General features: G+C 68.9%; 47 protein-coding genes, 2 tRNA genes and 1 pseudogene. 22 read left to right on the top strand and 28 right to left on the bottom strand.

Going from position 1 to position 57671, the window contains the following annotated elements:
* Positions 1-248: pseudogene (gene tnpA / locus Acy02nite_RS46605) on the top strand (IS200/IS605 family transposase); the annotation flags it as partial.
* A gap of 93 nt (positions 249-341) precedes the next feature.
* On the opposite strand, the gene Acy02nite_RS22450 reads toward tnpA, so the two are convergent.
* The gene (locus Acy02nite_RS22450) at positions 342-893 is read right to left on the bottom strand and encodes a YbaK/EbsC family protein (RefSeq protein WP_203744166.1); all 552 of its coding nucleotides are present in this window, start codon (positions 891-893) and stop codon (positions 342-344) included.
* 110 nt (positions 894-1003) lie between these two features.
* Here Acy02nite_RS22450 and Acy02nite_RS22455 point away from each other — a divergent pair, with 110 nt between their 5' ends.
* Entirely contained in the window at positions 1004-1453 is a 450-nt protein-coding gene (locus Acy02nite_RS22455; RefSeq protein ID WP_239175099.1) for a hypothetical protein, read from the top strand.
* 27 nt (positions 1454-1480) lie between these two features.
* Here Acy02nite_RS22455 and Acy02nite_RS22460 read toward each other — a convergent pair whose 3' ends face one another.
* From Acy02nite_RS22460 to gyrB, 8 genes are all read right to left on the bottom strand, one after another.
* Positions 1481-1915, bottom strand: a complete 435-nt coding sequence (locus Acy02nite_RS22460; protein ID WP_203743592.1) for an NUDIX domain-containing protein — start codon at positions 1913-1915, stop codon at positions 1481-1483.
* Positions 1916-2006: 91 nt separating this feature from the next.
* Positions 2007-2600, bottom strand: coding sequence for a DUF6461 domain-containing protein (locus Acy02nite_RS22465; RefSeq protein ID WP_203743594.1), 594 nt, complete (start codon positions 2598-2600; stop codon positions 2007-2009).
* A 133-nt stretch (positions 2601-2733) separates the two neighbouring features.
* A tRNA-Ala gene (locus Acy02nite_RS22470) sits at positions 2734-2806 on the bottom strand.
* 10 nt (positions 2807-2816) lie between these two features.
* Complete coding sequence (locus Acy02nite_RS46610) at positions 2817-2945, bottom strand: DLW-39 family protein (protein WP_014687105.1); 129 nt, start codon at positions 2943-2945, stop codon at positions 2817-2819.
* 101 nt (positions 2946-3046) lie between these two features.
* Positions 3047-3120 (bottom strand) — tRNA-Ile (locus Acy02nite_RS22475).
* A 77-nt stretch (positions 3121-3197) separates the two neighbouring features.
* Positions 3198-4100, bottom strand: coding sequence for a DUF3566 domain-containing protein (locus Acy02nite_RS22480; RefSeq protein ID WP_203743596.1), 903 nt, complete (start codon positions 4098-4100; stop codon positions 3198-3200).
* A gap of 3 nt (positions 4101-4103) precedes the next feature.
* On the bottom strand, positions 4104-6617 hold the full coding sequence (gene gyrA / locus Acy02nite_RS22485) for a DNA gyrase subunit A (RefSeq protein WP_203743598.1): 2514 nt from the start codon (positions 6615-6617) through the stop codon (positions 4104-4106).
* 124 nt (positions 6618-6741) lie between these two features.
* Positions 6742-8694, bottom strand: a complete 1953-nt coding sequence (gene gyrB, locus Acy02nite_RS22490) for a DNA topoisomerase (ATP-hydrolyzing) subunit B (RefSeq protein ID WP_203743600.1) — start codon at positions 8692-8694, stop codon at positions 6742-6744.
* Positions 8695-9218: 524 nt separating this feature from the next.
* Between gyrB and Acy02nite_RS22495 the strand changes: the two genes are divergently transcribed.
* Positions 9219-9785 (top strand): hypothetical protein, encoded by a 567-nt coding sequence (locus Acy02nite_RS22495; RefSeq protein ID WP_203743602.1) that lies wholly within the window; start codon positions 9219-9221, stop codon positions 9783-9785.
* A 182-nt stretch (positions 9786-9967) separates the two neighbouring features.
* Here Acy02nite_RS22495 and Acy02nite_RS22500 read toward each other — a convergent pair whose 3' ends face one another.
* From Acy02nite_RS22500 to dnaA, 6 genes are all read right to left on the bottom strand, one after another.
* Positions 9968-10213, bottom strand: a complete 246-nt coding sequence (locus Acy02nite_RS22500) for a hypothetical protein (RefSeq protein ID WP_203743604.1) — start codon at positions 10211-10213, stop codon at positions 9968-9970.
* 110 nt (positions 10214-10323) lie between these two features.
* A complete protein-coding gene (locus tag Acy02nite_RS22505; RefSeq protein ID WP_425548059.1) occupies positions 10324-10971 on the bottom strand; it encodes a DciA family protein in 648 nt (215 codons plus the stop codon).
* Positions 10972-11214: 243 nt separating this feature from the next.
* Positions 11215-12345: a DNA replication/repair protein RecF gene (gene recF, locus Acy02nite_RS22510; protein ID WP_203743608.1), complete on the bottom strand. Its 1131-nt coding sequence runs from the start codon at positions 12343-12345 to the stop codon at positions 11215-11217.
* 3 nt (positions 12346-12348) lie between these two features.
* Positions 12349-13221 (bottom strand): phosphogluconate dehydrogenase (NAD(+)-dependent, decarboxylating), encoded by an 873-nt coding sequence (gnd, locus tag Acy02nite_RS22515; protein ID WP_203743610.1) that lies wholly within the window; start codon positions 13219-13221, stop codon positions 12349-12351.
* A gap of 39 nt (positions 13222-13260) precedes the next feature.
* A complete protein-coding gene (dnaN, locus tag Acy02nite_RS22520; protein WP_203743612.1) occupies positions 13261-14394 on the bottom strand; it encodes a DNA polymerase III subunit beta in 1134 nt (377 codons plus the stop codon).
* Positions 14395-16062: 1668 nt separating this feature from the next.
* Positions 16063-17895, bottom strand: a complete 1833-nt coding sequence (gene dnaA / locus Acy02nite_RS22525; protein ID WP_239175134.1) for a chromosomal replication initiator protein DnaA — start codon at positions 17893-17895, stop codon at positions 16063-16065.
* Positions 17896-18503: 608 nt separating this feature from the next.
* Between dnaA and rpmH the strand changes: the two genes are divergently transcribed.
* The 10 genes from rpmH (at position 18504) to Acy02nite_RS46615 (ending at position 28599) form a co-directional block, all read left to right on the top strand.
* Positions 18504-18641 carry a 50S ribosomal protein L34 gene (gene rpmH, locus Acy02nite_RS22530; RefSeq protein ID WP_067702010.1) on the top strand — a complete coding sequence of 46 codons (138 nt, stop codon included), beginning with the start codon at positions 18504-18506 and terminating at the stop codon, positions 18639-18641.
* Positions 18642-18678: 37 nt separating this feature from the next.
* Positions 18679-19035: a ribonuclease P protein component gene (rnpA, locus tag Acy02nite_RS22535; protein ID WP_203743617.1), complete on the top strand. Its 357-nt coding sequence runs from the start codon at positions 18679-18681 to the stop codon at positions 19033-19035.
* Positions 19032-19289, top strand: coding sequence for a membrane protein insertion efficiency factor YidD (yidD, locus tag Acy02nite_RS22540; RefSeq protein WP_203743619.1), 258 nt, complete (start codon positions 19032-19034; stop codon positions 19287-19289). The genes rnpA and yidD overlap by 4 nt, the downstream gene beginning before the upstream one ends.
* Before the next feature lies 1 nt (position 19290).
* Positions 19291-20322, top strand: coding sequence for a membrane protein insertase YidC (gene yidC, locus Acy02nite_RS22545; RefSeq protein WP_203743621.1), 1032 nt, complete (start codon positions 19291-19293; stop codon positions 20320-20322).
* Between the two features lie 135 nt (positions 20323-20457).
* Positions 20458-21042, top strand: coding sequence for a Jag family protein (locus Acy02nite_RS22550; protein ID WP_203743623.1), 585 nt, complete (start codon positions 20458-20460; stop codon positions 21040-21042).
* 361 nt (positions 21043-21403) lie between these two features.
* On the top strand, positions 21404-22420 hold the full coding sequence (gene rsmG / locus Acy02nite_RS22555; protein WP_425548060.1) for a 16S rRNA (guanine(527)-N(7))-methyltransferase RsmG: 1017 nt from the start codon (positions 21404-21406) through the stop codon (positions 22418-22420).
* A 699-nt stretch (positions 22421-23119) separates the two neighbouring features.
* On the top strand, positions 23120-24391 hold the full coding sequence (locus tag Acy02nite_RS22560; protein ID WP_425548067.1) for a ParA family protein: 1272 nt from the start codon (positions 23120-23122) through the stop codon (positions 24389-24391).
* Positions 24388-25458 (top strand): ParB/RepB/Spo0J family partition protein, encoded by a 1071-nt coding sequence (locus tag Acy02nite_RS22565; protein WP_203743625.1) that lies wholly within the window; start codon positions 24388-24390, stop codon positions 25456-25458. Before Acy02nite_RS22560 ends, Acy02nite_RS22565 begins: the two co-directional genes overlap by 4 nt.
* Before the next feature lie 331 nt (positions 25459-25789).
* A complete protein-coding gene (locus tag Acy02nite_RS22570; protein WP_203743627.1) occupies positions 25790-26383 on the top strand; it encodes a VC0807 family protein in 594 nt (197 codons plus the stop codon).
* A 1247-nt stretch (positions 26384-27630) separates the two neighbouring features.
* Positions 27631-28599, top strand: a complete 969-nt coding sequence (locus Acy02nite_RS46615; RefSeq protein ID WP_239175135.1) for a hypothetical protein — start codon at positions 27631-27633, stop codon at positions 28597-28599.
* 164 nt (positions 28600-28763) lie between these two features.
* On the opposite strand, the gene Acy02nite_RS22580 is transcribed toward Acy02nite_RS46615, so the two are convergent.
* Together Acy02nite_RS22580 and Acy02nite_RS22585 are read right to left on the bottom strand one after the other, a co-directional pair.
* Complete coding sequence (locus Acy02nite_RS22580) at positions 28764-29729, bottom strand: D-alanine--D-alanine ligase family protein (RefSeq protein ID WP_203743629.1); 966 nt, start codon at positions 29727-29729, stop codon at positions 28764-28766.
* Positions 29726-31024, bottom strand: a complete 1299-nt coding sequence (locus Acy02nite_RS22585; RefSeq protein WP_203743631.1) for an aminotransferase-like domain-containing protein — start codon at positions 31022-31024, stop codon at positions 29726-29728. The genes Acy02nite_RS22580 and Acy02nite_RS22585 overlap by 4 nt, the downstream gene beginning before the upstream one ends.
* Positions 31025-31208: 184 nt before the next feature.
* Here Acy02nite_RS22585 and Acy02nite_RS22590 point away from each other — a divergent pair, with 184 nt between their 5' ends.
* Positions 31209-31859 (top strand): GNAT family N-acetyltransferase, encoded by a 651-nt coding sequence (locus tag Acy02nite_RS22590; protein WP_203743633.1) that lies wholly within the window; start codon positions 31209-31211, stop codon positions 31857-31859.
* Between the two features lie 28 nt (positions 31860-31887).
* On the opposite strand, the gene Acy02nite_RS22595 is transcribed toward Acy02nite_RS22590, so the two are convergent.
* The 8 genes from Acy02nite_RS22595 to Acy02nite_RS22630 form a co-directional block, all read right to left on the bottom strand.
* A complete protein-coding gene (locus tag Acy02nite_RS22595; protein ID WP_203743635.1) occupies positions 31888-33096 on the bottom strand; it encodes an N-acetylmuramoyl-L-alanine amidase in 1209 nt (402 codons plus the stop codon).
* A gap of 103 nt (positions 33097-33199) precedes the next feature.
* Positions 33200-33526, bottom strand: coding sequence for a thioredoxin (gene trxA / locus Acy02nite_RS22600; RefSeq protein WP_203743637.1), 327 nt, complete (start codon positions 33524-33526; stop codon positions 33200-33202).
* A 19-nt stretch (positions 33527-33545) separates the two neighbouring features.
* The gene (trxB, locus tag Acy02nite_RS22605; protein WP_203744171.1) at positions 33546-34505 is read right to left on the bottom strand and encodes a thioredoxin-disulfide reductase; all 960 of its coding nucleotides are present in this window, start codon (positions 34503-34505) and stop codon (positions 33546-33548) included.
* Between the two features lie 105 nt (positions 34506-34610).
* Positions 34611-35597: an RsmA family anti-sigma factor gene (locus tag Acy02nite_RS22610; RefSeq protein WP_203743639.1), complete on the bottom strand. Its 987-nt coding sequence runs from the start codon at positions 35595-35597 to the stop codon at positions 34611-34613.
* Complete coding sequence (gene sigM / locus Acy02nite_RS22615) at positions 35594-36307, bottom strand: RNA polymerase sigma factor SigM (protein ID WP_239175100.1); 714 nt, start codon at positions 36305-36307, stop codon at positions 35594-35596. Before sigM ends, Acy02nite_RS22610 begins: the two co-directional genes overlap by 4 nt.
* 153 nt (positions 36308-36460) lie before the next feature.
* Positions 36461-38014 (bottom strand): protein kinase family protein, encoded by a 1554-nt coding sequence (locus Acy02nite_RS22620; RefSeq protein ID WP_203743643.1) that lies wholly within the window; start codon positions 38012-38014, stop codon positions 36461-36463.
* A 270-nt stretch (positions 38015-38284) separates the two neighbouring features.
* Complete coding sequence (gene murJ, locus Acy02nite_RS22625; RefSeq protein WP_203743645.1) at positions 38285-40045, bottom strand: murein biosynthesis integral membrane protein MurJ; 1761 nt, start codon at positions 40043-40045, stop codon at positions 38285-38287.
* Between the two features lie 49 nt (positions 40046-40094).
* Entirely contained in the window at positions 40095-40982 is an 888-nt protein-coding gene (locus Acy02nite_RS22630; protein WP_203743647.1) for a hypothetical protein, read from the bottom strand.
* Positions 40983-41072: 90 nt separating this feature from the next.
* Between Acy02nite_RS22630 and Acy02nite_RS22635 the strand changes: the two genes are divergently transcribed.
* From Acy02nite_RS22635 to Acy02nite_RS22655, 5 genes are all read left to right on the top strand, one after another.
* Positions 41073-42503 (top strand): CCA tRNA nucleotidyltransferase, encoded by a 1431-nt coding sequence (locus tag Acy02nite_RS22635; RefSeq protein WP_203743649.1) that lies wholly within the window; start codon positions 41073-41075, stop codon positions 42501-42503.
* A 281-nt stretch (positions 42504-42784) separates the two neighbouring features.
* Positions 42785-44287 (top strand): glycosyltransferase family 2 protein, encoded by a 1503-nt coding sequence (locus Acy02nite_RS22640; protein WP_203743651.1) that lies wholly within the window; start codon positions 42785-42787, stop codon positions 44285-44287.
* Complete coding sequence (locus Acy02nite_RS22645; RefSeq protein ID WP_203743653.1) at positions 44284-45408, top strand: glycoside hydrolase family 113; 1125 nt, start codon at positions 44284-44286, stop codon at positions 45406-45408. Before Acy02nite_RS22640 ends, Acy02nite_RS22645 begins: the two co-directional genes overlap by 4 nt.
* A complete protein-coding gene (locus tag Acy02nite_RS22650) occupies positions 45378-47045 on the top strand; it encodes a hypothetical protein (protein WP_203743655.1) in 1668 nt (555 codons plus the stop codon). Before Acy02nite_RS22645 ends, Acy02nite_RS22650 begins: the two co-directional genes overlap by 31 nt.
* A 55-nt stretch (positions 47046-47100) precedes the next feature.
* The gene (locus Acy02nite_RS22655) at positions 47101-47556 is read left to right on the top strand and encodes a methylated-DNA--[protein]-cysteine S-methyltransferase (RefSeq protein WP_203743657.1); all 456 of its coding nucleotides are present in this window, start codon (positions 47101-47103) and stop codon (positions 47554-47556) included.
* 97 nt (positions 47557-47653) lie between these two features.
* On the opposite strand, the gene Acy02nite_RS22660 is transcribed toward Acy02nite_RS22655, so the two are convergent.
* Together Acy02nite_RS22660 and Acy02nite_RS22665 are read right to left on the bottom strand one after the other, a co-directional pair.
* On the bottom strand, positions 47654-48733 hold the full coding sequence (locus Acy02nite_RS22660; RefSeq protein WP_203743659.1) for an inositol-3-phosphate synthase: 1080 nt from the start codon (positions 48731-48733) through the stop codon (positions 47654-47656).
* Between the two features lie 23 nt (positions 48734-48756).
* On the bottom strand, positions 48757-49419 hold the full coding sequence (locus tag Acy02nite_RS22665; protein ID WP_203743661.1) for a PadR family transcriptional regulator: 663 nt from the start codon (positions 49417-49419) through the stop codon (positions 48757-48759).
* A gap of 160 nt (positions 49420-49579) precedes the next feature.
* Between Acy02nite_RS22665 and Acy02nite_RS22670 the strand changes: the two genes are divergently transcribed.
* The 3 genes from Acy02nite_RS22670 to Acy02nite_RS22680 all read left to right on the top strand — a co-directional run bounded on the left by Acy02nite_RS22670 (position 49580) and on the right by Acy02nite_RS22680 (position 54496).
* Positions 49580-50014 carry a DUF5318 domain-containing protein gene (locus Acy02nite_RS22670; protein ID WP_203743663.1) on the top strand — a complete coding sequence of 145 codons (435 nt, stop codon included), beginning with the start codon at positions 49580-49582 and terminating at the stop codon, positions 50012-50014.
* A gap of 328 nt (positions 50015-50342) precedes the next feature.
* The gene (locus tag Acy02nite_RS22675) at positions 50343-52850 is read left to right on the top strand and encodes a transglycosylase domain-containing protein (protein ID WP_239175101.1); all 2508 of its coding nucleotides are present in this window, start codon (positions 50343-50345) and stop codon (positions 52848-52850) included.
* Positions 52851-52978: 128 nt separating this feature from the next.
* Complete coding sequence (locus Acy02nite_RS22680) at positions 52979-54496, top strand: glycosyltransferase family 87 protein (protein ID WP_203743667.1); 1518 nt, start codon at positions 52979-52981, stop codon at positions 54494-54496.
* 56 nt (positions 54497-54552) lie between these two features.
* Here Acy02nite_RS22680 and Acy02nite_RS22685 read toward each other — a convergent pair whose 3' ends face one another.
* Positions 54553-57201 (bottom strand): MFS transporter, encoded by a 2649-nt coding sequence (locus Acy02nite_RS22685; protein ID WP_203743669.1) that lies wholly within the window; start codon positions 57199-57201, stop codon positions 54553-54555.
* Between the last annotated feature and the right edge of the window lie 470 nt (positions 57202-57671).

A 57671-nucleotide genomic window follows, 5' to 3' on the forward strand; every position in this document is an offset into this window, starting at 1 on the left:
CGTTCAACGGAGCCGACAGCCATGTCACCTGCTCGTCGACCTCCCACCCAAGGTCGCCGCGGCCCGCCTGGTCAACAGCCTGAAAGGCGTCTCCTCGCGCCGCCTGCGACAGGAGTTCCCCGACCTGGTACGCCACTACTATCGGGATAACAAGCTCTGGTCGGGTTCGTACTTCGCCGGGTCTGTCGGCGGCACACCCGCTGAGCGCCATCAAGCAGTACATCGAGCAGCAGAACCGTCCCGGTTAAGGCACTGCTCGGGCCTGACGGCCCTCCCAGCGCGGGCCTTCACCCCCGGCCTGAAGGCCGGAGCACTGGCCCGCATTCCGGTAGCGCGCAGGCTCAGCCGAGTTCTCTGGCCAGCCCCTCGATCACGTGCGCGCCCGGGAGTGCGCCGAGCGCCGGCCCGGCCACCGCGATCTTGCTGTGCCGCACCCCGGATCCCACGATGACGTGCGGCGCGGCGATCACCCGGGAATCGACCAGGATCGGCCAGTCGGCGGGCAGCCCGATCGGCGTGATCCCCCCGAACTCCATCCCGGTCAGCGACACCGCCTCCTCCATCGGCGCGAAGCTGCACTTGCGCACGTCGAGATGCCGCCGGACGACTCCGTTCACGTCGGCCCGCGTGGTGGCCAGGACGACGCACGCCGCGTACTTCGTGACCTCTCCGCGCCGGCCCGCCACGATCACGCAGTTGGCCGACTCGGCGAGGGTCACCCCGTACGCCTCGCAGAATGCCGCGGTGTCGGCAAGGCCCGGATCGATCGGCGCCACCAGCACCTGATCGACGTCGATCGGCGCCTCGTCCGGCCACATCGACAGCGCCTTGACCACCGGCACCGCGAGCAGATCGGGTCGAGACTGGGCAGGTTCGGTCTGCAGGCTTCCCATCACGCCCGTCATCATCACCCAAGTCCGACCGCGCAGCCAGACGACCAGCGGACCGGGGCCGGGCACCTCCGTAAGGCCACGACCGCTCAGGTTTCGGCGGATCATGCCGAATGTCTGAGGTTGTGAAGGAGGAGCTCATCTCAGAACGCCGCACGCCCCGCGTCGGCACTGTCAGCGGCCTGGCCCTGATGACCGGCGCCACCGCCATGGCCGCGATCGGCGGCGGCCACCACTCGGTCTTCGCGACGATTCTGCTGGCCCTCCTGGCGCTCGGCATGGCCCACGCGTTCACCGTGGAGATCCAGCGTCAGGCCCACCGCCGGGCCGGCCGCTGGGGCCGCAACGACCTGATCAACACCGTGCTCCTGGCCAGCTGGGCAGTCGCCTCGCTCACGATCGCGATGCTGCCCTACCCGCCCGCCTCGGTTCGGATCCTGGGGCTGCTGCTGACCTTCAGCTACACCGCGGCCGCCGCCTACTTCGTGGCGGAGCGACACCGCGCGATCGCCACGGCCCAGGCCGAGAGCACCTCCTCGGTCTCCGAGTCGGCCTCGGTCTGACCGCAGCCTGCCCCGCCGCGCGCTTTCCTACCGATCGCCCGCGGCGGCCCGCTCCACCGGCGGCCCCATCGTCGGCAGCACCACCATCAGCGGCGGCACCGCCACCCCGCTGGTCTCGATCGGCAGCTCCGGCACCGGCAGCCAGTCCAGCCCGAGCGGCTCCGGCCCCTTCCCGTCATCCCGCCCGGCCCGCGGCTCGCCGTCCGCCACCGTCACCGCGAAGACCGACGTCATCCCCGACGGGTACGGCATCTCCAGCACATACCTCAAGTCGCTGACGATCAGCCCGGTCTCCTCGAAGACCTCGCGGCGCACCGCATCTTCGGCGGTCTCACCGGGCTCCAGCCCACCACCTGGCAGAGTCCACCACTCGCCGCCCCCGGATCGCCGGCTGCGCTCGTGCACCATCAGCACGCGGCCGTCCCGCACGATCACGGCGGCAGCCCGCCTTCGTTCGCTCACGAGTCGCAGGCTAACCGCCGGAATGGCCGTACGCAGGATTTCCTCGTTCCTCTGTGGATAACTGGCAGACCCAGACCGGGCTAATGCGTAGCTAAACCTTCGGAACGGTGACCAGCAGGAAGTCCTTCTTGGCGAGGATCGCCCCGCTCAGCTTCAGCCTGGTCTTCTTCTCGATGAACGTGATCGCCGTCTCGGTGTGGTCGGCCACCTCGGTCTTCAGCCGGCCCCGCTCGTAGAGCCGCCGGGTCCCGCGCCCCGCGGCATTCCCCCGGTACGCCACGACGGTGCGCCCCTTGGAGAGCGGCTCCGCGATCGCCTCGGTCATCCCCAGGCTGCCGGGACCGTCCTCGAGGAGCATCGTCCACCGGCCGAACCCGCTCACCCCGAGGAAATACCGAGCGGCGTTCTCCTCACCGTCACCGGGGCCGACCACCTGCGGCCAGGTGACCTGCTCGGAGATCGTCCCGCCGATCGCCTTCACCGCTGCTTCCGGGGACAGCCCGCTCACCATCGTCAGGCAGAAGCCCCGTGCCAGCGGGCCGTCCGGACCGACCCACAGGTGTCCTTGATCACTGCTGGTGTCGGTCAGGTTCGTCCGGCTCTGGCTCGCCAGCCCCGCCCGCGACTTACCGCATCCAGCCAGCGGCGCCAGGACCACCGCCGCCAGAAGAACCCGCCGTCTCACCGCGTCAGTAGACCAAACATTTAGACGTCCGGTAAAGCAAAGAATGAGATGTGCTGTCGATCTGTCCGTATTGGAAACGAACGCCGGGAAAACGCTGAAGCCCTCACCAAATGGTGAGGGCTTGAGAAGTCTGTGGAGCCCAGGGGACTTGAACCCCTAACCCCCGCCTTGCAAAGGCGGTGCTCTGCCAGTTGAGCTAGGGCCCCGGACAGCGCCTCAGCGCAGATCAGGAGCGGTGGTCGCCTCGTGCCACAGGGCTCGCTCGTCGCTGGAGGCCTTGACCTTCTTGACCACCAGGGTGGCAGCACCGACAACGGCGGCCACGATCAGAAGCTTCTTGAGCATCAACTACCCCCACTCTGGGACGGGAGACGCAACTGGGCGAGCAAAACAATGGGCGACCCAAGTCCGCGCCATCCGTGCGGACAGGATCGCCCGATCGCTCGTGGGGCTAGATGGAATCGAACCATCGACCTCAGAGTTATCAGCTCTGCGCTCTAACCGACTGAGCTATAGCCCCTCACCTGCGGACAGAACATTACCGCATCGGGTTGCGAGCCACCAAAACGGGGGTGGCTCACAACCCGATCAGGCATGTCAGTCGCGTTCCGCGAGCGTCAGCTCGATGCCGCCGACCAGGTCGGCGCAGACGTTGTAGATGAACGCCCCGAGCGTCGCCAGCGCCGTGAACAGCACGACGTTGACCGCGCCGATCAGCATCGACGTGCCGATGACGCCCCACGCGGTGATCCGGAAGCCGCCGGAGGCCTCCGAGCCGCCGCTCGCGCTGACCAGTTCCTTGAGGCTGTCGTTGACCGAGGTCCACACGCCCATGGTGTCCAGCGCCAGGTAGAGCACCGACGTCGCGACTACCACCACGATGAACAGCACGATGGAGACCGCGAACGCGAACTTCATCACGGACCAGGGGTCGATCCGCTTGAGGTTCAGCCGCGCCCGGCGCGGGCCGCGCGCGGCAGCCGAGGACACCGTGGAGCGAGCCGAACGAACCGCTTCGGAGACCCGGGCGGCCCCGACCGCCGACGTCCCACTCGAGCCGGCCGGCGTGGCCGTCCCGCTGACCGGCGCGGTGCGCTGCTTCGAGGCACCGGGCGGGGTCACCGTGGGGCCGCTGCCCGCCGGGCGCGCAGCGGAGCCCGTGACGGTCCCGGGGGTCGTCCCGGGGCGCGACTGGGCAGCACCGGGCGCGGCGCCCTTGCCCTTGGTCACAACCGGCACCGCCGCCGAGGCCTTGGCCACAGCGGGCCCGCCGGGCTGCTGGCGCTTGGCATCGGCTTCCGGCCCGGCAGCGGACGGCTCACCCGGCGGCGGGGCCATGCCCGGCGCCCTGGTGAACTTCGGCGGGGACGGGGCATCGGCGGGGACAGCGGCGCGCCCAGCGGACTCGCGTCCAGGCGTTGCGGCGCTGTCATTCTTCGCCGCATCGCCCGGAGCTGCTGAGCTCCCGGGGCCCCCCGACTTCGCCTGTGTCTCCGGCATCAACTAGTCCTGTTCGTCAGGCTCGTCGGCATTGCGAGCAAGCGCCACGATGGTTACACCTTCAGGGAGGTCCATCAGCTTGACCCCCATTGTGTTCCGATCCCGTGTGCGCCGTACAGGCTTCACGGGAGTCCGGATGACACCACCATTGCTGGTGATGGCAAACAGTTCATCCTCCGGGCTGATCACCAGAGCGCCGACAAGTCCACCACGTCGTTCGGTGATCTTCGCGGTGAGCACCCCCTTGCCGCCACGCCCCTGCACCGGATACTCCTCGATCGGCGTTCGCTTCGCATACCCACCGTTGGTGGCGACCAACACATCCATGTCGTCGCGCACCACTTCCATGGCGAGAAGCTCGTCGTTGTCGCCGAAGCGCATGCCGATCACACCCGAGGTCGCGCGCCCCATCGGCCGCAGCGCCTCGTCGGTCGCGTTGAACCGGATGGCCTGGGCGTGCTTGGACACGAGCAGGAGGTCGTCCTCCGGTGCCACCAGAGCCGCGCCCACCAATTCGTCATCCTCCCGCAGGTTGATGGCGATAATGCCACCGCTGCGGTTGGAGTCAAATTCGTCGAGGCGGGTCTTCTTCACGAGACCATTCTTAGTGGCGAGCACAAGGTAGGGCGCGACCTGGTAATTCGGGATCTGGATGACCTGGGCGATCTGCTCGTCCGGCTGGAACGCCAGCAGGTTCGCGACGTGCTGACCCTTGGCCGTCCGGTTCGCTTCGGGAAGTTCGTAGGCTTTCGCCCGATATACCCGGCCTTTGTTCGTGAAGAACAGCATCCAGTCGTGGGTCGAGATCACATAGAAGTGCGAGACGATGTCGTCCTGTCGCAGGGTAGCGCCGCTCACACCCTTGCCGCCGCGCCGCTGGGATCGATACATGTCGACCTTGGTGCGCTTCGCATAACCAGTTCGTGTGATGGTCACCACAACGTCCTCGCGCGCGATGAGGTCCTCCATGGAGACCTCGCCGTCGAACGGGATGATCTGGGTGCGCCGGTCGTCCCCGAACTTCTGCACGATCTCGCCGAGTTCGTCGGAGATGATCGCCCGCTGCCGCTCCGGCTTCGCCAAGATGTCCTTGAAGTCGGCGATCTCGAGCTCGATCTTCACCAGCTCGTCGATGATCCGCTGCCGCTCCAGGGCGGCCAGGCGGCGCAGCTGCATGTCGAGGATCGCGGTGGCCTGGATCTCGTCGACGTCGAGCAGGGTCATCAGGCCCTGGCGGGAGTCCTCCACCGTGGGCGAGCGCCGGATCAGGGCGATGACCTCGTCGAGCATGTCCAGCGCCTTGCCCAGACCGCGCAGGATGTGCGCGCGCTCCTCGGCCTTGCGCAGGCGGTACGCCGTACGCCGGCGGATGACCTCGATCTGGTGGTCGACGTAGTAGCGGATGAACTGCGCCAGATTCAGCGTCCGCGGCACGCCGTCGACCAGCGCCAGCATGTTGGCGCCGAAGGTCTCCTGCAGCTGGGTGTGCTTGTAGAGGTTGTTCAGCACCACCTTGGCGACCGCGTCGCGCTTGAGGACCAGGATCAGCCGCATGCCGGTACGCCCGGACGACTCGTCCCGGATGTCGGCGATGCCGGTGAGCTTGCCCTCCTTGACCAGCTCGGCGACCCGCTCGGCGAGGTTGTCCGGGTTCACCTGGTACGGCAGCTCGGTCACCACGAGACACGGCCGGCCGCGCTGGTCCTCCTCGACCTCGACGACCGCGCGCATCCGGATCGAGCCACGCCCGGTCCGGTACGCGTCCTGGATCGCCTGCTGGCCCACGATCAGGCCGTAGGTCGGGAAGTCGGGACCCTTGACGATCTCGAGGAGCGCCTCGAGCATCGTCGCCTCGTCGGCCTCGATGTTGTCCAGGCACCACTGGACCGCGGCCGCGATCTCCCGCAGGTTGTGCGGCGGGATCTTGGTGGCCATGCCGACCGCGATGCCCTCGGACCCGTTGACGAGCAGGTTCGGGAAGCGGGCCGGCAGGATCGTCGGCTCCTTCGTACGCCCGTCGTAGTTGTCCTGCATGTCGACGGTGTCCTCGTCGATGTCCCGCAGCATCTCCATCGCCAGCGGGGACAGTTTCGACTCGGTGTAACGCATGGCGGCCGGCGGGTCGTTGCCCGGCGAGCCGAAGTTGCCGTTGCCGTCGATCAGCGGGTACCGCAGCGACCACGGCTGGCCCATCCGGACCAGGGCGTCGTAGATGGACGAGTCGCCGTGCGGGTGGTAGTTGCCCATCACGTCGCCGACGACGCGCGCGCACTTGACGTAGCCACGGTCGGGGCGGAAGCCGGCGTCGTACATCGCATAGAGGATCTTGCGGTGCACCGGCTTCAGGCCGTCGCGGACGTCCGGCAGCGCGCGGCCCACGATGACGCTCATCGCGTAGTCGAGATACGAGCGCTGCATCTCGACCTCGAGACCCACCGGCTCGACGCGCTGGGTCACACCGCCGCCGGTCTCCTCCGGGGAAGCGTCGCCGTCAGGGGGTTCGGGAATGTCAGTCACTGTTAACCCTTACTCAAGGTGAAGCCAGACAAATTCGGCCAAAGACCCGCGAACTGCTGTGGATAACACTGTGGAAAGGTGCCCTTCGCTGTGGACACGTGACCAGCAGTGCAACCCCGGGAGTTCAGATGTCGAGGAACCTGACGTCCTTCGCGTTGCGCTGGATGAAGGACCGCCGGGCCTCGACGTCCTCACCCATCAGCACGCTGAACAACTCGTCGGCCACCGCGGCGTCGTCCAGGGTGACCTGGCGCAGCGTCCGCGTCTCGGGGTCCATCGTGGTGTCCCACAGCTCGTGGAAGTTCATCTCGCCGAGACCCTTGAACCGCTGGATGTCGTCGGGCTTGGCGTTCGGCTTCTTCTGCTGGCGCAGCGCGATCAGCCCGTCCCGCTCACGGTCGGAGTACGCGTACTGCGCATCGTCGCCGCGCTTGTTCCACTTGATCTTGTAAAGCGGCGGGGCGGCCAGGTAGACGTGGCCCTGCTCGACCAGCGGCCGCATGAAGCGGAACAGCAGGGTGAGCAGCAGGGTCTGGATGTGCTGGCCGTCGACGTCGGCGTCGGCCATCAGGATGATCTTGTGATACCGCAGCCGGCTGATGTCGAACTCGTCGTGGATGCCGGTGCCCATCGCCGTGATCAGCGCCTGGACCTCGTTGTTCTTCAGCACCCGGTCGATCCGGGCCTTCTCCACGTTCAGGATCTTGCCGCGGATCGGAAGAATCGCCTGGTACTTGCTGGAGCGGCCCTGCTTCGCCGAGCCGCCGGCCGAGTCACCCTCGACGATGAACAGCTCCGTCTCACGCGGGTCGGTGGACTGGCAGTCGGCCAGCTTGCCCGGCATCGAGCCGGACTCCAGCAGCGACTTGCGGCGGGCCAGCTTGCGCGCCTGCTGCGCGGCAATCCGGGCGCGGGCGGCCTGGTCGGCCTTGGTGATGATCAGCTTGGCGTCCGCCGGGTTGCGGTCGAACCAGTCGGCGAGCTGCTCGTTGGCGACCCGCTGGACGAAGCTCTTCATATCGGTGTTGCCGAGCTTCGTCTTGGTCTGACCCTCGAACTGCGGCTCGCGCAGGGTCACCGAGATGATCGCGGCAAGCCCCTCACGGATGTCCTCACCGGACAGCTTCTGGTCGCCCTTGAGGAACTTCTTCTCGATCCCGTACTTGTTGACGATCGTCGTCAGCGCGGAACGGAAGCCCTCCTCGTGGGTGCCGCCCTCGTGGGTGTTGATGCGGTTCGCGAAGGTGTAGACCGACTCGCCGTAGGACTCGTTCCACTGCATGGCGATCTCGACGCCCATGCCGGCCTCGTCGTCCTCGGTGCTGAACTGGATCACCGTCTTGTGGATCGCGTTCTTCGTCGCGTTGAGGTGCCGGACGAAATCCGCGATGCCGTCCGAGTACATGAAGGTGACCTTGCGGGGCTCACCGTTCTCGTCCTCGAACCCGGGGCGGCTGTCGGTGAAGTTGATGGTGAGAGCCCGGTTCAGGAAGGCCATCTCCTGCAACCGGCGGTAGATCGTCTGGTAGTCGAACTCCACCGTCTCGAAGATGTTCGGATCCGGCCAGAACTGGACGGTCGAACCGGTCTTGTCGGTGGACTCGCCCTTGATCAGCTCGGTCGGGATCGACAGGTTGTACTGCTGCCGCCAGACGAAGCCCTTCTTGTGGATCTCCACCGCCATCCGGGTGGAGAGCGCGTTCACCACGGAGACGCCGACGCCGTGCAGACCACCGGAGACCTTGTAGGCCTGGTTGTCGAACTTGCCACCGGCGTGCAGCACGGTCAGCGCCACCTCGACACCCGGCTTCTTCAACTTGGGGTGCAGGTCCACCGGGAAGCCACGGCCGTTGTCGGTGACCGAGACACCACCATCGGCCAGCAGGACCACGTCGATGGTGTCGCAGTACCCCGCGAGCGCCTCGTCGACGGCGTTGTCCACAACCTCCCAGATCAGGTGGTGCAGGCCGCGCTCGCCGGTCGAGCCGATGTACATGCCGGGACGCTTGCGAACCGCTTCAAGGCCTTCGAGCACAGTGATGGAATCGGCACCGTACTCCTGATTGTTCTCTGCCACCCTCGGCCGCTTTCTCGCACCGGGCCCGGAAGGCCCCGCACGGGGTTGGCAGGCACCCAGCAACGATCGGCGCGCACGACGCACCGGCTGATGACACCGCGAGAAGAGCGGACCACCGGTGGAACCATGCACGCCGGTCGCCGCGGGCTGCCCGCGGATCGTGATCGGCTGGAAAAACCGCGTAGCGTGACGAAGGTGGCTGCGTGTAGCAGTCCGAACACCGTCAAGCACAGTTTTCCCGGTCGCTGTCGATTCTACTCCGCCGAAGCGAGTTGGCGAGGGCGCGCACCCCTTCCGGGCGTCTGAGAGTCCCGTAGCGCGATTCAGCCTGCCTCCCACGTCTCCCCCTACACGGAACGCCCAGCCGCGCAATCGCAAACGCTGCCAGCCGGGCGCGCCTTCCGGGCCCGATCGGCCGTCGCTGCCACACTGCCTGTCAGCGGCAGGCGCTGGTGTCGTAACCTCGCCCGCGCGGGCCGTGCATGGCGCAGGGCCGCAAGGTCATGTCGAGGAAGGGTTGCCCGATGGCGCACGACAAGGGCCTGGACAACGTCGCGGTGCACTGGCCGCGGACGAACCAGTACTACGACCCGGTGGCTCCCGCCGAGTTCGTGGACTTCGGCGCGATCGCCGACGCCCCGGAGATCGCCGCGCCCACCGGTGCGCTCGCACTGCACATCGCCAAGACCGGCACCGTGCGCGCGACCGCGTACACCGAGCTCGTCGACCTGCTGCTGGGGCTCGAGGGCGTGCTCTACGCGACCGACGCGGCCGCCGAGGACGAGGATCCGGTGATCGACCCGGACGGCTGCGCCTGGATCGCCGGCGGCCTGGAACGCTTCGTCGAGGGCCACGAGAAGTTCGGCGACCTGGTCACCTTCGACACGGTGGCGGAGGTGATGCGGACCGCGATCGCCGGCGGCCGCCTCGCCGAGCAGCAGTTGCGCTGGCTCGACCACCGGCTCGCCGCGCTGCGCGACGACGCCGGCAACGCGCCGCACTGGAGCTTCGCGCGCACCGAGCTCGCGGTCCTGGCCGGTTTCTACCGTCGCTGCGCCGAGCGCGGCTTCGCGATCTTCGCGGACTACTGACCGATCGCTTCCGGTCACGACCCTCAAGATCGAAGATCAAGTTCCTGAGGTCCCAGGTGGGCGGGTGGTCCCTCGCCGCCGCTCCCGCGGGGACCCTTGCGGGCCGAGCAGGGCGCTGACGCGCCCTGAACGCTCAGCCCGCAAGGGCGATGTCCGTGGGTGGTCGCGCCGCACCCTTTCCGTCAGGAGGCGTCGGACTCGGCAGAAGCACGAGCGTCCTGCCGAGCCAGCCACCACATCTCGCCGACGATCACCAGCAGCAGCACCGCGATGCCGGTGCCCAGGAACAGCGACCAGCGCATGCCGTCCGGCACCGAGCCGCCGTAATAGGCGGCGGCCCACGCCGGACTCGCCGCGACCGCGAGCAGGCCCGGCACGATCAGGGACAGCACGACCAGGGACAGAGCCAGCAATCGCCGAAGCACCATGCAGCCTAAGACGCTGGGAAACGCGCCAGGGTTGCAAGTACGACGAACTTTCACCGAATGTCGCTCATCGGTGACAGCCCGGAACCGCACAGCGAAACCGGGATCCCGGCTCAGCCGTAGGTGTCGCGCGGCCCCCGGCCCTGCACCCGGCGCGGCCCCCGATTCCACGACGGCGCCGCCGGCCCGTGGATGTTCAGCCTGGTCACCACGTTGTGGCCGACCTCGCCGGCGATCTGCTTCAGCAATCGCCCGGTCAGCATCCGCAGCTGGGTGGCCCACGCGGTGGACTCGGCCTCGACGGTGAGCACCCCGCCGTCGAGCTTGATCGGCCGGCTGTGCGCCGCGATGTCCGGCCCGACCACCTTCTCCCAAGCACCGAAGACGGTGGCCTCGGCCTTCGGGCGCTCCCAGCCACGGGCCTTCATCAGGCGCTCCAGCATCGCACCGAACAACTGCGGGTCCCGCGGGTCCGGCCCCGGCCCGGAATAGCCGCGCAGCCGTTTCTCGCCACCTTTGCCGCCGGTGCGCCGCCGCGGCTGCTGAGCCGCCGACCGACGCTTCGCCAGGGCGGCGTCCAGCACCGCGCGGGCCAGCTCCGGGCCGGCCTTCCCGGCCTCACCGGCAGCGGCATCAGCAGCGTCCGGCAGCGCCCCGGCAGCGCCCGGCACGGCCCCTCCACCGGAGGGCGCGGGCCCCGCCCCGGCCACGGGTCGCCCGGCCGGTCGATCGTCACCCGTTCCGCTCACCTTGCGCGGCATGCCGCCACCCCCTGTGGACAACTTACGCTCGCACCAGCGCCGCTCGGCACGCCGGACCACACTGGACCCTGCGGCGAGCGGATCAGGCGAACCCAGGACGCGCTGAGAGCGGTAGAACGGCGATTCGTTCCGGCTGCACCCTGCCGGGCCGCGCGCAGCACCGGACGATCACCGTCCAAAACCGGTCTCTTCCCGCAAAACACCACAGCAGTTGTCCACAGGCTGTGGGTGATGCCGCCGGCATCAGGGCACACGGGTCACCGACCCGGTCGTCACGTCGAACCGGGCACCGTGCAGGGAGGCCGGCACGTCCTCCGGCACCGCGCACGTCACCAGCAGCTGCGCGGCGTCGGACACCAGCGCCGCCAGCCGGTCGCGCCGCCCCGCGTCCAGCTCCGCGAACACGTCGTCGAGCACCAGCACCGGCTCGATGCCGTCCGACCGCAACAGGTCGTACGCCGCGAGGCGCAGCGCCAGCGCGAACGACCACGACTCACCATGGCTCGCATACCCCTTGGCCGGCAGCTCGCCGAGGGACAGTGCCAGGTCGTCGCGATGCGGGCCGACCAGCGTCGTGCCGCGCTCGATCTCGGCGGGCCGGCGCTCCTGCATCCGGGCCAGCAGCGCCGCCTCCAGAGCCGGGCGGTCCGGTGTCACGTTCTCGCCGAGCCGCGACGCGTACGTGATGGACGCCGCCGACTTCCCCGCCGCAACCGCGTCGTAGGCCTTGGTCAGATGCGGCCCGAGAGCCGCCGCGAGCTCGAGACGACCGGCGAGCAGCTCGGCCCCGTGATAGGCCAGATGCTGGTCCCAGACGGCCAGCGTCGACAGGTCCTGCCCGCGGGTGCCGCCCACCTTGCGGGTCAGGTACGCCGTCCGCAGCAACGCGTTGCGCTGCTTGACCACCCGGTCGTAATCGGCCCGCACCCCGGCATACCGCGGCAGCCGGGCGACCAGCAGATCGTCGAGATAACGCCGGCGCTCGGACGGGTCGCCGCGGACCAGCTCCAGATCCTCCGGCGCGAAGAGCACCATCCGCAGGGCGCCGAGCACCTCGCGCGGGCGCCGCACCGGGGACCGGTTGAGCCGCGCCCGGTTCGCCTTGCCCGGCACGATCTCCAGCTCGACCAGCAGCTCGCGACCATCGTGGACGATCGCGCAGCGGATCACCGCCGAGGCGGCACCGAACCGCACCAGCGGCGCGTCGGTGGCGACCCGGTGACTGTCCAGAGTGGCCACATAGCCCAGCGCCTCGATGAGGTTCGTCTTGCCCATGCCGTTCTGACCGACCAGCACGGAAACGCCGGGTTCGAGATCGACGGCAACCCGCCCGTAGGAACGGAAGTCGACGAGCTCGACCCGGCGTACGTGCATGGGTCAGCGCTTGACGGCGTGGCCGCCGAACTGCTGGCGCAGCGCGGCGACGGCCTTCATCGCCGGGGAGTCGGCCTGCCGTGACTCGAAACGCGTGAAGATCGAGGCAGCCAGGACATGGGCCGGAACGGCAAGGCGGATCGCCTCGTCGACGGTCCACCGGCCCTCGCCGGTGTCCTCGACGTAGCCCTTGAGGTTGGCGAGCGTCGGGTCCTCGTCGAGCGCACGGTCGAGCAGGTCGAGCAGCCAAGACTTGACGACACTGCCCTCACGCCAGCTCTTGATGACCGCCGGCACGTTGTCGACGAGCTCGGAGGCCAGAAGGATCTCGTAGCCCTCGCCGTACGCCTGCATCATGCCGTACTCGATGCCGTTGTGGATCATCTTGGCGTAGTGACCGGCGCCGTGCTTGCCGGCGTGCGCGAAGCCGAACTGACCGGCCGGCTTGAGCGCGTCGAAGATCGGCTGGCAGTGCGCCACGATCTCCTCGTCGCCACCGACCATCAGCGCGTACCCGTTGGTGAAGCCCCAGATGCCACCGGAGACGCCGACATCCAGGTAGTGGATGCCCTTCGGCTTCAACCGCTCGGCCCGCGGGCCGTCGTCGGTGAACTTGGAGTTCCCGCCGTCGATGATGATGTCGCCCTCGGAGAGCAGCCCCGCGAGCTCGTTGATGGTGTCTTCGGTGATCTGCCCGGCCGGCACCATGGTCCAGATGACCCGTGGAGCCGCCAGCTTCTCCACCAGCTCGGCCAGGTTGGCAACGTCCGACTTGTCCGCGTTGTGGTCGAATCCGACCACGTCATGCCCGGCAGCACGCAGGCGTTCCCGCATGTTGCCACCCATTCGGCCGAGACCGATCAGGCCGAGTTGCATGGTCTTCCCCCTAGAAGTGCGAATGTTCCTCGCTCAGTATCAGCGCGTTACCCGGATCGGCATGATCAGATAGCGGTATCCCGGGATGATTTCGCCACTTTCGCCAGCGGGCGAGATCACAGCGGGCTTGAACGCGTCGACGAACGAGAACACCGCCGTCGGCGCGCCGAGGTTCTGCAGGCCGTCGATCAGGTACTGCGGGTTGAAGCCGATCGTCAGCGCCTCACCGGTGAACGCCGCCTCCATCGCCTCGCTGGCGCGCGCCTCCTCGGTGGTGCCGGCCTCGACGACCAGACCGTCCTCGCTGAAGCTGAGCAGCACCGGGGTGGTGCGCTCGGCGACCAGCGCGACCCGGCGGACGACCTCCACCAGGGCGGAGACGCTGATCCGGGCCTCGGCGTTGTGCGAGGCGGGGAAGAGCGAGCGCACCGGCGGGTAGTTCGCCCCGTCGAGCAGGCGGCTGGTCGTGCGCTTCTGTCCACCGGCGAAACCGATCATGCCCTCGCCGGCGTTGCCCTGTGCCAGTGCCAGGGTGGCCGAGCCACCGCCCGGGCCGAGCGCCTTGGCCGTGTCGTTCAGCGTCTTCGCCGGGACCAGCGCGTTGAGGCTGATCTCCGGGTCGTCCGGGTTCCACTCGATCTCCCGCATGGCCAGCCGGTAGCGGTCGGTGGCCAGCATCGCCATGGTCGTGCCGTTCAGCTCGATGCGCACACCGGTCATCATCGGCAGCGTCTCGTCCCGGCCGGCCGCGATGGCCACCTGGGAAACCGCTGAGGCGAACGTAGCGGCGTCGACGGTCCCCGCGCTGGACGGCATGTCCGGCAGGGTCGGATAGTCCTCCACCGGCATCGTGGGCAGGGTGAAACGCGCACTGCCGCAGACCAGCTCGAGGTGAGCGCCGACAGCGGCGATGTCGACAGGCTTGCCGGGCAGCGCCTTGGTGATCTCGGCGAGCAGGCGGCCGGAGACCAGCGCGGCGCCGTCCGCATCCGCCTGGACCTCGACGGAGACCTGGCTGGAGACCTCGTAGTCGAACCCGGAGACCTGCAGGCGGCCGTCGGTCACTCGCAGCAGGACACCGGCGAGCACCGGCACTGACGGCCGGCTCGGCAGGCTCTTGGCCGTCCAGGCGACGGCCTCGGCGAGCGAGTCTCGCTCCACCCGGAACTTCATGCTGTCCTCCGCGATGCTTCCTCTACGGGGCGTGGAGCCCACTGAAACTCTATGGCGCTGACCGTGTTGACGTGTGCCCGACCCCGGGTGCGGCAGGCAGGACCCGCCGAGCCTGACGGCACGGACCTACCTTGCCTTGCTTCGCCGGAGAAGCGAAATGCCGCCACTCCACGGTGCTGACGCCGTCCGGCTGAATGTGGGCCCTCAGGCGTTGTGGCGGGAGCGGCGGCTACGACCTCTGCTGGAGTGCGGTGCTGGAGCTCGGTGCGAGTGTGCGGTGCCAGCCGGGCGGGTTCCACCGCGGCGGGGCAGCGACGCTCACGGGTGCTAACTCTCCATCGACCCGGAAGGGCGCGTCTACACCTTCTCGGTGCTCTCTTCGGGGATCCGATCGGCGACAGGGTGATGCGCGGGATCGTTCGCGCCTCGGAGGCTGACACCCGGCTCTTGATGAAGTCGCTCCGGCGCACTGCCCGAGCGCGACGGTGACAGGGCAGACCGAGGCACCTGGCTCCTTGGTGCTGGCTCTTCCCGACCTGTGCCCTCCACGGCCCGGAGGCAGGCCGACCAGCCTTTCCACACGCTGATGATTTCTTTTTATCTATTAGAGAGATAACTAGTCGTCTTCATCGGTCCTGTGCATTCTGTGGAGAACCCGCGTTTCCGCTGGTGAGAGGGTTATCCACCGGTGATTCACATGTGGGTAACCGGGGTACAACCATGCCTACTTGTCCACACCCGGGGTTCGCCAACAGGGTTATCCACCGTTGTACACAGGCTATCCACCGGTTATCCACCGGGTTTGTCCCCCGACCTGTGGACGACGCCGAGACGCCGGCGTCACGTTGTCCCCAGAACCTTCAACAGGCTATCCACACTCGTCCACAGGCAGCTGACTAGCAGCTAACTCTCCGTGTCTGTCCACATCGATTTCCCCAGGAGTTGTCCACATCTGTGGTTAACGACCTAAAAGTTATCCACCGTCTGGGGACGAAGCCTGTGGATGCCTGTGGACGAGTGTGGACAACGTTGGCACGAAACTGACCCGTTCCGACGTTGACAAGTTCGCTCCGACCGCACAAGAAAGTTCACATGGAAGAATGTCAATCTCTCCAGGTCAGAGCCAAATCTGGGGATAAATCTGTGGGTAACGCGGTGAAAGCCGTGGATAAACGTGTGGACAGCCGTGTTGTCCCAGCTCAGAGCTGTTGTCAGGTGCCTGTGGGAAACGCTGCTTTCTCGGCGGGGCGTCGTCGCTGTGCAAAACCCGGATTTCCCGTACGCCACCGGTTGTCCACACCCGGCGCCGGCGTCGCACATCCGCGTCCCGGGGACCGTCCCGACCGCTGGTGATCAGTGGAGCGGAGAGCGTGCCGATCTGTCAGTTCAGCCCGGCGAGGCACCAGCGGCCGGAGTGGGGCGCCGCGATCCTCGACTCGACGACGTGCCCTCGACGAGTGCCGAGGCGCGCGGACGGCCACCCGGACGGCGACGAGCGCCGAGACGCGTGTGGACGACGACGCGGACGACGCGTGATCTGGTCGGCAGTGTCGTCGGAGGCGGTGCGATAGCGATGGACGGCCCGCGGACGACGAAGCGCTGCCGGCTGTAGGAGCTCGGCAGCGCTCGGGGACGGTGCTGCGGGACGGTGCTGACGCCGTACCGAAATCAGGTGTTCTGTTTGATCCTGTTGGTGAGCTCGGCGATCTGGTTGTAGAGGGACCGGCGCTCGGCCATGTGCTGCCGGATCTTGCGGTCCGCGTGCATGACGGTGGTGTGGTCGCGGCCGCCGAATGCCTGACCGATCCGGGGAAGCGACAGGTCGGTGAGCTCGCGGCAGAGGTACATGGCGACCTGTCGCGCGTTGACCAGCACCCGGCTGCGGGAGTGCCCGCGCAGGTCCTCCAGGGAGACGCCGAAGTAGTCAGCGGTGGAGACCATGATCTGGTCCGCGGTGATCTCCGGGCCGGCGCCGTCGGGCATGAAGTCGCGCAGGACCTCCTCGGCGAGCGAGAGCTGCACCGGGGAGCGGGTCAGGCTGGCGAACGCGGTCACCCGGATGAGGGCGCCCTCGAGTTCGCGGATCGAGTTGGAGACCCGGGAGGCGATGAACTCCAGCACGTCGTCGGGCGCGTACATCCGCTCCTGGGCGGCCTTCTTCTGCAGGATCGCGATGCGCGTCTCGAGGTCGGGCGGCTGGATGTCGGCGAGCAGGCCCCACTCGAAGCGGGTGCGCATCCGGTCCTCCAGCGTGGCGAGCTGGCGCGGCGAGCGGTCGGAGCTGATGACGATCTGCTTGTTCGCGTTGTGGAGGGTGTTGAAGGTGTGGAAGAACTCCTCCTGCGTCCGCTCGCGGTTCTCCAGGAACTGGATGTCGTCGATCAGCAGGATGTCGACGTCGCGGTAACGGCGCTGGAACGCCTGCGTCTTGTCGTCGCGCAGGCTGTTGATGAAGTCGTTCGTGAACTCCTCGGTCGAGACGTAGCGCACCGAGCGCGCGTGCCCGAGGGTGGTCGCGTAATGACCGATGGCGTGCAGGAGGTGCGTCTTGCCCAGCCCGGAGCTGCCGTAGATGAACAGCGGGTTGTACGCCTTCGCCGGTGACTCGGCCACCGCGACCGACGCGGCATGCGCGAACCGGTTGGACGAGCCGATGACGAACGTCTCGAACATGTACTTCGGGTTGAGCCGGTTCCCGTCCTGGCCGCCGGGACGCGGGGACGCGCCGGGGCCGCGCAGGTCGGCCTGTGGACGGCCGGGGCCGTTGTCGCCGCGCATCGGCATCGTGTCGTCGCGGCGGTCGTCGAGCTGGCGCTGGTTCTCCCGCAGATGTGCCGGGTCGGCGGGCATCCGCAGCGCGGCCGCCTCGTTCGGCGCCGGGGGCATCTCGCGCTCGGGGCCCTTCTCCGGCGCGCGTGCCGGGGCGGGCCGGTTGACCTGCGGCGCGGCCGGCATCGGGTCGGCGAAGAGCGCCTCCTGGCCGTCGCGGGCGGAGGCGGCGTTACGCCCGTAGGGCCCGGCCGGCGCGGAGTGCTGCGCGGAACCCGTCGGGTACGGCTCGGGCGCGCGGTCCGCCGGCCCGAAGGCCTGCTGCTGGTACGCCGATTGCTCCGGCGGATAGGCCGGAAGCTCGGGCTGGAACGGCCGGGGATCCGGGTTGCGCGGCGCGTCGGCGTAGTGCATCGGCTGCGCGTCGCGGGGCGGCGGCTCGGACTCGGCCTCCACCGGGGTGCCGTAGACAGTGCCGGGCATGCCGGTCCCGTCCTCCGGTGGGCGGACCGTGACGGCGACCTGGATCGGCCGGTTCAGCCGCCGGGTGAGGGCCTCGGTGATCGCCGGCCGCAGCCGCAGCTCGATCACGTCCCGGGTGTACGCGTCCGGAACCGACAGCAGCGCGGTGTCCTCGACGATGGCCCGGAGACGGGTGAACCGGAGGTAGGCACGCTGCTGCCGGGAAGCGATCTCCTCGGACAATTCGCTGAGTGTGTCCTGCCACAGCATGCCCAGGTCGACCTGATCGGCCACCGCCGCGCCACCCCCATCGCCACCGACCCCCGGTGGACCTTGTGTCCGGCCTTCCCTGTGCCTGTCGGCGCCCGTGCAGGCGACCGATCGGCTCCCCCAACCCAGCACAGTCAACGCGCTGAACACGCACGGCGCCACCGGCTATCCACAGGTTATCCACAACCCGTGACGGTGCCGATGGCGCTCCCGGCCGGATGGTCGGCAGAATCACCGGAGCCTGTAGCGGCGCGGGCTTGAAACAGGCTCACCATGGCGAACGATCCACCTGCTTGTCCGGTTTTGGCCGCCGCTTCGCGGTATGCGAACGGACGGGTAAGACCAGCAACCGCGCACGCTAACAGCGCCTGCCGGGGGACTACAACCGCTGTCCCAGGCGAGCGCCGCCCGTTCGCAGGAAAAGATTCACTTTGTGCGTGGAAAGACCTGCTGGTCGTTCGGGTTCCTGCATGACGGCGTGCCGATCCAGGATATGGTTGACCGCTGCAACCGCCGTGCGTAGGGTTGAGCGGTTGCTCCGCCGCGCTCTGATAAAGTGGCGTCTTGCAGCGGATGCCCCCTGACGTAGTTGAAGACGGAGTTGTGACGTGAGCAAGCGCACCTATCAGCCGAACAACCGCCGGCGCGCCAAGACCCACGGCTTCCGGCTGCGCATGCGCACCCGTGCCGGCCGCGCCATCCTTTCTTCCCGCCGTGCCAAGGGCCGCGGCACGCTGTCGGCCTGAGCCGACCGCTTAGCCGGGCCGGAATGTCCAGGTAGCCGTGCTGGCCGCGACGCAGCGACTGCGGCGTAGCGCGGAGTTCGCCGCAGCGATCCGCGGTGGCCGCCGAGCCGGCCGCGGGACCCTGGTCGTTCACCTGCTTATCGAGGAGCCGGCGCACGCCTCCACGGCGCGCGCCGGCTTCGTCGTATCCAAAGCCGTGGGCAACGCGGTGGTGCGGAACAAGGTCCGGCGTCGGCTGCGCCACCTGGTCCGGCCGTTGCTGGCCGACCTCCCACCAGGCGCTTCTCTGGTGGTGCGGGCGCTGCCGCCGGCCGCTCAGGCGGGCTTCGCGGAGCTCGACTCGGATCTCACCGGCGCGCTGGCCTCCGCACGTCGCCCCCGGCGGCCGCGATGAGCCTGGCTGCCCGGCTCCTGACCGCTGTGGTCGTCGCGTACCGTCGATACTTGAGTCCGGCGTTGCCGGCCCGCTGTCGGTTTTACCCCTCGTGCAGCGCGTACGCCCAGGAGGCCCTGGCGCGGCACGGCGCCTTGCGAGGGACAGGCCTGGCGATCTGGCGGCTCCTGCGTTGTCATCCCTTCCACCCTGGCGGGTACGACCCGGTGCCTGACCCGATCCGTCACCGTCCTGCCGATGTGACTGGAGATTAGATTGAGTCTCGACTGGATCTACTACGCCATTTCGTGGATCCTCCTTCGCTGGCATGCCCTGTGGGATGCGATCGGGATCCCTGACGACCGCGTGCTCGGCACGAACTGGTCCTGGGTCCTCTCCATCTTCTTCCTGGTGGTGACGCTGCGCGTCATCCTGTTCCCGGTCTTCGTCAAGCAGATCAAGAGCCAGCGCGCGATGCAGGCGCTGCAGCCGAAGGTCAAGGCTCTGCAGGAGAAGCACAAGGGCGACCGGGAGACGCTCCAGAAGGAAATGATGGAGCTCTACAAGACCGAAAAGGCGAACCCGCTGATGGGCTGCCTTCCCATGGTCCTGCAGATCCCCGTCTTCCTGGGCCTGTTCCACGTGCTGCGCCACCTGAACCCGAACCTGCCGGAACGTCTGAAGACGATCTACGGCTGGTCGCTCGAGCAGTTCACCAGCGCGTCCGGCGCGCACCTGTTCAACGCCCCGATCAGTGCCAAGTTCGGCTCGACCGACGCCGAGCTGGCCGCCCTGGGCGCGAACGGCACCACGGTGAAGATCCTGGCCGCCGTCCTGATCCTGCTGATGATGACGACCACGTTCCTCACCAGCCGGCAGATGATCCTGAAGACCGGCTGGGCCGAGGACCCGCAGCAGAAGATGATTCAGCGGCTGATGCTCTACGGCATCCCGTTCTCGCTGCTCATCTCCGGCTCGCTGTTCCCGATCGGTGTCGTCATCTACTGGGTGACGAACAACCTGTTCACCCTGGGCCAGCAGCAGTGGGTGCTGCGGAAGTTCCCGCCGCCGCAGATGGCCGGCGCGAAGACCGGCTCCAGCGCGCGCCCGGCCACCGCGACCGCGAGCGACGCCAAGGGCGTGAAGAGCCCGGTGCAGTCCGGCCGCAGCGGTGGACTCTTCGGCAAGAAGAACGCGGTCGAGGAGCCGGCTCCGGTCGTCGACACCAAGGCGCTCGCTCCGAAGCCCGGCGCCAAACCGGTGAATCCGAAGAAGGGCGCCCGGCCGGCGAACAAACCCAAGGGATGATCGCGGCGCGGGGCCCGGATCAGGGTCCCGCGCGCTCCCCTTGCTACAGACCTCCCCGCGACACGTATGCAAGCCGGTGGCGCGGGAAACAGCGGACCGACTTCGGTCCGGCCCGAGTGACAACGGAGATGAACCGTGACCGACACCAGTACTCCCCCTGCCTCCGACTCCTCCGCTCCGGTTACGGAATCGGTTGCCTCGGCGACGCCAACGGAGGAGGCCTCCACGGAGGCGAAGAAGTCGGAGAGCGTCGCCTCGGACAGCGACCTGTTCCGGCAGAGCGAGATCGCCGCGGACTACGTCGAGGGTCTGCTGGACATCCTCGACTACGACGGTGACATCGACGAGCTGGTCTCGGCCGGCCGGCCGATGGTCGAGGTGGTCGGCGGCCGGCTGCAGCCGCTGGTCGGGCAGCGCGGCGCCACACTCGAGGCGCTGCAGGAGCTGACCCGACTGGCGATCTTCCGGGCCACCGGGTCACCGAGCCGGCTGCTGCTCGACATCGGCGGTTACCGCGCCACGCGGCGTAAGGAACTCGCCGCGGTCGCCCGTAACGCCGTGGAGAAGGTCAAGGAGCACGGCGACGCGGTCCGCCTCGAGCCGATGTCGGCTTTCGAGCGCAAGTGCGTGCACGACGTGGTGAACGCGATCCCGGGCGTGCAGAGCGAGTCCGAGGGTGTGGAGCCGAACCGGCGCATCGTGGTTCGCGTGGCGGATTGAGATGACCGACCCCCGCTTCGGCGCGGGTGACCTCGGCCCGGGCGGCTCAACGCCCGGGCCGTCGTCTTTCCCGGCGTCTTCGCCCCCGTCTTCCGCGGGTCCGGTGTCCGCACCGCCGCCGTCAGTTCCTTCCTTCACCTCGTCCTCGCCGGCACCGGCATCGTCCGAGTCGCCCGCGCCCGGCGCGGTCCCGCCGGCTTTCCCGGCCTCGGTGCCTCATCTGCCCACGGTCTCGTCGGAGGTTCCCGTGTCCGCGTCCATGGATCCGTCCGAGACTCCCTCTTCCTCGCCGAGCGACCCGCCGGCTTCGGCGTCGTACGCGTCCAGGCCAGGGCTTTCTCCCGGTGGCACGGGTTCCCCGGTGCCGGTGGATCTCTCGGCCGTCGATGTCCGGCGTCCGCCTGCCGAGATCGCGGCGGTCGCTGCCGAGGTCTTCGGGGACCGGCTGGAGCTGGCGGGGCGGTTCACTCAGCTACTCGCTACCGAGGGAGTCGTGCGCGGGTTGATCGGTCCGCGGGAGACGCCCCGGCTGTGGGAACGCCACCTGGTGAACTGCGGAGTTATGTCCTCTTTATTCCCTTTCGGGGCTTCAGTGGTCGACGTGGGTTCTGGCGCCGGTTTGCCCGGTATCGTGCTCGCTGTAGCTCGTCCTGATCTTCGGATCACGCTGGTCGAGCCGCTGGCTCGGCGTACCGCTTTCCTAACCGAGGCGGTCGACGAGCTCGGCCTGGACAACGTCACGGTCGTGCGCGGGCGGGCCGAGGAGGTGCTCGGTGAGGTCGGCGAGGCGGACGTCGTCACGGCTCGGGCGGTGGCCGCGCTGGACCGGCTGGCGGGGTGGTGCCTGCCGCTGGCCCGGGTCGGGGGCAGGCTGCTGGCCCTGAAGGGGGCGTCGGCGGAGGAGGAGATCGGTGAGCACGGAGCCGCGATCGCGCGCATCGGTGGTGGGCAGCCGGAGATCCGGCTCTGCGGGGTCGGACTGATCGACCCCCCGGCAACGGTGGTCGAGATCGTCAAGGAGCGGGAGGTGGCGCCTCCCGCGCGTGACAAGGGTCGTGCTGCCGGCGCCGGTCGTCGCTCCGGCCGGGGCGACGACCGAACCGAACGAGGCGGCGTCGGCGGCGACGGCCGGCAGCGCGACTCCGGTGACGGTGCGCGTCAGGATCGCTCGGACGGGCGTCGCGGTCAGGGCGATGCCGGGGGTCGCGGCCAGCGGGATGGCGGCGGTCGCGCCGGTCAGAACCGGTCCGATGGACGTTCTGGTCAGGGCGGTGGTGGTGGCGGTCGGTTCGGTCAAGGTGGCCGGGCCGGAGGGTCCGGTGGCGGGGCGTCGGGTGACGGCCGCGGCGGCGGACGGGGGAATCCACGGAGGGGATAGATGGGCCGGCGGGGTGCGAGGAAGCGGACTGCGCGCAATGCGCGCCCTAACCCATCAAAGGCTTCGGATGTACGTCCGGAGCGGTCCCGTGCCCAGGAAAGCCCCAGGGTCGACCATCCCTGGCCGGGGCGCCCGGTAAGCGGCTCCGATCCGTCCCGCGCTGACGCGGTCGAGCACTCGCCGACTGCCAATCCTCGTGTGACCCCGATCGGTGCCGATGAGGTGGCGGATCGCCCGCCGGTGCCCGAGGTGCCGACGCCCGGCCGGGACTTCCAGCCGGCCGTTCACCGCTCGGCGGAAAGCGATGTTTCACGGGAAACAATGGCTCCCGGTACGGCGGTGGACCACGACAAGGAAGCTTGCGGTGGCACGCAGTCAGCCGTGGTTCCGGGCGCCGCTGAGTCGTTTCGTGGTGCGCGGGAGGAGCGGGGGCGTGTGCTGGACGGGACCTCCCCGGGTGTCATGGGGAGCAGCGATGGCCGTACGGGAAGTCATCCTTCTGATGGAGACCGTGAGCAACGGGACCGCCTCGAGCCGCCCGTGACCGCGAGCTATGGCGGTGATTTGAGGCTTGTGTCGGGCGTGATGATGTTTGTCGACGCGCCTGTGGACAACAATGCGACGTTGCGCTCGACTCATCCTGTGCACGAACATAGCGACGTTCGCCCGGCGGCCGTAGGCTGGCCAAGCGTCGATAGTGTGGACCGGATCTCTCCCGCCGGAATACACGATTCGCCGGCCGACCCGTTCCTAGCCAACAGGGATAAAGCGGTGCATGAGTACGGTGTTTCACGTGAAACCGAGTCGCCTCTCGACCGGTCGTCGGGAGTGAACGCGGGTGGGCTGCACGCCGGTGAGCAGGGCGTTCCTCAGCCACGTCCCGGCGGCTACCAACCGACTGCCTCCGGCTCCACTTATGGGTATGGCGTGCCCACGCCCGGTCAGCCGGACGATTTCCGTGGGCGCGCGCCATCGCCACGTTCGGGCGTGCCGGCAGTCGGGCAGGTTTCCGCTGCCCCGGCGTCCACCACGATCCCCACTTCAGGTGCCTCTGTTCAGCCCGGCGAGCATGTTTCACGTGAAACGCCGGGCGGGGTTGAGGACGATCCACCCCTGGCCATGGAAGCGTTGCGAGCTGTGCAGATCCTCAACCCGAGCGGCGAGATCATCATGCCGCGCCCGGACCACCCACGGGTGATTTGCGTTGCCAATCAGAAGGGCGGCGTCGGCAAGACGACCACCACGGTGAACCTGGCGGTGGCGCTCGCGCTTCACGGCAACCGGGTGCTCGTGGTCGACCTGGACCCGCAGGGCAACGCGTCTACCGGTCTCAACGTGCCGCATCACGCCGGTGTGCCGGACGTCTACGACTGCCTCATCGACAATGTGCCGCTGGCAGAGGTGGCCCAGGGCGTTGAGGGAATCCCGAACCTGTTCTGCGTGCCGGCCACCATCGACCTGGCCGGTGCCGAGATCGAATTGGTGTCGGTGGTGGCTCGTGAGTCCCGCCTGGCCCGCGCGATCGCCGGGCACCCCGAGAAGTTCGACTACGTCTTCATCGACTGCCCGCCGTCGCTGGGCCTGCTGACGGTCAACGCGCTCTGCGCGGCGCAGGAAGTGCTGATCCCGATCCAGTGTGAGTACTACGCGCTGGAAGGCCTGAACCAGCTGATCAACAACATCAACCTGGTACGCCAGCACCTCAACCCGACCCTGGATGTCTCCACCATCCTGTTGACCATGTACGACCGGCGTACCCGCCTGGCCGACGCGGTCGAGCAGGACGTCCGGAACCACTTCGGAGCGAAGGTTCTGAACGCGGTCATTCCCCGGAACGTGCGCGTGTCGGAGGCTCCGAGCTACGGCCAGTCGGTGATGACCTACGATCCGGGATCAAGGGGCGCGACGAGCTACTTCGAAGCGGCTCTCGAGATCGCGATGCGCGGGGTCAACACGGGAGGCACGGCATGAAGAATCGTCCGCGGGGAGGCCTGGGCCGAGGCCTGGGTGCACTGATCCCCACGGCGCCCGCCGCTGAGCCGGCCGAGAACGGTTCGGAGATCGCCCCGGTGTCGGCCGTTCCGAGTGCGGCTGTCGCCGTCGCACCTGACGGCCTGCCCTCCCCCTCGGCCGCTCCGCTCAGCCCCGCACCCGCGCCTGCTCCGGCGCCCGTGCCCGCCCTCGAGAACGAACTCGCGCCCGTGCCGGGCGCCCGATTCGCCGAGCTGCCCGTCGGGTCCATCGAGCCGAACGCGAAGCAGCCGCGGCACGTCTTCGACGAGGAAGCCCTCGAAGAACTCAAGATCTCGATCCAGGAGATCGGCTTCCTGCAGCCGATCGTGGTGCGCGAACTCGGCGACGGTCGCTACGAACTCGTCATGGGCGAACGCCGCTGGCGTGCCGCCCAGGCGGTGGGCAAGGAGACCATCCCGGCGATCGTGCGGGACACTCCCGACGACGCCATGCTGCGGGACGCGCTGCTGGAGAACATCCACCGGGCGAACCTGAACCCGCTCGAAGAGGCGGCCGCCTACTCGCAGCTGCTCGAAGAGTTCGGGGTCTCGCACGAGGAGCTGGCTCGGCGGATCGGCCGGAGCCGGCCGCAGATCTCCAACACCATCCGGCTGATGAACCTGCCGGCGCCGGTGCAGCGGCGGGTCGCGGCGGGAATCCTCTCGGCGGGGCACGCTCGGGCGTTGCTCGGGCTCGCCGGCGCGGAAGCTCAGGAAGACCTCGCCAAGAAGATCGTTGCGGAAGGTCTGTCGGTCCGGGCGACCGAGGAGATCGTGAAGCTGGCCGAGCTGGACGGGCGAGCGGCGAAGAAGGCGGCGCCGGCTCGGCGGGCCAAGGTGCACGCGCCGGCTTTGAACGATCTCGCCGATCGGCTGTCCGACCGGTTCGACACCCGGGTGAAGGTCGACATCGGCCGGAACAAAGGCAAGATCACGATCGAGTTCGCGACCGTGGATGATCTCGAGCGGATAGTGGGCATGATCGGGGTCGAGGAGGAAGGGGCTCGCACCGGCACTGAGGAGTGAGCGGTCGAGTCACTGGGAGGCGCGCGTTTTCGAACGTGCGCCTTTTTCGTTTTCCAGGGCCGTTCCGGATGCCTTTCCGGTTCTGTCAGAGCCATTCTCCTAGGGTTTTGGACCTTGGTGTCCCCGCGCTTGATCCAGTTCGAAATGGCCCTTTTGCGCGAGTTGTGGTTGGGCTGTCCATCGGGCGGTTGACAGCTGAGCTCCGTGGCTCGGTCGTCCCGCGCAAGGTGCCTTCCCGGCGAAGATTTGTTTATCGCCGCCAAGGTGTCGGCCCGCTCGAAGGAGAACTGTGATGCGACTCGACTCCGGTGTGACCGCCATGATCCGTTCGATGGCCGCGGACCTCGGTCTGCCCGTGGTTACCTACTACGGTCTGCACGCCCTCGGCGCCGACGACACGACCGCCCTGCTCGCCGGGACGCTGGCAGCCGGCGCCCGTCTGGTGTGGGTCGCCGTGCGGAGCCGGACCGTCAGTTACTTCTCGATGGTCATGGGTGCAGTCTTCGGGGTCGGTCTCCTCTTCACTCTGCTGACCGGGGACGCGCGTTTCCTTCTGATCAAGCATTCGATGATGGCCGCGGTGATCGGGGCGCTGTTCCTCGTCACGGGCCTTCGCGGAGGCAAGCCGTTGACACTCTCCGCGCAACAGAGCTTCACGCCGGCGAAGGCAGCGGAGATCGCGGCCGAATACGCGAACAGCCCCGAGGTGCGGCGGGGGCATCGGATCGCTTCCGTGGTGTGGGGTGGCGGGCTGCTGACCGAGGCCGTGGTCCGCGTCGTTCTGGTCTACCTGCTGCCGGTGGACGTCATGGTGGGCCTCTCCACGCTGCTGACCGTTGTCACGCTCACTCTGTTGATCGGGTGGAATGCCCGCTACATCGCGACGCGCAAACGAGCTGCGGTCGGTGAGTTAGTCAACGCCTGACTCCGGTGCCGCGGATCCGGTAGGCGCTTCTTCCTCAAGAGCGATGCTGGGGATCTGGTAGGCCGGTCCTTCCCCGAGAGCGGTGCCGCGGATCCGGTAGGCCGGTCCTCGCCCGAGAGCGGTGCTGCGGGATTGAGTCGGCTGGCCATTACGTGATACCGGTGCCGGGGATCCGGTCGTGGCCGTCGCCTGGCGGTGCTGCAGAGACCAAGCCAGTGGCAGGGGTGGCGCATCAGCTCGGATGAGCTGGTGCGCCACCCCTGCGCGTTTCACGTGAAACGTTGCGGCGGTGTGCCGATCTGCGATGCAGCGGCCGCGTCGGGGCATGCCCCGAGGATCGCGAGGCCGCAGTCCACACTCAGCGGTCCGGCGACTCGTCAGCGCAGTGGCCGAATCCGGCGGTGGTCCGTAGCCGCCGTTTTGATTAACCGTGAGCTATTCGAGCTTCCTGCGCCGTTTCACGTGAAACGGCCGGTCGTTGGCTGGCCGGCCCCACCGGTCGCAATGGGCTGCGCCCCACCCGGTAGCAATGGGCTGCGCCCCACCCGGTAGCAATGGGCTGCGCCCGACCCGGTCGCAGTGGGCTGCGCCCGGCTGAAGCGGCCAGCCGCACCGTTAGCACCGACTGCCACGCAACCCTGCGAGGTGATAGCGGCCGATGCGATTCATGGGCACCGACCACTATCCACAGCCTGTGGGTTTTGCTGTGCCGAGATGGAGTGCGACCCGTTTCACGTGAAACGACGTTGATGGACTGGGAGTTGTCCACTGCGCTATCCACAGGGCCACCAAGCGTTCTACGTCGAGTTTCACGTGAAACTGGTGGGGCTGTGGATAACTTCTGTGGATAACTTTGGGGCGCATGTGTGGAGAAACACGCGCTCATGCCGGTCGACGTTTGCCCCTCTCTGGGCGTCCGCTAGATCAGCTCGAGGCCTCCACGGGGCGCCTTCGACACCGTCCCCCCGAACGTGCGAAATTGGCCCGGGACAGCCCGTCCTGACCTGGGCTAAGGTCACGTCGTGTCTGAGAACACCGCCCCTCTGCCCGACTTCACCCGCTGGCCGTCGTTTCCGTTCGAGGGCGACATGCGGGTCAAGAAACTTGCCCCGCCCGTGGAGGTCGAGCCGCCACGGAGCGGCGAGGACGGGTCAGAATGCGTGGCTTGCGGGACGCCCGACGACGCGTACATCTGGGTCTCGGAACGCTGGCGAGTCAGGGCGATGGACCGTCCCACGGGACTCCCGATGGTGCTGATCCTGGAGTGCCGGTCGCACCTCGATCTGGGAGATCTGCCCAACCTGCTGGCCGCCGAGCTCGGGGTGATGACGGTCCGGCTCGAGCGCGCGATCCGATCGCTCGACGATGTGGCACGCGTCCACGTGAATCGCTGGGGCGACGGCTCCGCGCACCTGCACATGTGGTTCCTGGCGCGGCCGTACGGGCGGTTGCAGCTGCGCGGCACGTTCCTCTCGCTGTGGGACGACATCCTGCCGGTCATCCCCGAACAGAAGTGGCGGGAGAATCTGTCGCTCGTCGCCGCGTGGCTCGCCGACTTCGGCGGCCGGGCGATCGCGGAACCGGCCCACATCGAGTGGGAATCACCGGCGACCCTGAACGTGCCGGGCACCGACCCGGAGGACGATCGCGAGGAAGCCACTCGTCCCGCAACGCTGGACGATGTCCGGGCGAGCGCCGCGCCGGCCGATCCGTGGGTGCGGCACAACGACGATCCGTCGGCAGGCAGTCCTCCGCCGAGTGGCCCTCTCGCGGACACGTCGACTGCGGTCCCGCCCAAGAGATCGTCGCTGTATGAGTTCACCGAAGGGGTGTGGGCGACCGCAGCGAATCCGACCGCCCCTCGGGATCCCGCAGTGGAGGAAACCACCGCCGGCGCCACCGATCGGGGCGAGGCGGCTTGGGAAGGCCCCGGCAGCGATGCCTGGCCCCCGTCGGCGGGAGGCACCGCGACGGGAACGCCGCCGGAACCATCGACTGCCGGGGTGCCGGGCCCGAGCGGCGACGAAGCCCACGGCAGCCCGGCCAGAGACGGCTACGTCGCCACCGGCGCGCCCAGTACCGGCGCGCCCAGCACCGGCGCATCCAGGACGAGCGCGCCCAGCACCGGCGCGCCCAGCACGAGCGCTGCCAACTCCGGCGTCCTCAGCACGGGCGCTGCCGGCACCGCTGCCGGAGCGGGCGACCACGAGTCGTAACTCGACCACCGGTTTCGGGTCGTGGCCGCAGAGGAGCCCCCGTACCGGGAGCCGGTGTTTCACGTGAAACGGCCACCGGAGAACGGCGGCCGACACTCTGCGGGAAACAGGAACGGGCGTGACATCACCGATGTCACGCCCGGATCGCCTCGAGGAACGGCCGGCTACCCCCGCCGAGCCCGCCCTACCGCTCGCTCCACCAACGCCCCCAGCACAGCCCCGAGATCCACACCGGCCGCCTGCACCGCCAACGGCAGCAGCGACGTCTCCGTCAGTCCGGGCGACACATTGCAGCCCAGCACCTGAGCCTCGCCGTCCTCGGAGACGATCACATCGATCCGGGACAGGTCACGAAGCCCCAGGGCCTGATACGCCTCCAGCGCCGTAGCCGTCACCCGCGCGGCCACCTCGTCGGGAAGTCGAGCCGGCACGTGCCAGGTCGTCAACCCGGCCGTGTACCGAGCCGCGTAGTCATACAGCCCGTCCCGGGGCACGATCTCCACGATCGGCAGAGCGGACGGCCCGGTCCCCAGGTCGATGATCGACACGGCCAGGCTGGTGCCGGTGACGTACTGCTCGACGAGCGCCGTCGAGTCGTACCCGAAGCACCCCACCATCGCCGCCGGCAGATCCGCGGCGTCGCGCACCACGGCGGCACCGAGCCCCGATCCACCCTGAGCCGGCTTGACCATCAACGGCAGCCCGAGGCGCGACACGATCCGATCGAGGACGGCGACGGCGCCCAGTTCGGAGAACCGATCGTGCGGCAGCGCCACCCAGTCGGGTGTGGGGATCCCCGCCTCCCGCAGTCGCGATTTCGCGGACGGCTTGTCCCAAGCGAGGCGAGCGGTCCGCGCGTCCGCACCGACGTAGGGCACTCCGCACAGATCGAGCACTCCGCGCAGCGATCCGTCCTCGCCGGTCGCCCCGTGCAGCGCGATCACCACGGCGTCCGGCGGGTCGGCCTGCAGAGCCGGCAGCAGCGAGACGTCCACGTCGTGCAGGTCGGCCTCGATGCCGGTGGACCGCAACGCGTCGAGGACGCGACGACCGGACCGCAGGGAGACGTCCCGCTCGTACGAGAGACCGCCCGCCAAAACCAGAACCCGTAACTCCATGGTGCTGATCATGCCAAGTCGGGGCCGGGGGTGTCGGCGGCGGCCGGGCCGCGACGACGCTGCGCCGAGATGGTGGTCGAGCCACCGAAGACGGCACGGGTGGCGAGCTCCTGCTCCATCACGCCGGACAGCCGCCGGACGCCCTCACGGAGTCGTTCCGGCGCGGAGAACGAGTAGTTGAGCCGCATGTTGTTCCGGCCGGTCCCGTCCGCGTAGAACCCTGTCCCCGGCACGTAGGCGACCCGGGCCGCGATCGCCCGCGGCATCATCGCCTTCGAGTCGAGCCCTTCGGGAAGGGTCGCCCAGACGAACAGGCCACCGGCCGGGCGGGTCCACGTCGTACCGGCAGGCATGAGATCTTCGAGGGCGCTCAGCAGAGCATCCCGGCGCTCGCGGTAGATCTCGCGATAGACCTTGATCTGCTCGCGCCACGGCATCGTCGTCAGGTACTGCGTGACCGCGCCCTGGGCGAACGCACTCGGGCACAGCACGTTCGCCTCGCTCATCATGACGAGCTTCTCCCGGACGGCGTGCGGCGCGAGGATCCAGCCGACGCGCAGACCGGGCGCGAACGTCTTCGAGAACGTGCTGCAGTAGAAGACCCCGTCCCGGCGGCGGGCACGCAGCGGGCGGGGGGCGTCACCCTCGAAGGAGAGCATCCCGTACGGATCGTCCTCGATCACCAGCAACCCGGCCCGCTCGCAGATGTCGAGCACCTGCTCGCGCCGCTCCTCGGAGAGCGTCACGCCGGCCGGGTTCTGGAACGTCGGGATCGTGTAGAGGAACTTGGCCCGCGGGTTCGCCGCGATGGCCTCCTCGAGTGCTGCCGGGATCAACCCGTCGGCGTCCATGGCTACGTGCCGCACCTGTGCCTGGGCGGCTTGGAGGACGCCGAGTGCGCCGACGTAGGTCGGCCCCTCGGCGAGCACCACGTCGCCCGGGTCCAGGAACAGCCGGGCCAGCAGGTCGAGAGCTTGCTGCCCGCCGACGGTCACGACCACGTCGTCGGGGGAGGCGCCGGTGATGCCGGACAGGCTCATCACCTCGCAGATCTGCTCGCGCAGCTCGATCGTGCCCTGGCCGATGCCGTACTGCAGGCTGGTGGCGCCCTGCTCGGAGCCGAGCCGGTTGAGCATCTCGCCGACCGCGTCGAGCGGCAGCGCGGCGATGTACGGCGAACCGCCGGCCAGCGACACCACTTCGGGCCGGCTGGCGACGGCGAACAGCGCGCGGATCTCGGAGGTCGTCATGCCACGAACCCGCCGCGCATAACGATCGGTGTAGTCGTCCTGAGTAGTACCGGACATTCGGTTCTCACCTCTTAGAAGACGAATCTCGAAACGTGAACTGTCGACAGCCTAATCGCCAAATGCATGCAGGAGGAGTCACCCATCGCCCGACCTGCTCCCGTTCATGGGTGCCGCGACGTACGATTTCCAGGGCGCGGCGAGCGCCGGTCCGGTTGTCCATCCGCCAGCGCAGGGGGTCCGCATGTCGCGACGCCTCGTCAGTCTCACCCTCGACACCCTGGAGGACCTGCCCCGGCCGTGCCGCCAATGCGTCTACTGGGAGCTTGATCCGGTCTCCGCCGAACGTGCGTGCGCCTCCGGTGACCCGGGGCTGGAGAAGGAAGCCTGGGTCTCCCAGACGCTTCTGGAGTGGGGCTCCTGCGGCAAGCTGGTGTATGTGGACGGCATGCCCGCCGGTTTCGTGATGTACGCGCCGCCCGCCTACGTCCCCCGCTCGATGGCGTTCCCGACCTCCCCGGTCAGTGCCGACGCTGTGCTTCTCACCCTGGCCAACGTCGTGCCCGCGTTCGCCGGCGGCGGCTTGGGCCGGATGCTCGTGCAGGGCGTCGCCCGTGATCTGACCAAGCGGGGCGTGAAGGCGATCGAGGCCTTCGGCGACGCGAAACCGGATGAGGAGAAGGAGGGCGCGTGCGTTGCGCCCGTCGACTTCTTCCTGTCGGTCGGCTTCAAGACGGTCCGCCCGCACCCGCGCTATCCGCGTCTGCGGCTCGAGCTGCGCACCGCGCTGTCCTGGAAGTCCGACGTCGAATACGCGCTGGAGAAGCTCCTCGGCTCGATGAGCCCGGAGAAGCTTCTCCGCCCGCTGCCGGCGACCAGTTCCATGGAGAACTGACGACGACCGGAAAAGCTCAAACGCCGATTTACGTACGCTCGGCCAGCGCGAGCCGCAGCTGCCGCACGTCGATCGAGCCGGTCGGCACGTCCCGCTCGACCGGGAAGTACATCCGCTGCACGGCAGCCAGGATCGCCTCCACGATCTGCTCCCGGAACATCGGGTTGATCAACCGCTCCCGGTCGACCGGCGACGTCAGGTAACCCAGGTCGACGCGCACCGTCGGCATCCGGGTGAGCCGCAGCAGATCCCAGGTCTTCGCGTGCGTCCGGCAGTCGTGCATCCCGGTCCGCACCACGATCTCGCGCTGCACCAGGTTGGCCAGCCGCTCGGCCACGGTGCTGCTCAGGCCGCTCTCGGTGCCGTAGTGATAGGTCGCGACACCCTCGGCCGCGGTCGACGCCTGACCGTCCAGATGCAGCGAGATGAGCAGGTCCGCGCCGAGGCTGTTGGCCAGCGCGGCCCGGTCCGCGGCGCTGATCGGCTCGGCGGGCTGCGGGCCCCGGGTCAGGTGCACCCGCATGCCGGCCGCGGCGAGACGGCCCTCCAGACGGGTCGCCAGGTCGAAGACGAGGTCCGCCTCGGTCCACCGCAGCGGCCCGTCGGGCACCACCACACCGGAGTCGTCACCGCCGCCGTGACCGGGATCGATCACGATGGTCTTGCCCACCAGGTTCGGCCCCGACTGGCGGAACGCCTCGGCCTCGCGCAGCCACTGCGGCCGCCCGCCGACGACCTTGCGGCCGAGCCGGCGCAGCGCCTTCATGGTCTGCGGCCCGCACGACCCGTCCGGCGTCAGGCCGACCTCGCGCTGGAACTGGGCGACCGCCCGAGCTGTCCGCGCGCCGTAGATCGAGTCGGTGCGACCGGCGTCGTAGCCCATCTCGAGCATGCGCTCCTGCAGGGCGCGCACGTCCTCACCGGTCAGCGCGTCCGGCACGGAGTGGAACAGGGTGCGCGAGCCGAGCCGCCAGCGGGCGCCGTCCAGCGCGCGCCACGTCTCGTCGCCGACCATGCCGTCCACGCCGAGCCCGCGGCTCTGCTGGAAGGCGCGGACAGCGTTCTCCAAGCCCTCGTCGAACAGAGCTTCGTCGGACGTGGCCCCGTTGATGGCTTTGCCGGACGGGGCTTGGTCGGAGGACTCCGGCGCCGGATCGACGAGCAACTCCAGGCCGGCCAGAATCGACCGGATCTCGGAGACGGCTGGGCCGGTGTCTCCGCGTCGGATGGACCGCACTCACGACTCCCTAGGGGCGAGATGGGACGACCTTCCGGAGCGTACTCCGGCTGACAAAAGGGAGCCCCGCGTCCGTACCGGGACGCGGGGCTTCAGAAGACGATCAGAGCGCCGACTCGATGAAGTTCACCAGGAAGCTCTTGGGCTTGGCGCCGGCCACCGAGTTGACCCGCTCGCCGTCCTTGAAGATCGTCAGGGTCGGAACGGACATCACGCCGTACTGCATGGCGATCTGCGGGTTCTCGTCGATGTTGACCTTGACGATCTCCACCTGCTCACCCAGCTCCGAGTTGGCGATCTCGGCCAGCAGCGGGTCGACCTTCTTGCAGGGCACGCACCACTCAGCCCAGAAATCCACCAGCACCGGCTTCTTCGACTGCAGCACGTCGCTGGCGAAGGTGGCGTCGGTGACCGCCTTGGTTGCTCCCACGAGGACCCCTCTCCCGGTCTTACAGCTCTACGAATGAAGCGATGAAGCGCTCGGCGTCCAGCGCGGCGGCACAGCCGGTGCCGGACGCGGTGATGGCCTGCCGGTACGTGTGGTCGACCACGTCACCCGCGGCGAAGACGCCCGGGATGTTGGTCCGGGTGCTGGGCGCGTCGACCTTCACGTAGCCCTCGTCGTCCAGCTCGATCTGGCCCTTGAAGAGCTCGCTGCGCGGGTCGTGGCCGATCGCCACGAACACGCCGGTCACGTCGAGCACCTTGGTCTCGTCGGTCTGCACGTTGCGCAACCGCACGCCGGAGACCTTGCCGTCGGCGCCGAGGATCTCCTCGACCACCGAGTTCCACTCGACCTTGATCTTCTCGTTGTCGAGCGCGCGCTTCTGCATGACCTTGCTGGCCCGGAACGAGTCACGACGGTGCACGATCGTCACGGTCTCGGCGAAGCGGGTGAGGAACGTGGCCTCCTCCATCGCCGAGTCGCCGCCGCCGACCACCACGATGTGCTGGTTGCGGAAGAAGAAGCCGTCACAGGTGGCACAGGCCGACACGCCGTGGCCGAGCAGCTCCTGCTCACCGGGCACCCCGATCGGGCGCCACGCGGAGCCGGTCGACAGGATCACGGCGCGGGCAAAGTACTTCTTGTCGCCGACCCACACCGTCTTCAGGCCCTCGGTGCCGGCCTCGGTGGGCTTGTCGGTCAGCTCGACGCGGCTGACGTCGTCGGTGATGAACTCGGCGCCGAACTTCTCCGCCTGCGCGCGCATGTTGTCCATGAGCTCGGGGCCCATGATGCCGTCGCGGAAGCCGGGGAAGTTCTCCACCTCGGTGGTCGTCATCAGCGCGCCGCCGGACTGCACACCCTCGATCACCAGGGGCTTCAGCTCGGCACGAGCGGCATAGAGAGCCGCCGTGTAGCCGGACGGCCCGGAACCGATGATGATCAGATTGCGGACCTCGTCCACTGCCGACTCCTCAAGGTTTGTGTCCACGCCGGTAGAACGCCATGCTAGGCATTCACCATTCCCCGCGGTCCGGCTCGTGTCCGACCTCACGCCGAGGGGCGCTGCTCAGCGTACCGGGACCGAACCCAGGGTGTCCGCGCCGCCACCGGGCAATCCGCAGTCGGCGCCGCTGGCCCAGGCCCATTCGCCGTTCGACGCGGCGAATCGGACCACCAGCGCCGGTTCACCCTCGAAGCGGGCGTAATCGATCGAGGTGACGGTCATCCGGCCGCCGGCGTTCTCCCGGGCGATCTCGGCGAGGCAGTCGCCCAGCGCGCCCGGCGCGGTCAGCCGCTCCAGCCCGGTGCTTTCCGGCCCGGAGAGCTCTGGCCCGGAGAGCTCCGGCAGGCTCTTCGGGGTGCCGGCGGCGTCCGCGTTCATGACGCTCTGCCCCAGCGTGCCGAGCGTGTAGTCGAGGCCGCTGGTCGTCGGGGCCGGCATCGACGCGGCCAGCATCGGCTCGGGGGCCCCGGCAGCGGCCGTGGAGGCTTTGTCCTCCTGCGCGGCATCGGTCGAGGCGAACAATCCATATCCCGCGAGGCCGGCGACGGCGGCGGCGATGCCGATCGGCGCGACCAGGCGGCCCCATCCGCGGTTGCCGCGCTTCCGGCGCCGCTCGTCAAGATCCACGACGGTTCGCGACACGGCGTCGGCGTTGCCGGGCGCGGGCTCCGCCGATCTCCCCGACATGGCGTCGACACCGCTGTGCACGGGCTCCGCCGATCTTCCCGGTACGGCATCGACGCCGCTGTGCGCGGGCTCCGCCGGTTCCCGCGGCACGGCGTCGGTCACCGCCCCGCCCGCCGGAAACGCGCTCAGCGCGGCCCCCAGCCGGGCCACCACGTCGTCCGGCATGGGTTCCGCCGGGAGATCGCCGAGCAGCGCACCGACCGTCGCCATCTCCGGCGCCAGCACCTCGAACGCCTCCCGCCAGGCCGGGTCGCCGGCGATCAGCGCGGCCACCCGGTCCGCCTCGGGGGTGCCGTCCAGGGCGCCACCGACATAGTCGGCCAGCAGGTCGATGTCGACCCCGTGGAACTCGGCGCCCGTCACTGCTGGTCCCTCCGTTCCCGCCCGGCCGGCAACGACGTCACCGTGCTGCCCGACCGGGATGAGACGTCCCGCGCGCCCGTCCGGTTCCCGGCGTGCCGCGGTTCACTCGGAGCGCCACGCAGCTCCCGCAGCGCGAGTGCCATCCGGGCCCGTCCGCGCGCGCACCGGCTCTTCACCGTCCCCTCGGCGATCCCGAGCATCTCGGCGGCCTCGGCCACCCCATACCCCTGCACGTCGACCAGCACGATGGCGGCGCGCTGATCGACCGGCAGGGCGGCCAGCGCCTCCCGCACGAGGAGCACGGTGTCCTGATCGGGGGTGGGCGCGATCGGCTCCGGGCCGGCCGGCCGCTCGTCGCCGGAACGGTTGCCGTCGTGCAGCGGGACGGTCGGATGCGCCTGACGCCGGCGGACCCTGTCCAGGCAGGCGTTCACCACGATCCGGTGCAGCCAGGTGGTGACGGCCGAGTCGCCGCGGAAACCGGCGGCCGCGCGGTGCGCCGAGAGCAGCGCGTCCTGCACCGCGTCGGCGGCCTCCTCGCGGTCACCGATGGTGCGCAGGGCGACCGCCCACAGCCGGTCGCGGTGCCGCCGGACCAGCTCGCCGAACGCCTCCGGGTCACCCGCCACGTGGGCGCGGACCAGCTCGGCGTCGCTCGGCGCGGGGTCCTCCGGGCCGGTTCCGCCGGGCGTCACATCCCGGAAAGCCACGTCAACAAAGTAAGCCATCGGGTCCGCATCCCGTGGCGTCGGTGGACGCGGCGCGATAACGATCGTCTGAGATCAATCTGAGTGCCCCCGGGCCGTGAACGACAGAAGGACCGGCCCGCCGGGCCGGTCCTTCTTCGCGGTTCGCGGGTTCGATCAGTACCCGTACAGCTCGATCTCGTTGACGTTGACCTGGTAGCCCGGGGTGTCCTCGTTGCGCGGCAGCTTCGTGAGGAAGACCAGCACGTACTGGTACTTCGTGTCCGGGTCGAAGCCGTTCAGGATCTGCTTGTCACCGGTGTTCGCGTCAGCGCCGTCGGCATCGCTCAGCTTGGTGTACGAGCTGACGATCGCCTTGTCGCCATCGCGGCTGTTGCCCGGGTCCTTGTCGCCGACCCGGAGGTCGATCACGGCGCCGGGGGCGGACAACGAGACACGCACCTCGGAGAGCGCCCGGGGCTGCGGCAGGTGGATCAGGACACCCATCCCCTCCTTGCGGCCACCGAAGTTCGGCTGCAAGTAGTAGGAGAGCTTCCAGGACGTGTCCGGGTCGCCGTCGACGACGAACTTCGACTCGCCCTCGTCGTTGCGGTCGCCCTGCGGCGGGTCGACGATCCGCACCATGTCCGCGGTCAGCGGGATCTTCACCGGGTTGCCGAGCGGCGCACTGCTCGCCGTGCCGGCGTCGCCGGGCTGCCCGCCCGGGTCGACCTGCGCCGGCGTGGAGGGCGTCGCGTCCGGCTTGCTGGAGTCGTTGATCGCCTGGATGCCGAAGATCAGGCCGATCACCGCGATGACCACCAGGGCACCGACGCCGAGCAGGATCTTCCGCGTGCTGCGGCCGGGCTCGCTCGGGGCGCCGCCGGCCTGCGTGAAGCGCAGCGGGCCAACATCCTCGAACTCCTCGTCCTCTGCCGCCGCGTCGAGCCGGCTGAGCTCGGCGGTGATCGCCTCGGCGGCGGGCGCCGCCACCCGCCGGTCGAGCAGATCCATGGTCAGGTCGTCGAGGTAGGCCGGGACACCGGCGCGGACCTGCCGCGGCGCGGCCGGGCTGCCGGAGGTGTCACGGGTCGCATCCGGCAGCGCCGAAGCACTGAGCTCGGCGTGCGGCCAGTGGCCGGTGAGCGCGAAGTAGAGAAGGCCGCCGACCGCGCGGACGTCGGCCTCGGTGCTGTCCGCGGCATCGGCTCGCGCGTCCGCCAGCACGACCCGGCCGTCGTCGCCGATCAGCGTGGTGCCGGGGTGCACGTTGCCGTGGATCATGCCGGTGGCGTGCACGGCCGCCAGGGCGTCGGCGACCGAGTGCGCGATCGCGACCGCCCGCGCCGGGTCCAGCGGGCCCTCGGCGGCGACCAGATCGCGCAGCGACTCGCCGTCGACCCACTCGCGGACCACGTAGGCCCGCTCCTGCTCGTCGATGGCGTCGTAGACGCCGACCAGATTGGGGTGGAGCACTCGGCTCGCCGCGACCGCCGCCTGCAGCATCTCGGCGGCGGAGTCGCCGCCCGGATGCCGGAGAACGACCGCGACCGGCCGTCGCAGCACCACGTCGATCCCGCGCCAGACCTGTCGCCCGGCGCTGTCGTCGTTCACGTGCTGCTCGAGCTGATAACGCTCGGCGAGGATCTCACCAGCGGTGGGCTCACCGAAGGTCAAGACCGGTCCGCCCTCGTCGGCCGCGGTCTCATGGCCTTCGCCGACCTGGGTCACCAGTCCTCCCTCGGTGGTGCATACCTCGGTGTCCGGGGCACTGTCCTTGGCGTTCCGGGCAATGTCCCTGGTGTTCGAGGCAATGTCCGTGGTGTTCGGGGCAGGGTGCCCCCGAGCACATGCCGACAACGACCATACCCGTACTCGGCCATGCTCCGGCAGGTCGTCCCCCGGCGCGGCATCGGCGCGGTCCCGTACGAACGGGTGGTTTTCCGGGCAATCCGGTTGAAGTGCCCCTGTTCAGGGCAGGCCCGGCACCAGGACCGGCCGCTATCGGCCGATCTTGCGACGCACCATGCCGACGACCTGGCTCACCTCGCGGACGCGCAGCAGCGTGGCGGCGACCAGATAGGCGATCAGGATCACGGCGCCGCCGGCGACGAGCTGGATCAGCGCTTCGATCCGGCCGTCCGGCTCACCGGCGCCCGGCAGCAGACGCACCACGAGGTAGCCGAGCGCGCCGGCCACCGCGGCGGCGATCGCGACCCGGATCAGCGCGGCGGCCACCGAGCCCAGGTTCAGCCGGCCGACCCTGCGGCGCAGCACGGCCAGCGAGACCAGCGCCGAGACCAGGTAGGAGATCGCGTTGGCGGCGGTCATCCCGGCGGCCAGCAGCCCCCTGCTGAGCCCCGCCGCGAAGATCAGGTACGCGGCGACCCGGACGACCACCACCGGAAGGTTGATCAGCGCGACGGTCTTGTTGCCCTGCAGCGAATAGAACGCGTACGTGCAGAGGTAGCTGACCGACAGCGGGATCACCGCGAACGCCGCGACGGTCAGAACCGTGCCGGTGTCCAGTGCCTGGGCGTGGGTGTAGTTGCCGCCCTCGAAGAGCATCACCGAGATCGGCACGCCGAGCACCGCATAGACCACCGAGATCGGCGCGAGTGCCGCGACGGTGAGCTTGATGCCGCGGGTCAGGTCGGCGCTGACGTCGGCGAACCGGCCCTCGGCGGCGGCCGCGCTCATCTTCGGCAGCAGTGCCGTCATCACCGACACGCCGATGATGCCGTGCGCCATCATGGTCAGCAGGAAGACATTGTTGAAGGCCAGCACGCTGGCGCTGCCCTTGCCGGCCACCCGGTTCAGGATCTTGACCATGACGAAGACGGCGACCTGGTTCGCCGCGACGTAGCAGAGCATCCAGCCGGCGAGCCGGCCGATCTCGCCGAGGCCGAGCGAGCGCGGATCCCAGGAGAGCTTCCAGCGGAAACCGACCTTGCGCAGCGCGGGCAGCAGGCCGAGAGCCTGCACCACCATGCCGAGCAGGGTGCCGCCGCCGATCAGCGCGATCTGCGCGGGCGAGATGTTGTCGACGGTGAGGTCACCGCGCCCGAACATCAGCAGGAAGGCCCCGGCGGTGGCGATCACCACGAGGTTGTTCAGGATCGGTGCCCACATCGGCGCGGCGAAGTGGCCGCGCACGTTCAGCACCGCGCCGATCAACGCGGAGACGCCGGTGAAGAAGATGATCGGCAGGATCAGGTAGGCGAAGTGGGTGACCAGGTCCTTGTAGGCAGCGCTGTTCTCCGAGCTGGCCTGGATCGCGGTGATCACCGGCGCGGCCGCCACCACCAGCAGCGCCGCGAGACCGAGAGTGACCACCGCGAAGGTGAGCAGCTTCTGGGTGAACGCCTGCCCACCGTCCGGGTCGGCCTTGCGCCGCCGCACCAGCAGCGGGATCAGCACGCTGGACAGGATGCCGCCGAGCAGCAGCTCGTAGATCTGGTTCGGCAGGAACTGCGCGCTGGTGTACGCATCGCCCACGCCTGCCCCGAGCGCCATGCCGATCAGCGCATTGCGGACGAAGCCGATGATCCGGCTGACCAGGCTGCCGATCGCCATGATCGCGCTCTGCCCGGTGGTGCTGCCGCCCTCGCTCTCGCCGGCCGGCACCCGCTCCGGGGGCAGTGCCTGGTCACCGCCGGCCGTGGGGATCTGGTCATCGACCGAGACGACCGTCACGCCGTCCTCCGGCCGCGGGTCACCGTCCGGCGCCGCGTGCGTGCTGCGGTACAGGCCGCCGTTCACCCTTGCCTCCCGAGCCGTACCGATGTTGGAGCCACCATAGAAGAAAAGCTCAGACGTGGCGCCGCAGGAGGGTCCCCGGCTCGACCCCGGCCAGCGTCTCGACGACCCAGCAGGCCTCCAGCGGGACCAGGGGCTCACTCAGCGCGTCCAGAACAGTCGGGTGGTCACAGCCGGCCTCGGTCAGCGCGCCGACCAGCTCCGGCAGCCGTGCCAGGTCGCCCGAGCCGGCGATCGTGCGGGCCAGCGGGCGGCCCACCGAGTAACACTCCTGGCCGGGGAGCTGATCGAGACGGGCGCCGGCACGACGTACCAAATCGAGGAGGTCTTCGTGGGGGAAGCGTTTGTCCGCGCGGACCTGGTCCATCGCCTGGGCCGGGAAACTGAGCTCGGCGATCGTCGCCTCGCTCAGCACCTGCGGTGACGGCGCCGGAGGTGACGGCCACCAGCGCTCGTCGGTGAAGAGCGGCAGCGGCGCCTGCTCGGGCCCGGAGGGGGCGGGCGGCGGCACCTCGCGGCGCAGCGACCGGTACGCCGCCTCGCGCATCGCCGCCACGGCCGGCGCGTCGTCGTCCCCGGTCACCGGCGCGAACGGCGACAGCAGTGCGACCACCAGCCCCGGATGCGGCAGCGTGGGGTCGGCCAGCGCGATCACCCGGGCGCACATCTCCAGCTCCCACCAGCGCAGCGAGGCGGGGTAGGGCCCGCGGGCCGGAGCCCAGCCGAGCTGGACCGGCTCGCTGGCGGCCGGACGGCGCAGCCCGAGCGTCCGCTCGCCGGAGGGCACCTCGATCTCGAGGACCAGCGCATACCCGCCCACCACCGGGAAGGAGGCGCGAAGCAGGTCGGGCAGGAGATCGGCGTCGCTGAACTCGCCTGACCAGAACCCGGGATCCAGGCTCAGCCGACGCAGCGCCTCGGAAAGCGGCACGGGTCCCATCCTGCCCGTCGCGTTCCGGAACGACCACGCCACGGTCCGGCGACCCCGCCACCCGGGAGCGCGCTCGCGGCCCGATACCCTGGTAATCCCATGTCTGTGTTGAACAACGCCCAGCAGAACGCGGTAGCCGAGTTGCTCCGCGTGTCCCCTGTCGCCGACGAGCTGGGGCGCCGGTTCGGCGCCGCCGGCCACGAGTTGCACCTCGTCGGCGGGTCGGTGCGGGATGCGCTGCTCGGTCGTCTCGGCGACGACCTCGACTTCTGCACCGATGCCCGGCCCGAGCGGACGCTCGAGCTGGTGCACGGCTGGGCTGACGCGATCTGGGAGACCGGTCGCGAGTTCGGCACGATCGGCATCCAGAAGAACGGTCTGCGGATCGAGATCACCACGTTCCGCGCCGAGGCGTATGACGGGGTCACCCGCAATCCGGTGGTGTCCTACGGCACCTCGCTGATCGAGGACCTGTCCCGCCGCGACTTCACGATCAACGCGATGGCGGTGTCGCTGCCGGGGCACGAGTTCACCGACCCGTTCGGCGGGCTGGCGGACCTGGCCGCGCAGGTCATCCGTACGCCGGGAACCCCGGAGTCCTCGTTCGGCGACGATCCACTTCGGATGCTGCGGGCCGCCCGATTCGCGGCGAAGTTGCGCTTCACTGTGGACGAGCCGGTCATCGCGGCCATGCGGGACATGGCGGCAGATCTCGACCGGATCACCGCGGAACGGATCCGGGACGAGTTCACCAAGCTGCTCTGCGGCGCCGACCCGATCACCGGTCTGCGACTGCTGGTCGACACCGGGCTGGCCGACCGGTTCCTGCCGGAGATCGCCGGGCTGAAGCTGGAGATCGACGAGCACGCCCAGCACAAGGACGTCTACGAGCACACGCTGATCGTGGTGATGAACGCGATGCGGCTCGAGGGCGATGAGGGCCCGGACTTCGTGCTGCGGATGGCCGCGCTGATGCACGACGTCGGCAAGCCGGCCACCAAGGCGGTCGGGCGTGACGGGCGGGTCAGCTTCCACCACCACGAGGTGGTCGGCGCGCGGCTCACCAAGCAGCGGATGAAGGCCATGAAGTTCCCGAAGGACGTCACCTCCGACGTGGTCGGGCTGGTCGCCCTGCACTTGCGTTTCTACGGTTACGGCCGGGGCGAGTGGACCGATTCCGCGGTCCGTCGTTACGTCACCGACGCCGGGCCGCTGCTGTCCCGCCTGCACAAGCTGACCCGGTCCGACGTCACCACGCGCAACCGGCGCAAGGCGTCCGCCCTGGCCGCCGACTACGACGCCCTCGAGGAGCGGATCGCCCGGATCGCAGCCGAGGAGGACCTGGCCAAGGTTCGCCCCGACCTGGACGGGAACGCGATCATGGAGCTGCTCGGCGTGCCGCCCGGCCCGATCGTCGGCGCTGCCTGGCGTCACCTCAAGGAGCTGCGCCTCGACCGCGGGCCGCTGGATCATGACGAGGCCGAGGCGGAGCTCTTCCGCTGGGCGCGCGAGCAGGGCCACATCTCTTAGCGGGCGCTTCGCGCCAGTCCACACTACGAAACACCGCCTACGTGATCGAGAGCGATCATTGCGTTACGGATGGTGATCTCGTATTGCCATCCAAACGGGCACCCGTCGTCGAATCGACCGCATCGCGCGGTTGAACGGCGTGAACAACGGCGTGAGCAGTACGAATCCAATCCGGCTGAACGGTGGATCCAGGCCCGCCAGGGGCCTCATAACCTGCACTTCTGCGCCTGCCGAAAGCATTTCCCGGCGGGTGGACGAGGTGCGGGCGGGAGGCGATCGGCGTGGCAGCGGCAATGGCCGGCACAGCCCGCAAACTGCTCGGAACGGGGCAGCGGGTAACCGGCGGAATGGCGTTGGCCGCGATCGGCTACGGATTGTTCGCCAATGCACGACTGACCGTCACCGTGATCGTCGGCGCGTGTGTCGGCTTCTATCTGATCTTCGCGCTGTTCAAGCTGTTCGTGACGACGGCCGGGCGCGGGCATCGGATGATCCTGACCACGCCGATGAGGTCGTCGCGGGTGCTGCCGCACTACGGCGTGCTGCTTCCGGTGCACCACGAGGCCAACATGCTGCGCCGGCTGGTGGCGCGGGTCGGCCGACTGGACTATCCGCGCGAGAAGCTGCACGTCTACCTGCTGATCGAGCAGGACGACGAGGAGACCCTGGCGGCCGCGGCCGCGATGGGCCTGCGGGTGCACGGCGACGGTACGACCGCGCAGGGTCCACTGAGTCACGTCGTGGTCGTGGTGATCCCGCCGGGTGGCCCGAAGACCAAGCCGAACGCGATGAACGTGGCCTTCCCGCTGGTCGTCGCCGACGGCTGCCGGTACGTCACGATCTATGACGCCGAGGACCGCCCCGACCCCGAGCAGCTGCTGCTCGCCGTGGCCACGTTCCGCCTCGCCCGGCGCGACGTCGTCTGCCTGCAAGCCGAGCTGGTGTTCTGGAACGACGACACCAACTGGGTGTCCGCCCTGTACTGGGTCGGCTACAAGGTCCACTTCCGGCACTTCCTGCCCGGCCTCGCGCGACTCGGTCTCCCGGTCCCCCTGGGCGGCACGTCGAACCATTTCAAGGTCAGCGTGCTGCAGGAGGTCGCCCTCCCCGGCGGGCTGGTCTGGGATCCGCACAACCTCACCGAGGACGCCGATCTCGGCGCGCGGCTGGCCGCCGCCGGGTACCGCGTGGACCTGCTCGCCTCGGTGACCCTGGAAGAGGCTCCGGTGTCCAGCCGGGTGGTGGACAAGCAGCAGCGTCGCTGGAAAGGCGGCTACCTGCAGACCGCGCTGGTGCACAGCCGGCGGCCGATTCGCACGGCCGGGCGGATGGGCGTACATCGGTGGCTCGCCTTTCTTCTGATGACCTATGGCACGCCGCTGACGTTCCTGCTGAACCCGCTCTTCCTCGGGTTGACCGTCGCCTGGTTCGCAACCGGGTCGCCGGTGATCGTGGAGCTGTTCCCGGCGCCGATCTACTACACGGCCACCGCCCTGCTGGTGATCGGCAACTTCGGGATCATGCTCGAGCTCGTCCAGACGACGCTGGTCGAGGCACCGCGGACGCAGGGGCGGTTCCGCCTTCTGAAGTACATGTTCATGGCCCAGGTGATGTGGCTGTGGATGAGCGTCTCGACCTACATCGCGGTGTTCGAGCTGGCCATCGGCAAGCGTGGCTGGCACAAGACCCCGCACGGGCACGCCGAGGACGACGACGACGCGGAGGTCGCGATCCCGCAGTCGCGCCGGCCGGTCGTCTCCAGCGCCGTTTCCGGTATGCCGTGAACCGGCAGATGATCGCGGTGGCGCTGCTCGCCACCCAGCTGGCCGCCTGCGGCTCGCTCGCGCCGCACCTCCCGGCGAGCGCGGCACGCACCCCGGAGAGCACGCCGCAGTCCCAGCCGGTCACCGCGACACCGTCGACGGTCGCCCCGGCGTCGCCGGCGTCCGTGCCGGCCACCACGGCGGAGCTGGGCGTGCAGATCTACTGGCACGAGGTCAACACGCCGGAGCAGGTGCGCGCCAATGCCGTCCGCCTGCTGGACTACATCGTCGGGCTCGGCGCGAACAGTGTCGGCATCACGTTCCCGATCTACACCGACGGCGCGAAGCCGACCCGGGTCTACACGACGGCGGGTGTCACCCCGACGCCGGGCGACCTGCGCACGGTGATCGGCCTGGCGCGGGCACGAGGTTTGCGGGTCCTGGTCCGGCCGCTGATCGCCGAGGTGAACCTCAAGGGCGCCGGTGTCTGGCGTGGATCCATCAAACCGTCCGACGTCGATGGCTGGTTCACGTCGTACGGGAAAACTCTTCTTCCTTATCTGACCGCGGCCCAGGAGGCACGGGCGGACGGCTTCGTCGTCGGCTCGGAGCTGGATTCCCTGGTGAAGTACCAGGATCGGTGGCGCACGACGGTGGCCGAGGCGGACCGGATCTTCACCGGCCGGCTGATCTACGCCGACAACTGGGGCGTCTGGGCGACCGGCCGGCCCGGTGTTCCCGGCACCGAGAGCGGCCTCGACGCCTATCCCCAGCTGCACCTGAACGATGCGGCGACCGTCGCGCAGATCACCGCGGCCTGGAAGAAGTGGCTGCTGAAGCGCCCACAGGGACTGGAGCGGACCACCATCCAGGAGATCGGGATCGCCGCCGTCACCGGCGCCTACAAGCTGCCGGCCAGCTGGCCGGGCGACGGGCAGACCGTCACGCCGCAGGTCCAGATCCGCTGGTTCGCCGGTGCCTGCGCGGCCGCGAAGTCGCTGCACCTGGCCGGCATCTACTTCTGGACGCTGGACGCGTGGGCCGACCCGGCGAACGCCGCGGGTTACGACGCCGGCTCGTTCATCGGCCGCGGTGACCAGGCGATCAAGGAATGCTTCGCCTCCGGATGGCCGGGCCGATGACCACGATCCCGTCCGACCGGACCCGGGCCGATGCGGTCGGCAGCCTGACGCAGGAGATCCAGCTGCGTCACCTGACGCGCCTGCGCCGGCCGGGCGACCCGGGACAGGAACACCGCGCCGACCGGGGCGCGATCGTCGTCGCGGTGACCGCGAGCGTGCTGGCCGTCGTCGCGTGCGTGTACTTCTACCGGACCGGCCACCTGCTCGGTTACCACGACACCTACTCCCACCTGGAGATCAGCCGCCGGATCCTGACCGGCCGGACGACCGGCATCGCGCAGCTCGGCGCGATCTGGCTGCCGCTGCCGCACATCCTGCAGTCGCTCTTCGCGTGGAACACGACGCTTTACACCACCGGCCTGGCCGGCTCGATCGTGTCGATGACCTCGTTCGTCGCGTGCGCGGTGCTGATCTACCGGATCATCCGCGTCTACAGCCCGGACCGCGTCTCACCCGGATACGCCGGCGCGGCCGTGTTCATGCTCGGCGCGAACATGCTGCACCACCAGTCGACGTCGATGGACGAGCTGCCGTTCTACGCGTTTGCGCTGGCCGCGACGTACGGCATGATCCGCTGGGCGGACACCGAGCGGCCGACCTTCCTGCTGCAGGCGTCGCTCGCCAGCATGCTCGCCATGCTCTGCCGGTACGAGGGCTGGTTCCTGGCCGGCATGCTCACCCTCGTCGTCCCGGTGATCGCCCGGCGGATCGGCTGCTCCTGGCCGGACACCCGCGGCCTGACCGGCATGTTCGCGGCGTTCGGCGTGCTCACGTCGTCGATCGGCTGGATGCTCTACAACTGGATGATCGCCGGCTCGCCACTGAACTTCCTCACCGGGCCGAATTCCAGCGCCGACCAGATGGCCCGGCGGACCACCGACGTCGAAACCGGAAACCTCGGAAAGACCCTGCTGGCGTACGGCAATGCGCTGCTCGCCGACCACGGCCTCGTGGTCATCGTCGTCGCCGCGATCGGCCTGCTGGTCTTCCTGATCGGTGAGCGCCTGTCGGCCCGGTCGCTGCCGGTGCTCGTGCTCGGCTCGATCATGCCGTTCTTCCTGTACACCATCTACCGTGGACAGGCGCCGATCGGCATGCCGCCGGTCAACGAGTACCTGCTCAATGCCCGGTTCGCCCTGGTCGGCGCGTTGCCCGCGGCGATCCTGACCGGCTACCTGGTGTCCCGGCTCCCGAGGCGCGTGATCCCGTCGGCCGCGTTGATCGTCGTGGTCGGGATGGCCGGCCTCTCGATCACCGCGTTCCGGCAGGACGGACTGGTCAGCGTCCGCGAGGTGACCGAGGACCTGTCGGCACAGCAGGACCAGGTGCGGGTCGCCGACTTCCTCGCGGCGCACACCAGCGGCCCGATCATGCTGGACCTGGTCGGCAACGAGCGCGCCGCGTTCCCCGTTCTCGACCGGGTCATCTACGACGGTACGAAGATCGGCCGCGCGAACGTCTGGAAACGGGCGCTGGCATCGCCGCGCTCGGTGGGCGCGCACGTGGTGCTGATGCGTGGTGCCGGGCCGCGGGGCGCGGACGCGGTGTTCACTGCCCTGCACGGCGCGGCCGCGATGACCGGCGCCGAGGTTCTCTACGAGGCCGACGGTTACATCGTCTATCAGCTCCCGTCGTAGGCGCCGGGCGCACTGCCCTCAGTTCCTGTCAGGGGTGACGGGCACACTGGGAGGCATGTTCGTCGTCGAGTCACCGATCGGGCCGCTCGGCGTCGTCGTCGAGGGCGACGTCGTGGTGGGGGTGCGCTTCGGCGCGGGCCCCGGCACGGATACCGCGCACCCGGCGTCCGAGCAGCTCAGGCGATACTTCACGGGTGAGCTGACCGACTTCACGGTGCCGGTGGAGATGCGCGGCGGCTCCGAGTTCGAGCGCGCCGTGTGGGCCGAGATCGCCAAGATTCCGTATGGGGAGATGCTGACCTACGGGGCGATCGCCACCGCGCTGGGTGATCCGGGCGCGGCTCGGGCCGTGGGCACGGCCTGCAACCACAACCCGGTGCCGGTGATCGTGCCGTGTCATCGGGTGGTGGGCGCCGGCGGGAAGATGGTCGGCTTCGGTGGCGGTCTCGAGCGCAAGCGCAAACTGCTGGAGCTCGAGGCCCGGGTCGCGCTGACTCGCGCCTGGAGTTGAACTGTGAGCGGAATCACGACGTACTGGACAAGGGTTGTGCGGATGAAGGAAAAGGCCGGCTCTCGGTGAGAGCCGGCCTTCTCAGGTCAGGGGTGCGTCAGCGCTCGACGTCGCCCTTGATGAAGCCCTCGACGGCGTTGTGCGCGTCGTGGTCGCTGTACTGCACGGGCGGGGACTTCATGAAGTAGGAGGACGCCGAGAGGATCGGGCCACCGATGCCGCGGTCCTTCGCGATCTTCGCGGCGCGGACCGCGTCGATGATCACGCCGGCCGAGTTCGGGGAGTCCCACACCTCGAGCTTGAGCTCGGCGTTCAGCGGGGTGTCACCGAAGGAGCGGCCCTCGAGGCGGATGTACGCCCACTTGCGGTCGTCGAGCCACGGCACGTGGTCCGACGGGCCGATGTGCACGTCGCTCTTGATCATCTCGTGCGGGATCTGGGACGTGACCGACTGGGTCTTCGAGATCTTCTTCGAGACCAGGCGGTTGCGCTCCAGCATGTTCATGAAGTCCATGTTGCCGCCGAAGTTCAGCTGGTACGTGCGCAGCAGCTCGACACCGCGGTCCTCGAACAGCTTGGCGAGCGCGCGGTGCACGATGGTGGCGCCGACCTGGCTCTTGATGTCGTCACCGACGATCGGGACGCCGGCGTCGGTGAACTTCTGCGCCCACTCCGGGTCGGAGGCGATGAAGACGGGCAGCGCGTTCACGAATGCCACACCCGCGTCGATGGCGCACTGGGCGTAGAACTTGTCGGCCTGCTCGGAGCCCACCGGGAGGTAGGAGACCAGAACGTCGACCTCGGCGTCCTTGAGCGCCTGGACGACGTCGACCGGCTCGGCCGAGGACTCCTCGATGATCTCGCGGTAGTACGTGCCCAGACCGTCGAAGGTCGGGCCGCGCTGCACGGTGACGCCGGTCGGCGGCACGTCGGTCAGCTTGATCGTGTTGTTCTCGCTGGCGACGATCGCCTCACTCAGGTCCATGCCGACCTTCTTGGCGTCCACATCGAACGCCGCGACGAACTTCACGTCGGAAACGTGGTAGTCGCCGAAGGTCACGTGCATGAGACCCGGGACGCGGTCGTTGGGGTCGGCGTTCTTGTAGTACTCCACGCCCTGCACGAGGGACGAGGCGCAGTTACCCACACCGACGATGGCGACGCGGACGGAACCCATCGCGTTTGCCTCCTTGTTGTTCATCACGGCCGGTCCGGGTGCGGACGCGGTGTTTCTGGGGGTGCCGTCCCCGACGGTGGCGTGCCACCTGCGGGAGCGGGGTTCGTGGTGCCGGGCAGCCCGGCACGGTTGCGGAAGGCCGGGGTGCGGCCGGACCGCTCGTTGGTGATCAGCTCCTCGAGCCAGCGGACCTCGCGCTCGCACGCGTCCAGGCCGTGTCGCTGCAGCTCGAGCGTGTACGCGTCGAGGCGGTCGGCGGCGCGGGCGAGAATGTCCCGCAGGCCCTCCCGGCGCTCCTCGATCCGGCGCCGCCGGCCTTCCAGGATCCGCAGCCGGGTGGCGGTGTCGGTCCGGGAGAAGAAGGCCATGTGCACGCCGAAGCCGGCGTCGTCATACGTCTCCGGGCCGGAGGCGGCGATCAGCTCGGCGAAGCGTTCCTTGCCCTCTGCCGTGATCTTGTAGACAACGCGGCCCCGTTTGCTGGTCATCGGGGGAACAATCTCGTTGTCGCTCGCCTCGGCCTCGCTGATCCAGCCGGCGAGCTTCAACCGCTTCAAAGTCGGGTAAAGCGTCCCGTAACTGATCGCGGCGCGGAGCGTGCCGAGCTTCATCGCCAGCTCCTTGCGGAGCTCGTAGCCGTGCATCGGGGCTTCCTGCAGGAGCCCGAGAATCGCCAATTCCAACATCTCGACCCTCCCTCAATCTCTGCCCCGATGTATCGGCCCGATACATCGTCACCGTAGATCGGCTCGCGCCCGCACGCAACTTGGCCATCCTGCGCGATCGCCACGCCACGCTGCGTGATGACGGTCGCCGTGTGAGCGGTGACCGCGTACTCTCTTCGCCATGCGCACGCAGCGACAGGTGGTGGACTACTCGCTCCAGAGGCGGGCAGTTCTGCGTGACGTGCGCAATGGCCGGATCAGCGCCCTCGAGGTGTGCGACGCGTCTCCGTACCTGAAGAACGCGGCGACCTTCCACGGCGAGCCGACCGACGAGCGGTGCCCGATCTGCCGCCGCGACAACCTGACCCTGGTGAACTACGTCTATGGCGACGAGCTCAAGCAGTCGGCCGGCCAGGCACACAAGACTGCCGAGTTGCCGCTGCTCGCGATGACGCTCCGTGAGTGCCAGGTGTTCGTGGTCGAGGTGTGCCGCTCCTGCTCGTGGAACCACCTGATCGAGCGCTACGTGCTCGGCCGGGACACGCTCGGCGAGGACGAGCCCGAGATGCAGTGGAAGACCGGTTCGGAATCACACGTCCGGGAGGGCCGACGGTGAACCGGATCGATGTCGTTAACGTGGACACGTTCAGGACCGGGTCGGGCACCCAGCACCGGAGTCGGTCATTTCAGACATTCGAAGAGTACGCCCGCTCGTGGCACGGTCGCCGGGATCCGATCCCGGACAGCCCGGCCGCGCCCCCGCGAACGGTAGGTGTGAAGGAATGAATCCGAACGGCGAACCGCAGAACGCACGAGCCCGGGCCCAAGTGCCCGGGTCGTTCGCTGCTTCCACCCCGGACGGTGGTGACCGCCCCGCCCCTGACGCGTACCGGCGGTCATCGGGCTCCGCGTCGGTGGGGTCGGCCGGCCCCGGTCGTGCCTCGGTGAGCGGCGTGCCGCCGGCCGGTGGACGCGCCTCGGTCGGCAGCGCTTCAGTGGGCGGTCGTGCCCCGGTGGGCTCCGCCGGCGCCGGTGGCCGCGCGTCGGTCGGTGCGGCGTCGGTCGGCGCCGCGTCCGTCGGTGCCCGTGCCTCGGTCGGCTCGGCCGGAGTGGGTGGGCGCGCCTCGGTGCCGCCCCCGGGCTCCGGTGGTGGCGGGGGCGTCAGCAGCGGCAGTGGGGGCAAGCGCCCGCGCAGCAAGGCCGACAAGAAGTATCGCCGGGCGAACATCCTCACCGCGGCCGCCGCCGTGCTGGTCATCCTGGTCGGCGCCGGCATCGTCGGTGGCACCTACTTCTTCGACGACGTCGATCTGCCCACGCCTCAGGCGGAAGAGCAGCTGAACGTCATCAAGAACGCTCAGGGCCAGGTCCTCGCGAAAGAGGGCGAGCCCCGCATCAACGTGCCGTACCAGAACATCAGCAAGACCATGTCGGACGCGGTGGCGGCGGCGGAGGACAAGAACTTCTACCACCACAACGGCATCGACATGAAGGGCATCGCCCGCGCCGCGTGGAACAACTTCACCGGTGGCGACAAGCAGGGCGCGTCCACGATCACCCAGCAGTACGCGCGGCACGTCGCCGAGCTGAAGGACATCAGCTACAGCCGTAAGCTGCGCGAGGCGGTGATCGCTCGCAAGCTGGAGTCGAAGTACTCCAAGGACCAGATCATGGGCCTGTACCTGAACTACATCGACCTCGGCGAGGGTCGGTACGGTGCCGAGGCCGCTGCCCAGGGGTACTTCGGGGCCAGCGTGGTCAAGGGCAGCAAGAACGAGATCACTCCGTACCAGGCCGCGGTGATCGCCTCGATCATCAAGCAGCCGTACCCGACCGCCACGCACCAGGGCTACGACCCGCTGATCAACCCGGCTGCCTCCAAGGAGCGCTGGGAGTACACCATGAAGAACATGCTCGACATGGGTGCGATCACCCAGGCGCAGTACGACGCCCGGAAGTACCCGGAAGCCAAGAAGAAGAGCGCTGCCTGTACCACCTGTGCGGACGGCAAGCCGGTCGGCATGATCATGCGGCACGTCACCTACGAGCTGCACGAGCTCGGCATCACCGACGACCAGATCAAAAAGGGTGGTCTGGAGATCACCACCACGATCGACAAGGACGTGCAGGCGGCGGCCGAGGCGGCCGGTTCGGCGAACAGCAAGACCTCGCCGCTGAACGGGCGCCCGAAGACCTACCAGGCCGCGGTGATCGGCATCGACCCCAGCACCGGTGAGGTCCTCGGCTACTACGGCGGCGACGACCCCAATGGCATCGACTACGCCGGTTACATGTCCGGCGACGGCAAAGGCGTGATGGATTCCGGCGGTCAGTCACCGGCCTCCTCGTTCAAGATCTACACGCTGGCCGCGGCGATGCGGGCCAACTACTCCTTCGAGACGCTGTGGGACGGCACGCAGAAGCGGTCCAACGGGACGACGATCAGCAACGCCGGCCAGGACCCGGGCGCGACCTGTAACGGTGGCAACCACAGCGTTAAGAGCTGTGACCTCGAGCAGGCCACCATCAAGTCGTACAACTTCCCGTTCTACTTCATCACCCAGCAGCTGGGCGTCGACAAGGTCGTCAAGGCGGCCAAGGACGCCGGTGTCCGGTACATCTGGAACAACGAGGGCAAGCGGATCGATCTGACCAACTCCGACGCCTCCACCTGGAACAAGAACTTCAGTGAGGAGATCGGCTTCGGTCAGTTCCGGGTCCTCCCCCTGGACCACGCGACCGGCGTCGCGACGATCGTCGCGCAGGGCGTGCGCCACCAGACGCACTTCATCAAGTCGATCAAGTCGGTCGACCCGGCCACCGGCAAGCTGACCAGCCTGAAGACCATCACGAAGAACGGCACCAAGGTCTTCGAGCCGGATCGCATGTCCGACATGACAGCGGTGCTGGAGCAGATCCCGGAGCACGCCAAACACACGCTGGCCGGCGGCCGGGACGCCATCGGCAAGTCCGGCTCGTGGGAGCTCAACCCCAAGGAGAGCAGTAAGAACGGTGACGCCTGGTTCGTCGGCGGCATTCCACAGTTGGCGGCCACGGTCTGGGTCGGTGGCAAGGGCAACCGCGTCGCGCTGACCGAGGCCAGCGGCAAGAAGATGTTCGGGTCCAACACCCCGGCGGAGATCTGGAAGGAATTCCTCGACGCCGTCGCGAAGAAGAAGGACTGGGACAAGGAGAAGTTCCCGGACCGGCAGAAGGGTGGCGACGCCTCGCTCGGCAACGGTCAGCCGCTGCCGGTCCAGCCGCCGCCGCAGCAGCAGGACGACAGCGCCATCTGTGACGGCTCGCAGGCGATCTCGATCCTCTGCCCGGGTCAGAACACCGGGATCCCCGGCAACAACACGGGGAACACCGGGAACACGGGCAACAACAACGGCAACAACGGCAACAACAACGGGAACAACAACGGCGGCGGGAACAACAACGGCGGTTGACGTTCCACCCGGTCTCGACGGCGCCCACCTCGACGAGGTGGGCGCCGTCTTTTTCCGCCGGTTTCCATCGGTGTGCCGCGTGCGGGCGACGTCCGATCTCTGAGGTTCATGCGGCATGATGCCAAGACATGAGCACGCAACCGTCCACCGACCGGCCCGACGTTCCGAGCGCCACCTCGGACGGTTTCGTGCGGGGCCTGTCGCAGTTCATCGGCGGGCCGCTCGGCTCGCACGCGACCCGCCCCGACGCGCGGCCCGGCCGGTTCTGGACCGCCCCGCGGTTCGTGCTGGCGCTGACCTGCCTGATCCTGGCGCTCTCCTGGGTGCAGAAATCGCCCTGCGTCACCGGCGAGTGGCAGAACAACGTTCAGTACACGCGGTTCTGCTACACCGACGTCCTCGCCCTCTACTACGCCGAGGGGCTCAACGAGGGCCAGGTGCCGTATGTCGACCACGAGGTGGAGTACCCGGTCGTCACCGGTTACTTCATGGGCGCGCTCGGCCTGCCCGTCCACTGGTACGGGACCACGAAGAACACGGGCATCAACCAGGGCACGTGGTTCTACAACCTCAACGCCCTGATCCTGTCGCTGCTCGCGGTCGCCACCGCGGCGGTCATCCTCGCCCTGCGACGACGGCGGCCGTGGGACGCGGCGATCTTCGCGCTTTCCCCGATCCTGCTGGTCACCGCGACGGTCAACTGGGACTTCCTGGCGATCGGGTTCGCGGCGATCGGCCTCTACCTGTGGGTGCGCCGGCAACCGGCGTGGGCGGGCATCTTCCTCGGGCTCGGCGCCGCGGCCAAACTGTGGCCGCTGTTCATCCTCGGGCCGTTGCTCGTGCTCGCGTTGCGCAGCGGGCGGTTCCGGCCGTTCCTGAGCGCGACCCTGGGCACGGTGATCACCTGGGCGGTCGTCAACTTCCCGGTCTACTACTGGCATCACGAGGCCTGGCTGCGGTTCTTCCGGCTCAACTCGACGCGGCCGGTGGACTGGGGCACGCTCTGGTACATCGGGCGGTACCTCGACGGCAAGTGGAAGAGCGGGTCGGCCGGGGACCAGGGGCCGTTCCAGTGGCTCGCCGACCACATTCCGACGCTCAACACGCTGACGTACACGCTGTTCGGCCTCGCCTGCGTGTTCGTCGTGGCGCTCGGGCTGCTCGCGCCGAAGCCACCCCGGCTCGCGCAGATGGCGTTCCTGGTGGTGGCGTTCTTCCTGATCTTCAGCAAGGTCTGGTCACAGCAGTACGTGTTGTGGCTGCTGCCGCTGATCGTGCTGGCCCGGCCGAAGTGGGGCGCGGTGATCGCGTGGACCGTGGCGGAGATCGGATACTTCACCGCGTTCTACGCCGAGCTGATCGGCGCCGGTGGCAAAGCGGTGATCCCGGAGGGCACGTTCGTGCTCGCCTCCACGTTGCGGCTGGTCACCGTGGCCGTTCTGTGCGGCCTGGTGATCCGGGAGATCTGGCGGCCGGAGCTGGACGTGGTCCGGCAGAGCTACGACGACGCGGATCCCGACGCCGGGATGCTGAGCGGGCCGGACACGCCGTGGGTGCAGCGGCTGCGGTGGTCCCTCGGCTACGGGCGGCCGACGCTGGGCGACGTCGCGCTCCCGCCGGAGCCACCCGCGGTCATCAAGGTCTAGACCGATACGAGGAAGGGGCACACCGCGCGGTGTGCCCCTTCCTCGTATCGGCGTCCTCAGTTCAGGCGGAAGACCACCGCGTCGGCGAGGTCCTCGCGGCGGATGGTGAGCGCGTCCACCGGCACGTCACCGGCCTGCTCCCAGGGCGTGCCGGCGACCTCGGAACGGATCAGCACCACCGTGCCGACCCCGATCGAGCGCAGGTACGCGATGCTTGCCAAGTCCGGGAACGACTGCACCTGCCTGCGCATCTCGGTCTGCTGGGCCACGGCGACGTTGCCGCCACCGTTCGCCACCTGCTGGTACCCCGAGGTGGTCCAGAGCTGCACGGTCTGGTCGCGGAGAGCGTCGGTGGGCAGGACCAGCATCGGCCCGCCCACCGAGCGCAGCGCTTCCGGCTGGCGGGGCGTGACCGGGTGAGCGGTCGCGTTCCAGCCCTCCAGGAGCACCAGGAAGAGCGGCAGCAGCGTCGCGAGCCGCAGCAACGGGCCGGGCCGGGCCGGCGTGCGCTGGGCCGCGAGGTGCTCGGTGCGCCGCACGAACTCGTCGACGGCCCCGGCCGCCAGGATGGCCAGCACCAGCGTCACCCACAGCATCAGGCGGCCCGGGACGACCTGGTTGAACGCTGCCCCGAAGTGCCCGAAGAGCGGAAGGTACGTCCAGCGGCCGCCGAAGAAGGTGGTGCCCAGCGTGAGGATCACCGCGACGGCCAGGCCGAGCAGCAGGAACAGCCGCTGCCGCCACCGCCAGATCGAGAAGATCAGGCCGGCCAGCGCCAGCGCGTACAGCATGAAACCGGGAAGCAGCGACATCTCGGCGGCCCAGCCCAGGGAGGCCCGCGGCGTGACGTGCGCAGCGCCCCAGATCCGGGACTCGGCCGGCCCGATCAGCAGCCCGCGCAGCGGTGCGGAGAGGTCTTTGATCTGCTCGCCGCGGGTGCTGAGGTCGGGCACCCGCAGATACGGAATGGCGAGCACCGCGCCGACGGCGGTGAAGAACAGCACGCCCAGGTAATCGGCGAGCAGCAGCCGCCAGCCGAGCACCGCCCTCGTCGGGCGGGGAGGCTTCCGCTTCCGCTCAGGCCGGCTTTCCGGACGCCGCTTGCCACGTGGCGCGGTCTTGCCCGCCGAGCCCGTACCGGCGTCCTTCTTTTCCGGCTTCTCTTCCGGTTTCTTGCCCTGCGGATCCTTCTCCGTGCCGGGCTCGTCCTTGCCCGGAGCCTTCGGGGTCGGGGCGGCGCCGGTCAGCTTGTCCCCGCTCGGCTCTTCCTTCTTCCCCGGCTTGCCCGGCTCGGCCTTCTTCTCCTCCGGCTTGCCCGGCTCGGCCTTCTCGATGCGGTCGGCCTTGTTCAGGACCTGCTTCGTGTTGCCGAGGGCATGCGCGCTCTGCTCGGACTTCGTCTTGGCAGGCGTTGTCGTGGAGCCGGCCGCTTTGTCGGGCTCGTCCTCGGTCCGGTCCTTCGGAGCCTTGTCGTCCTTTGCGGACTTGTCGACGTCCGCCTTCTCCGACTCGGCTGGGCCCGGCTTGTCTGCCACGGTTGTGCCCGGCTTGAACGGTGCGGCCGTGCCTGGCTTCGACTGCTCGGCCGTGCCGGGCTTGGGCGGCTCGGTCGTGACCGGCTTGCTCTGCTGCTCAGGGCTCTGCACTGCGAGGCTCTGGGCTTCAGGGCTCTGCTTGTCCGAACCTTGCTTGTCCGGGTTCTGCTTCTCCGGGGTCTGCTTGTCCGAGCTTTGCTTGCCCGGGTTCTGCGTGGCCTTGAGCCGCCTCGCCCGCCAGAACTGCCGGAACCGCCGGATCGGCACCACGATCAGCAGGACGAGCACGATCGCGCCCAGCAGGTAGGCGAACGGCACCCCGAGCGCGAAGCCCAGAGTCAGCTGCCAGATGGCCACGAGCCAGCCCAGTGCCGCCCAGCCGGAGTTGCGCCGGGCGGGCCGGAAACCGTACCGGATGGACCAGCCGTGACCCCTGGCCAGCAGCGCCAGGGCGAGCGGGATGGCACCGGCCGAGACGATGTTGAGGTGACCCTCCTGGGCGAGGCGCCACGGCGCGCACGCGAACGCGGCCGCCGCCACCGCCGCACCCGTCGGTCGCGCGCCGAGTTGCCGCACCAGGGCGTAGGCGCCGAACAGCAACAGCGCATGGGCCAGCACGAACAGCATGTTGTAGCGCAGCACGGCCGCTTCCGGCCCCGTCCCGAGCAGGCCGGCGGGCGCGTAGCCGAGCAGGCTGTCCCCGTACGCCAAAGCGTCCGGGGTCGGGAAGTAGGCGTTGGCCTGCCAGAGCTTGACCGGATTGGTCTGCAGCACGTGGCCCAGCCAGGAGATCTGCCACGCCTGCTGGGACGGGTCGCCGAGATCCTGCGGCAGGGTGTGCAGCGGATCGCGCAGCGTGGGCCAGGTCAGCGCGGCCGCGAAGATCAGCGAGAGGTAGATCGCCCGCGAGTACTCATGGATGAGCCCCCGGCCGAAAGCACGGAAGGCGCGCCGGATCCGCCCCGGCGGCTTCTCGGCGGCGGCGTCGGCGAAGGCGGCCCAGGGGTCCTGCGGGACCCCCGGTGGCCGGGTCTCCGGCAGTTCCTTCCGCCGCCGCTTACCTTTCTCGCCGCCCGTGGTCGTTTGTGGACCCGCTGCCGGACTCTTGCCGGCCGTGGTGTCCTTGGTCGCCGCCGGCTCTTCCCGGGTCGTTCCCGAAGTGCTGAGCACCGTTGCAGGCTTGTCGGCGGGCGAGGCCTCCGTCTTGCCGGCGGCTGTCTTCCCCGTCTCGGTCGTGTCAACTTTGGCGTCGGCCGTCGTCTCCGGCTTCCCGGACGGCGTTCCGTCACCAGACTTGTCCGACTTGTCGGAAGGCGCGGCGTGCCGCGGAGAAGCAGCCGACGACGTCACCTCGCTCGAAGCTTTCGCGTCGCCCGGAGCCTTGACGTCGTCCGAAGCTTTCGCGTCGCTCGGAGCGGCGTCGCCGCTTGATGGCTTCACGTCGCTTGGTGGCTTCACGTCGCTTGGTGGCTTTGGGTCGCTCGAAGGCACCGAGCTGACCGGCTCAACCGCGCCGGCCTTCCGCCCCCGGCGGCTGCTCTTCCCGGACCCGAAGATCCCGAAGAGTCGCCTCCGTCCCGGCTTGCCTGGCTCCGGCGTCTGGGCGCCGTCACCGGCCGACCTGGTCGGGAGCGATTGTG

The organism is Actinoplanes cyaneus, from assembly GCF_016862095.1.
Classification (GTDB): Bacteria; Actinomycetota; Actinomycetes; order Mycobacteriales; family Micromonosporaceae; genus Actinoplanes; species Actinoplanes cyaneus.

Coding starts and splice junctions, on each gene's coding strand:
- Acy02nite_RS22580 (WP_203743629.1), bottom strand. CDS start 29,729: ATGATCAGCACCATGGAGTTACGGGTTCTGGTTTTGGCGGGCGGTCTC.
- gnd (WP_203743610.1), bottom strand. CDS start 13,221: ATGCAACTCGGCCTGATCGGTCTCGGCCGAATGGGTGGCAACATGCGG.
- Acy02nite_RS22480 (WP_203743596.1), bottom strand. CDS start 4,100: ATGCCGGAGACACAGGCGAAGTCGGGGGGCCCCGGGAGCTCAGCAGCT.
- Acy02nite_RS22680 (WP_203743667.1), top strand. CDS start 52,979: ATGAGCACGCAACCGTCCACCGACCGGCCCGACGTTCCGAGCGCCACC.
- Acy02nite_RS22635 (WP_203743649.1), top strand. CDS start 41,073: ATGTCTGTGTTGAACAACGCCCAGCAGAACGCGGTAGCCGAGTTGCTC.
- Acy02nite_RS22660 (WP_203743659.1), bottom strand. CDS start 48,733: ATGGGTTCCGTCCGCGTCGCCATCGTCGGTGTGGGTAACTGCGCCTCG.
- Acy02nite_RS22505 (WP_425548059.1), bottom strand. CDS start 10,971: ATGCCGCGCAAGGTGAGCGGAACGGGTGACGATCGACCGGCCGGGCGA.
- Acy02nite_RS22570 (WP_203743627.1), top strand. CDS start 25,790: ATGGCCGCGGACCTCGGTCTGCCCGTGGTTACCTACTACGGTCTGCAC.
- Acy02nite_RS22500 (WP_203743604.1), bottom strand. CDS start 10,213: ATGGTGCTTCGGCGATTGCTGGCTCTGTCCCTGGTCGTGCTGTCCCTG.
- Acy02nite_RS22650 (WP_203743655.1), top strand. CDS start 45,378: ATGCTTCGCCTCCGGATGGCCGGGCCGATGACCACGATCCCGTCCGAC.
- Acy02nite_RS22665 (WP_203743661.1), bottom strand. CDS start 49,419: ATGTTGGAATTGGCGATTCTCGGGCTCCTGCAGGAAGCCCCGATGCAC.
- yidD (WP_203743619.1), top strand. CDS start 19,032: ATGAGCCTGGCTGCCCGGCTCCTGACCGCTGTGGTCGTCGCGTACCGT.
- dnaN (WP_203743612.1), bottom strand. CDS start 14,394: ATGAAGTTCCGGGTGGAGCGAGACTCGCTCGCCGAGGCCGTCGCCTGG.
- recF (WP_203743608.1), bottom strand. CDS start 12,345: ATGCACGTACGCCGGGTCGAGCTCGTCGACTTCCGTTCCTACGGGCGG.
- Acy02nite_RS22495 (WP_203743602.1), top strand. CDS start 9,219: ATGGCGCACGACAAGGGCCTGGACAACGTCGCGGTGCACTGGCCGCGG.
- Acy02nite_RS46610 (WP_014687105.1), bottom strand. CDS start 2,945: ATGCTCAAGAAGCTTCTGATCGTGGCCGCCGTTGTCGGTGCTGCCACC.
- Acy02nite_RS22455 (WP_239175099.1), top strand. CDS start 1,004: ATGTCTGAGGTTGTGAAGGAGGAGCTCATCTCAGAACGCCGCACGCCC.
- Acy02nite_RS22630 (WP_203743647.1), bottom strand. CDS start 40,982: ATGGGACCCGTGCCGCTTTCCGAGGCGCTGCGTCGGCTGAGCCTGGAT.
- Acy02nite_RS22450 (WP_203744166.1), bottom strand. CDS start 893: ATGGGAAGCCTGCAGACCGAACCTGCCCAGTCTCGACCCGATCTGCTC.
- Acy02nite_RS22585 (WP_203743631.1), bottom strand. CDS start 31,024: ATGTCCGGTACTACTCAGGACGACTACACCGATCGTTATGCGCGGCGG.
- dnaA (WP_239175134.1), bottom strand. CDS start 17,895: ATGCTGTGGCAGGACACACTCAGCGAATTGTCCGAGGAGATCGCTTCC.
- Acy02nite_RS46615 (WP_239175135.1), top strand. CDS start 27,631: ATGGTGCTGATCCTGGAGTGCCGGTCGCACCTCGATCTGGGAGATCTG.
- Acy02nite_RS22655 (WP_203743657.1), top strand. CDS start 47,101: ATGTTCGTCGTCGAGTCACCGATCGGGCCGCTCGGCGTCGTCGTCGAG.
- Acy02nite_RS22670 (WP_203743663.1), top strand. CDS start 49,580: ATGCGCACGCAGCGACAGGTGGTGGACTACTCGCTCCAGAGGCGGGCA.
- Acy02nite_RS22590 (WP_203743633.1), top strand. CDS start 31,209: ATGTCGCGACGCCTCGTCAGTCTCACCCTCGACACCCTGGAGGACCTG.
- Acy02nite_RS22565 (WP_203743625.1), top strand. CDS start 24,388: ATGAAGAATCGTCCGCGGGGAGGCCTGGGCCGAGGCCTGGGTGCACTG.